This window comes from Gammaproteobacteria bacterium, from assembly GCA_029862005.1.
Taxonomy (GTDB): domain Bacteria; phylum Pseudomonadota; class Gammaproteobacteria.
The window spans coordinates 115,343-165,084 of the sequence record JAOTYD010000006.1; the positions used below are offsets into that span (position 1 = coordinate 115,343).

Annotated in this window: 48 protein-coding genes (1 of these 48 cut by a window edge); 31 read left to right on the plus strand and 17 right to left on the minus strand. The window is 53.1% G+C overall.

The genetic code is table 11. From position 1 onward, the window contains the following. The 9 genes from OES20_06400 to OES20_06440 all read left to right on the plus strand — a co-directional run. Window positions 1-724, plus strand: partial view of a tetratricopeptide repeat protein gene (locus OES20_06400; GenBank protein MDH3634319.1) — the final stretch only. The gene continues 2,102 nt to the left of window position 1, outside the view; only the last 724 of its 2,826 coding nucleotides appear in the window; its start codon lies off the left edge, out of view; the stop codon is at window positions 722-724. After that, window positions 708-1,349, plus strand: coding sequence for a tetratricopeptide repeat protein (locus OES20_06405; GenBank protein MDH3634320.1), 642 nt, complete (start codon window positions 708-710; stop codon window positions 1,347-1,349). The genes OES20_06400 and OES20_06405 overlap by 17 nt, the downstream gene beginning before the upstream one ends. 85 nt (window positions 1,350-1,434) lie before the next feature. Then, window positions 1,435-1,638: a hypothetical protein gene (locus OES20_06410; GenBank protein MDH3634321.1), complete on the plus strand. Its 204-nt coding sequence runs from the start codon at window positions 1,435-1,437 to the stop codon at window positions 1,636-1,638. 36 nt (window positions 1,639-1,674) lie between these two features. Further along, a complete protein-coding gene (locus tag OES20_06415; GenBank protein MDH3634322.1) occupies window positions 1,675-2,322 on the plus strand; it encodes a MotA/TolQ/ExbB proton channel family protein in 648 nt (215 codons plus the stop codon). Window positions 2,323-2,331: 9 nt separating this feature from the next. Beyond that, a complete protein-coding gene (locus OES20_06420) occupies window positions 2,332-2,823 on the plus strand; it encodes a biopolymer transporter ExbD (protein ID MDH3634323.1) in 492 nt (163 codons plus the stop codon). Window positions 2,824-2,841: 18 nt separating this feature from the next. Next, the gene (locus tag OES20_06425; protein ID MDH3634324.1) at window positions 2,842-3,333 is read left to right on the plus strand and encodes a biopolymer transporter ExbD; all 492 of its coding nucleotides are present in this window, start codon (window positions 2,842-2,844) and stop codon (window positions 3,331-3,333) included. Between the two features lie 11 nt (window positions 3,334-3,344). Then, on the plus strand, window positions 3,345-4,325 hold the full coding sequence (locus OES20_06430) for a TonB family protein (GenBank protein ID MDH3634325.1): 981 nt from the start codon (window positions 3,345-3,347) through the stop codon (window positions 4,323-4,325). A gap of 18 nt (window positions 4,326-4,343) precedes the next feature. Next, window positions 4,344-4,850, plus strand: coding sequence for a GNAT family N-acetyltransferase (locus tag OES20_06435; GenBank protein MDH3634326.1), 507 nt, complete (start codon window positions 4,344-4,346; stop codon window positions 4,848-4,850). A 15-nt stretch (window positions 4,851-4,865) separates the two neighbouring features. Beyond that, window positions 4,866-5,333, plus strand: coding sequence for a TlpA family protein disulfide reductase (locus OES20_06440; protein ID MDH3634327.1), 468 nt, complete (start codon window positions 4,866-4,868; stop codon window positions 5,331-5,333). A gap of 79 nt (window positions 5,334-5,412) precedes the next feature. On the opposite strand, the gene OES20_06445 is transcribed toward OES20_06440, so the two are convergent. The 5 genes from OES20_06445 to OES20_06465 all read right to left on the minus strand — a co-directional run bounded on the left by OES20_06445 (window position 5,413) and on the right by OES20_06465 (window position 11,416). Continuing rightward, window positions 5,413-6,171, minus strand: coding sequence for a hypothetical protein (locus OES20_06445; GenBank protein ID MDH3634328.1), 759 nt, complete (start codon window positions 6,169-6,171; stop codon window positions 5,413-5,415). Beyond that, window positions 6,171-8,600: an AAA family ATPase gene (locus OES20_06450; protein MDH3634329.1), complete on the minus strand. Its 2,430-nt coding sequence runs from the start codon at window positions 8,598-8,600 to the stop codon at window positions 6,171-6,173. The genes OES20_06445 and OES20_06450 overlap by 1 nt, the downstream gene beginning before the upstream one ends. A 213-nt stretch (window positions 8,601-8,813) precedes the next feature. Further along, window positions 8,814-10,460, minus strand: a complete 1,647-nt coding sequence (groL, locus tag OES20_06455) for a chaperonin GroEL (GenBank protein MDH3634330.1) — start codon at window positions 10,458-10,460, stop codon at window positions 8,814-8,816. A 28-nt stretch (window positions 10,461-10,488) separates the two neighbouring features. Continuing rightward, window positions 10,489-10,776: a co-chaperone GroES gene (gene groES, locus OES20_06460; protein MDH3634331.1), complete on the minus strand. Its 288-nt coding sequence runs from the start codon at window positions 10,774-10,776 to the stop codon at window positions 10,489-10,491. Window positions 10,777-10,960: 184 nt separating this feature from the next. Next, a complete protein-coding gene (locus OES20_06465) occupies window positions 10,961-11,416 on the minus strand; it encodes an FxsA family protein (GenBank protein MDH3634332.1) in 456 nt (151 codons plus the stop codon). A 121-nt stretch (window positions 11,417-11,537) separates the two neighbouring features. Between OES20_06465 and OES20_06470 the strand changes: the two genes are divergently transcribed. The 14 genes from OES20_06470 to OES20_06535 all read left to right on the plus strand — a co-directional run bounded on the left by OES20_06470 (window position 11,538) and on the right by OES20_06535 (window position 25,448). After that, complete coding sequence (locus OES20_06470) at window positions 11,538-11,855, plus strand: divalent-cation tolerance protein CutA (GenBank protein ID MDH3634333.1); 318 nt, start codon at window positions 11,538-11,540, stop codon at window positions 11,853-11,855. Then, window positions 11,852-14,302, plus strand: a complete 2,451-nt coding sequence (gene dsbD, locus OES20_06475) for a protein-disulfide reductase DsbD (protein ID MDH3634334.1) — start codon at window positions 11,852-11,854, stop codon at window positions 14,300-14,302. The genes OES20_06470 and dsbD overlap by 4 nt, the downstream gene beginning before the upstream one ends. Further along, the gene (locus tag OES20_06480) at window positions 14,292-14,825 is read left to right on the plus strand and encodes a TlpA family protein disulfide reductase (GenBank protein MDH3634335.1); all 534 of its coding nucleotides are present in this window, start codon (window positions 14,292-14,294) and stop codon (window positions 14,823-14,825) included. The genes dsbD and OES20_06480 overlap by 11 nt, the downstream gene beginning before the upstream one ends. A 134-nt stretch (window positions 14,826-14,959) precedes the next feature. Beyond that, window positions 14,960-15,403, plus strand: coding sequence for a type II 3-dehydroquinate dehydratase (gene aroQ, locus OES20_06485; protein MDH3634336.1), 444 nt, complete (start codon window positions 14,960-14,962; stop codon window positions 15,401-15,403). Window positions 15,404-15,422: 19 nt separating this feature from the next. After that, window positions 15,423-15,878, plus strand: coding sequence for an acetyl-CoA carboxylase biotin carboxyl carrier protein (gene accB, locus OES20_06490; GenBank protein ID MDH3634337.1), 456 nt, complete (start codon window positions 15,423-15,425; stop codon window positions 15,876-15,878). A 19-nt stretch (window positions 15,879-15,897) separates the two neighbouring features. Continuing rightward, complete coding sequence (gene accC / locus OES20_06495) at window positions 15,898-17,241, plus strand: acetyl-CoA carboxylase biotin carboxylase subunit (GenBank protein ID MDH3634338.1); 1,344 nt, start codon at window positions 15,898-15,900, stop codon at window positions 17,239-17,241. Between the two features lie 12 nt (window positions 17,242-17,253). After that, window positions 17,254-18,153: a 50S ribosomal protein L11 methyltransferase gene (gene prmA, locus OES20_06500; GenBank protein ID MDH3634339.1), complete on the plus strand. Its 900-nt coding sequence runs from the start codon at window positions 17,254-17,256 to the stop codon at window positions 18,151-18,153. Then, window positions 18,146-18,940, plus strand: a complete 795-nt coding sequence (locus OES20_06505; GenBank protein ID MDH3634340.1) for a zinc-ribbon and DUF3426 domain-containing protein — start codon at window positions 18,146-18,148, stop codon at window positions 18,938-18,940. Before prmA ends, OES20_06505 begins: the two co-directional genes overlap by 8 nt. 142 nt (window positions 18,941-19,082) lie before the next feature. Then, window positions 19,083-20,858 carry a SulP family inorganic anion transporter gene (locus tag OES20_06510; GenBank protein ID MDH3634341.1) on the plus strand — a complete coding sequence of 592 codons (1,776 nt, stop codon included), beginning with the start codon at window positions 19,083-19,085 and terminating at the stop codon, window positions 20,856-20,858. Window positions 20,859-20,863: 5 nt separating this feature from the next. Then, window positions 20,864-21,859 (plus strand): tRNA dihydrouridine synthase DusB, encoded by a 996-nt coding sequence (gene dusB / locus OES20_06515; protein ID MDH3634342.1) that lies wholly within the window; start codon window positions 20,864-20,866, stop codon window positions 21,857-21,859. Window positions 21,860-21,892: 33 nt separating this feature from the next. Continuing rightward, a complete protein-coding gene (locus OES20_06520; protein MDH3634343.1) occupies window positions 21,893-22,141 on the plus strand; it encodes a Fis family transcriptional regulator in 249 nt (82 codons plus the stop codon). Window positions 22,142-22,201: 60 nt separating this feature from the next. Beyond that, entirely contained in the window at window positions 22,202-23,758 is a 1,557-nt protein-coding gene (gene purH / locus OES20_06525) for a bifunctional phosphoribosylaminoimidazolecarboxamide formyltransferase/IMP cyclohydrolase (protein ID MDH3634344.1), read from the plus strand. A gap of 16 nt (window positions 23,759-23,774) precedes the next feature. Next, entirely contained in the window at window positions 23,775-25,046 is a 1,272-nt protein-coding gene (gene purD, locus OES20_06530) for a phosphoribosylamine--glycine ligase (GenBank protein ID MDH3634345.1), read from the plus strand. A 201-nt stretch (window positions 25,047-25,247) separates the two neighbouring features. Continuing rightward, entirely contained in the window at window positions 25,248-25,448 is a 201-nt protein-coding gene (locus OES20_06535) for a hypothetical protein (protein MDH3634346.1), read from the plus strand. A 192-nt stretch (window positions 25,449-25,640) separates the two neighbouring features. Here the strand turns inward: OES20_06535 and OES20_06540 are convergent, their stop codons facing one another. The 4 genes from OES20_06540 to OES20_06555 all read right to left on the minus strand — a co-directional run bounded on the left by OES20_06540 (window position 25,641) and on the right by OES20_06555 (window position 29,587). After that, window positions 25,641-26,987, minus strand: coding sequence for an ATP-binding protein (locus OES20_06540; protein ID MDH3634347.1), 1,347 nt, complete (start codon window positions 26,985-26,987; stop codon window positions 25,641-25,643). A 12-nt stretch (window positions 26,988-26,999) separates the two neighbouring features. After that, window positions 27,000-27,680 (minus strand): response regulator transcription factor, encoded by a 681-nt coding sequence (locus tag OES20_06545; GenBank protein MDH3634348.1) that lies wholly within the window; start codon window positions 27,678-27,680, stop codon window positions 27,000-27,002. A gap of 29 nt (window positions 27,681-27,709) precedes the next feature. Next, the gene (locus OES20_06550; protein ID MDH3634349.1) at window positions 27,710-28,276 is read right to left on the minus strand and encodes a glycine zipper 2TM domain-containing protein; all 567 of its coding nucleotides are present in this window, start codon (window positions 28,274-28,276) and stop codon (window positions 27,710-27,712) included. A 141-nt stretch (window positions 28,277-28,417) separates the two neighbouring features. Next, window positions 28,418-29,587: a cation:proton antiporter gene (locus OES20_06555; protein ID MDH3634350.1), complete on the minus strand. Its 1,170-nt coding sequence runs from the start codon at window positions 29,585-29,587 to the stop codon at window positions 28,418-28,420. Window positions 29,588-29,722: 135 nt separating this feature from the next. Between OES20_06555 and OES20_06560 the strand changes: the two genes are divergently transcribed. The 4 genes from OES20_06560 to OES20_06575 all read left to right on the plus strand — a co-directional run bounded on the left by OES20_06560 (window position 29,723) and on the right by OES20_06575 (window position 33,064). After that, complete coding sequence (locus OES20_06560; protein ID MDH3634351.1) at window positions 29,723-30,655, plus strand: ABC transporter ATP-binding protein; 933 nt, start codon at window positions 29,723-29,725, stop codon at window positions 30,653-30,655. Beyond that, a complete protein-coding gene (locus OES20_06565) occupies window positions 30,655-31,425 on the plus strand; it encodes an ABC transporter permease (protein ID MDH3634352.1) in 771 nt (256 codons plus the stop codon). Before OES20_06560 ends, OES20_06565 begins: the two co-directional genes overlap by 1 nt. After that, window positions 31,425-32,210, plus strand: a complete 786-nt coding sequence (locus OES20_06570; GenBank protein ID MDH3634353.1) for a TatD family hydrolase — start codon at window positions 31,425-31,427, stop codon at window positions 32,208-32,210. Before OES20_06565 ends, OES20_06570 begins: the two co-directional genes overlap by 1 nt. A 137-nt stretch (window positions 32,211-32,347) precedes the next feature. Beyond that, window positions 32,348-33,064 (plus strand): arginyltransferase, encoded by a 717-nt coding sequence (locus tag OES20_06575; protein MDH3634354.1) that lies wholly within the window; start codon window positions 32,348-32,350, stop codon window positions 33,062-33,064. On the opposite strand, the gene ampD is transcribed toward OES20_06575, so the two are convergent. The 5 genes from ampD to OES20_06600 all read right to left on the minus strand — a co-directional run bounded on the left by ampD (window position 33,047) and on the right by OES20_06600 (window position 38,091). After that, entirely contained in the window at window positions 33,047-33,598 is a 552-nt protein-coding gene (ampD, locus tag OES20_06580; protein MDH3634355.1) for a 1,6-anhydro-N-acetylmuramyl-L-alanine amidase AmpD, read from the minus strand. The two genes, OES20_06575 and ampD, sit on opposite strands and share 18 nt — an antisense overlap. A gap of 256 nt (window positions 33,599-33,854) precedes the next feature. After that, window positions 33,855-34,631: an amino acid ABC transporter ATP-binding protein gene (locus tag OES20_06585; protein ID MDH3634356.1), complete on the minus strand. Its 777-nt coding sequence runs from the start codon at window positions 34,629-34,631 to the stop codon at window positions 33,855-33,857. A 22-nt stretch (window positions 34,632-34,653) separates the two neighbouring features. Beyond that, window positions 34,654-35,778: an amino acid ABC transporter permease gene (locus tag OES20_06590; protein MDH3634357.1), complete on the minus strand. Its 1,125-nt coding sequence runs from the start codon at window positions 35,776-35,778 to the stop codon at window positions 34,654-34,656. A 1-nt stretch (window position 35,779) separates the two neighbouring features. Then, a complete protein-coding gene (locus tag OES20_06595) occupies window positions 35,780-36,973 on the minus strand; it encodes an ABC transporter permease subunit (protein MDH3634358.1) in 1,194 nt (397 codons plus the stop codon). Between the two features lie 92 nt (window positions 36,974-37,065). Continuing rightward, the gene (locus OES20_06600; protein ID MDH3634359.1) at window positions 37,066-38,091 is read right to left on the minus strand and encodes an amino acid ABC transporter substrate-binding protein; all 1,026 of its coding nucleotides are present in this window, start codon (window positions 38,089-38,091) and stop codon (window positions 37,066-37,068) included. A 240-nt stretch (window positions 38,092-38,331) separates the two neighbouring features. Here OES20_06600 and OES20_06605 point away from each other — a divergent pair, with 240 nt between their 5' ends. After that, window positions 38,332-38,817 (plus strand): GNAT family N-acetyltransferase, encoded by a 486-nt coding sequence (locus OES20_06605; GenBank protein ID MDH3634360.1) that lies wholly within the window; start codon window positions 38,332-38,334, stop codon window positions 38,815-38,817. 150 nt (window positions 38,818-38,967) lie between these two features. Here OES20_06605 and OES20_06610 read toward each other — a convergent pair whose 3' ends face one another. Then, a complete protein-coding gene (locus OES20_06610; GenBank protein ID MDH3634361.1) occupies window positions 38,968-41,277 on the minus strand; it encodes an EAL domain-containing protein in 2,310 nt (769 codons plus the stop codon). 146 nt (window positions 41,278-41,423) lie between these two features. Between OES20_06610 and ilvD the strand changes: the two genes are divergently transcribed. Genes ilvD through OES20_06625 form a run of 3 tightly spaced genes read left to right on the plus strand, consistent with a single transcriptional unit; the run spans window position 41,424 to window position 45,434 of the window. Then, window positions 41,424-43,136: a dihydroxy-acid dehydratase gene (gene ilvD / locus OES20_06615; GenBank protein MDH3634362.1), complete on the plus strand. Its 1,713-nt coding sequence runs from the start codon at window positions 41,424-41,426 to the stop codon at window positions 43,134-43,136. Between the two features lie 10 nt (window positions 43,137-43,146). Continuing rightward, window positions 43,147-44,295 carry an acetylornithine deacetylase gene (argE, locus tag OES20_06620; GenBank protein MDH3634363.1) on the plus strand — a complete coding sequence of 383 codons (1,149 nt, stop codon included), beginning with the start codon at window positions 43,147-43,149 and terminating at the stop codon, window positions 44,293-44,295. Beyond that, window positions 44,292-45,434: a 4-phosphoerythronate dehydrogenase gene (locus OES20_06625; protein MDH3634364.1), complete on the plus strand. Its 1,143-nt coding sequence runs from the start codon at window positions 44,292-44,294 to the stop codon at window positions 45,432-45,434. The genes argE and OES20_06625 overlap by 4 nt, the downstream gene beginning before the upstream one ends. A 15-nt stretch (window positions 45,435-45,449) precedes the next feature. Here OES20_06625 and OES20_06630 read toward each other — a convergent pair whose 3' ends face one another. Then, on the minus strand, window positions 45,450-48,449 hold the full coding sequence (locus tag OES20_06630; GenBank protein ID MDH3634365.1) for a diguanylate cyclase: 3,000 nt from the start codon (window positions 48,447-48,449) through the stop codon (window positions 45,450-45,452). A 57-nt stretch (window positions 48,450-48,506) separates the two neighbouring features. Further along, the coding region (locus OES20_06635) for a VCBS domain-containing protein (protein MDH3634366.1) at window positions 48,507-49,742 on the minus strand (1,236 nt) is incomplete at its 5' end.

The following is a 49,742-nucleotide window of genomic DNA, read 5'->3' on the forward strand; positions in this document are numbered from 1 at the left end:
GGCTGAGCGCAAGCGGGACCTGATGTGGCGTGCTGCCGAACTGTATCAGCAGGACGGCCAGCCCGAACAGGCGATTGCAATCTACAAGCAGTACGTCAAGGTTTATCCCTACCCGCTGGAACGCTCGATCGAACTGCGTCACAAGATCGCCGAATCATATCGCGCCAAGAACGATACCAAGAACCGTAATTACTGGCTCAACGAAATTATCAGGGCGGATGCAGCTGGAAAATCGGAACGCAGTGCACGTAGCCGGTACCTGGCCGCTACCGCCAGCCTGGAATTGATCCAGCCACTGCATCGAACCTATAGCAAAGCCAGGCTGACAATACCGCTTAAAACCAGCCTGGGCAAAAAGAAAAAACTGATGCAACAAGCGATTGACGCCTACAGCAAGGCAATGAAATACCAGGTGCAGGAAGTAACCACCGAAGCCACGTTCCAGATTGCCGAAATCTACCATGATTTCGCAAGATCCCTGATGGATTCACAAAGACCCAAGGGTCTTGATGAAGAACAACTCGAAGAGTACGAACTGTTGCTGGAAGAACAGGCCTTTCCGTTCGAGGAGAAGGCAATCGATATACATCTGGCGAACTTCAAGCGCATCCCCGCCGGCACTTTCGATGAACCCACGAAAAAGAGTTTACAGGTCCTGGGTGAAATGATGCCGTTTCGTTACGCCCGGGCTGAGAGCACTGATAATTATGTTGAAATTCAATAACATAACCGCACTTTTACTTGCCGCATTACTGCTCGTAGCCTGCCAGAGCGGTCCCGACAAGGCATCGCCTCCAAAACCCGAGGTCGCGGCGACGCCGAGTACAGAAGAGCCAGCAACTGAAGCAGAGGTGGTGGATTTTTATCAGCAATTTTATGAAGACGCGGTGGCTTCGCTTAAAAGCGGCAAAACTGCGCAAGCAGTAGAACTGCTGGTGCAGGTCAGCAACGATGCACCCGACAAGCCCTACGTTTTCACTAACCTCGGGCTCGCTTACTTCAAACTGCAGGAACTGGACCTTGCAGAACAGGCGTTCAAACAGGCAATTACGCGCGACGATAATGATGCCGTTGCGCATAACCATCTCGGAATCCTGCAGCGCCAAAAAGGGCAATTTAAAGAGGCGATGAATCGCTATCAACGTGCCATTAAGATCGATTCCAGCTACGCGTCGGCGCATCTGAACCTCGGCATCCTATTCGATATCTACCTGCAGGATCTGGACCTGGCGTTACGACATTACCAGAATTACCAGTCTCTGATCGGCGAGGAAGATACCCAGGTGGCCAACTGGATTGTCGACATCAAGCGACGCCTGAAATCGGGCACTACCAAGTCCCAGGGATAAACAAATGAGAAAACTTTCGCTAGCATTTTTCCTATTATTTGCTATTTCAAGTACTGCTAATGTGTGTGCTCAAGAAAGACTGCAAATGGAAGGCACCGAGATAACCGGAAACAAGGAATTGCCCAGGGTTTTGTATATCGTTCCATGGAAATCGGTTGAACGTTTCGAGATTTCGTCACCCCCGATTACAAGTATCATGGACCAGCAACTAACCCCCATCGAAAGGGCTGCTTTCAAACGACAGATTCACTATCACGACGCCATTTTTTCAAAGGCAAAACTGGAATAATCCAGCAGTTGACCAGAGACCGCGGAGGCTCTCGCAATGAACGAAATACTAGTTACAGTAATCAGGTTTTTCCAGGACGGTGGACCATTCATGTACCCTATTCTGATTGTTCTGGCTATCGGCCTGGCGATTACGATAGAGCGCTGGTTGCATCTTACCGTTGCAAAAACGAAAAATCGCCTCATGATTGCCAAGCTGATGCCACTGGTGGCAAAAGGTGATGTAAACAACGCCAGCGAACTCGCTCGAAAATCAAGCGCTACGGTTAGCCGAATTCTGCTGCAGGGTATCGAGCATTACAAATCTGCTCGCCGCAGGGATGATTTCGAATCGGCAATGGATGAGAGCATCATGGAGGCAATTCCACGTCTCGAAAAGCGCACCCATTACCTGGCAATGTTTGCCAATATAGCGACCCTGCTCGGGCTGCTGGGAACAATTATCGGCTTGATCAAGGCGTTCACCGCGGTCGCCCAGGTCGATCCATCGATGAAAGCGGAGATACTATCAACCAGTATATCGGTCGCTATGAATACCACCGCGTTCGGACTCATCGTCGCGATCCCGCTATTATTTTTCTACACGGTATTACAAACCAAGACGACCGAAATCGTCGACAGCCTTGAGATGACTGTCGTCAAGTTCGTCAATCATTTATCTCGCGTTAAAAACAGCGCCGGGTAGGTACTACAAATGTCAAGACGGGTACATCGGCGCAAGCATCCGGCTGTCGAGCTGAACATTACTGCCTTCATGAACTTGATGGTAGTGCTGGTGCCTTTCTTATTGATGACGGCGGTGTTCAGCCATATCACCATCCTCGATTTAAACCTGCCCCCACCGGGCGGGCAGGATACCAAGCAACCAAAAAAGCCTCCTTATGAACTGCGCATCACGATTCGCAAAAATATGCTGGTGCTCTCCGATAACCGCCTGGGCTTGATTCAACGTATTCCGTCCAAGGGCAAAGAACATAATTTCGCCATGCTGAAGGAGACCCTGAAACAGGTTAAAGCTCGGATTCCCAAGCATACCAATATCACGATCCTGGCCGAGCAACAAACCCGTTATAACGACCTGATCAGAGCGATGGACAGTTCGCGTTCGTACCGCACAGAAGTCGAGGGTGAGTGGGTCTTTGCCGAACTGTTCCCCGATATATCGATTGGCGATGCGGCCAGGTGATAACAGGATGTTGATGCAATGAAATTATCCAGACGCGCCAAACGCATGAATCAGCACCACGTTCGTGGGCAGAAGCGAAACGCCATGTTAAACATGGTGTCGTTAATGGATATATTTACGATCCTGGTTTTTTTCCTGTTGGTGAATGCGACCAGTACCCAGATTTTGCCCTCACCCAAGAACATCGTGTTACCCGAGGCCGCGGCTGAGAAATTGCCTTCCCGCAACCTGGTCATCGCCGTTGACGAACGTGTCATCCGCCTGCAGGGGAAAGCCATTGTTACGGTCAAGGATGCGCTCAAAGGTGACCGCAACTCGATCAAGCCTCTGTTTAATGCGTTGCGACTTGCCTCGACGACGGTCAAGGATATCACCGACAAGCAGGGTGTTACGATTATGGGTGACCAGGAGATTCCTTACCTGCTGCTGAAAAAGATCATGCTGACCTGTGCCGGTGCGCAATATACCAATATCTCGTTCGCTGTAAACCAGAAGGTATTAGACAGCTAATGGCAAGGGCAGTGGCTATATCCGAACCGAATCTGCCCTGGATCGACCAGCAGGAAGATCGCAGTTTTCGCCGCCTATTGATTATTATGATGCTGCTGTTTTTAGGCGTGGGCGTGGTATTGAATACGATCAAGCTGCCGGAAGTAGTACAGAAAAACCTGGTCGATGTTTCACCGCGCCTCGCGAAGCTGATCCTGGAAAAGCAAAAAGTTAAACCACCACCTCCCAAGAAAGAAAAACCAAAGGAAGTAAAGAAAAAGGAGCCTGAAAAAAAGAAAGAAAAACCGAAAAAAAAGGAACCTGAGAAAAAGAAGCCTGAGAAAAAGAAGCCTGAGAAAAAGAAGCCTGAGAAAAAGAAGGAAGTTAAGAAACCCGACGCACGTGAAGTCGCCAAGAACGCGGGCCTGATCGCGTTAAGTGATGAGCTCGAGGACTTGCGTGAAAGCTTTGCCCTCGACGACGTCGCCAAATTGCCGCAACAAACGACCGGCAAGCAGGCAGTCAAGGTCGCGACTGCCAGCGACCTGCTAACCTCGAGCGCGCAAAGAACCAGCGGCGGCATAAAGACAGATACTCTCAACCGCACCATAAAAACCAATGAATTAACACAACGTCAGACCACGAGGGTTGAAAGCAAGATCGAAGCCGACAGTAAAAAGCTCGCCAAGGCCTCTACCACCCAGACCCGGGGGGGATCGGCCGCCAGGCGCAGCGAGGATGAAATCGAACGTATTTTCCAGCAAAACAAAGGCGGTATCTTTAATATCTATAATCGGGCATTGCGCAAAAATCCGTCACTCGCCGGACAGGTTGTGGTTGAACTGACGATCGCGCCCGGCGGTCAGGTGACCGCGGTTAAAATTCTCTCCAGCGAGTTGGGTGACGAGACACTCGAGCGTAAATTGATACTAAAGATAAAAAAATTCAAATTCAGCAGTTCCAACGTGGCCGAAATCACGGTCACCTATCCAATCGACTTTCTGCCCTCCTGAGCGCAAATGAAAAGGCCGATGTCCATCGAAACCGCACGTTTGAGGATTCGATGGCTAAAACCCGGCGACGCAGAATTTATCTATCACCTGGTCAACGACCCGATGTGGATGCACTACATCGGGGATAAAAATGTCTCGAACCTCGAGGACGCCAAAACCTACATCGAAACCGGTCCTCGTAATATGTACCGGAACCTGGGATTTGGTTTGAACCTGGTATCGCTTAAAGAGAATGACACGTCAATCGGCATCTGCGGATTATTGAAACGAGAAACTCTCGATGATGTCAAAATCGGATTTGCCTTGCTGCCCCGGTTCAGAAGACAGGGATATGCATTCGAAGCTGCCACCGCAGTGCTCGAGCAGGGCCGCAGGGATCATAACACATCACATGTCCTTGCGATCCTGACAGCGGATAATGAAGCTTCCAAAATGCTGCTGACCAGGCTCGGATTTAAGTACCAGAACAGCTTTCAAAGGGAACCAAAATCAGGCATTCTCGATCGATACGTAATCAAATTATGATTTAAGAAACTACCGATGACATTGCGGCGTATTATGGCGGTATTGATAATCGGCCTGTTATCCCTTTCGATACAGGCCGCTGATACCGGCGATTACCAGCTGCGAGACATGGATGGAAATCTTTATCGCGTTTCAGATTATCGAGGCAAGTGGTTGATTATCAACTTCTGGGCAACCTGGTGTGCACCCTGTATCAAGGAAATACCTGAACTGGAACGCTTTTATCAGCAAAACAAGGCATCTGCGCAGGTATGGGGGGTGACATTTGAAGATACCGACAAGATAAAAATCCTCGAGTATATTAATCGTCTAGGTGTCACCTATCCCATCCTCGGGTATGGCCAGGATCCACTCACCGGCTTTGGCACGGTTACGGTGTTGCCAACCACCTTTGTTATCGATACCAATGGACTTTTCTTCCATCGTTTTGAAGGACCGATAACGAGGCAGGATATATCCAGCGTAATTCAGCAATCAAACTGATCAGACGCGTAATCTAACGTCACTTATTTCCGGTCTTCGATCGATAACCTGTTTTTTATGCGATTAGTGGCTGTCCATGCTACGCGACCAGTATCGCCGGGCAGCGCAGCGCATTCAGTATTCGAGCCAACTCTTCGACCTTTTCGTGTTGTGACATGATCGCGCAGTCGAAATTCGGGCCGGCTCGAGACAGCAATTCAAACAGCTTGTCTCTATGAGTCCTGGTTATCGTTATCTCCCCGTGCTTGTCTTCAGTCCCGGTCGCAAATATCGATGACAAATCCATATCAGGATCTTCACCAACGACAGTCAATTCAATCCTTTCATGTTGAAAACGTCGCAATACTACGTCGAGCGCATGTTGCTGCCGCGGTGAATCATCCAGGATCAGCAGGACCCTGCGAGTCTTGGGCACTTGCCCGGATTGCAGTCGGTGCGATACCGGGCGGCTAACAATCGTATAGGACACGTCCAGGTGGGGTTTGAGACCGATATCCCGCATGCGGCCACGAACCGTGTCGAAGTGCCAGGTAATTTGCGACGCCTGTGCTTCCTTTTGCAGGGATTTCTTGAATTGCAGGGCAGCAGCCTGAAGTGAGCGCTGCATCTGGTTGGTACTGGTGGGACGTTCACGTGTCGTCGTCAGGGTGATTTCACGCGTACATGGCAATCCTGCGACCCGGAGTAAATCTTCGTCCTCGATAAACAGGCAGAGCAAACCGGTCTGTACCGACGCTGCCATCTCCACCGCCAGGGTCACAGTGGTGACGGAATAGCTGCTGACATCTGCCGCGAGCATCACGTTTGCCTGCTTTTGATTCGGTTGATCTGCCGTCATCACTTCTTATCCGATTTCGCGGGAGAATTTCCGTTACCATTTCGTTGAGCGAACTGTTTTTGTATGGATTGCAGCTGCTTGATGCGCTGTTGCACCCTGTAATTGAAACTCTTTTGCGGATAGTTACCGCTGGCGTCAGCCTTGCCCGGTTCCAGGCCAGTAAGCAGCCGCATTACGTCTTCTACCTGCTCGGCAACGTAAATATTGAACGCTCCTTTTTTGACCGCTTCACGAACATCCTTGTGCAGCATCAGGTGTGCCTGGTTGGCAGCAGGGATAATAACCCCCTGTTCCTTGTTCAATTCGCGCGCTGTACAGATCTCGAAAAAACCCTCGATTTTTTCGTTGACACCCCCGATCGCCTGGATTTCGCCCAGTTGATTGATCGAACCGGTAACGGCCAGCGATTGTTTGAGCGGTATTTCACCCAGTGCCGACAACAGCGCGCACAATTCTGCCGCCGAAGCACTATCGCCGTCGACCATACCGTATGATTGTTCGAAAGCCAGGCTTGCGGCCAGCGGTAAAGGCTGGTTCGCGGCATAGCGATGGGCCAGGTAGGACGACAGGATCATAACCCCCTTGGAGTGTATTTCACCACCCAGCTTGGCCTCGCGTTCGATATCAACAACACCGCTGCGGCCGAGCCTCGCGGTCGCGGTGATGCGGGAGGCCTGTCCAAAACGATAGCCACCAACCTGCAGTAACGAAAGCGCGTTCACCTGGGCAACCCTGCTGCCCTCGGTATCGATGAGCTTTATGCCACGCAGTACCTGCTCCTGCAACAGTTCGCGGTATCGGTCCTGGCGACGGGTCTGCTTTTCGATTGCCTGCTCGACATCAGCCAGGCCTATGATTTTCCGGTTTGCCTTGCCTGCCCAGTAATTGGCTTCGTTCACCAAATCGCGCATATCGTCCATATGCAAAGACAGCTTTTCGGTATCGCCCACGTTGCGTGACGCCTCTTCGATAATTCGGCCAACGCCTGCCTTGTTCAAAGGCCGGACCTCGCTTTTCTGTTGCACTGCCGCGATCATGCGTGCATAACCAAGCATGCTCTCAGTGTCACGCTTCGTGGTTTGTGCAAAATCTGCCGATACCTTGAACAACTGTTCAAACTCGTGATCATGGGACCTCAGCAGGTAATAAAGCCAGGGCTCACCTACCAGGATTACCTTGACGTCGAGTGGCATCGACTCCGGTTCGAGTGAAACCGTGTTAACCAGGCTCAGCATCTGTTCCAGCGATTGAATCTTGATTTCCCCGGACTTGAGAGCCCCCTTGAGACCCTCCCACGCAAAGCCATGCCTTAACAGATTAAAAGCATCCAGAATCAGGTAACCGCCGTTGGCGCGATGCAGGGCCCCGGGCTTGATCAAGGTGAAGTTTGTGAGCAGAGTTCCCATCTGGGAAACATACTCGACGCGGCCGATAAGGTTCTGGTAGGTGGGATTGTCTTCAAACATGATCGGCGCACCCCGGGTATCGGTATTGTCGAGAATAACGTTGATGCTGAAAGCATGAAACTCGGCCACGCGGCTGGCAATATTATCGGTTCCCTGGGTCTGCTCCGAAGGTAAAAACGCGTTTACGCCCTTGATCGCATTCTCTTTTACCGCTTGCAGATATTGCATGACATCGGGATGATCGCGATAGCTGTTTTCCATCCAGGCAATTAATTGCTCTACCGTATGTTCGGTAATTTCCTGGTTCAAAGCCTTGATCCGCTGCAGGTGCTCGCGCTGCACCAGCGGCATCTGCTGCAAAATAGCCTGCAACTTGGCCTGCAAATCGGTAATCACCTTCTCGATGCGCTGTTTTTCGTCATCGGGGAGTTTCGCGTATCCTTGTTGATCAAGCAGGTGACCATCGACCATCGGTCCCATCGTGTAACCACCCGGCGTGCGCATGATGATGATGCCTTTCTCCTCGGCTTCCTTGTCGAGTTCGTGGAAAACCTGCTCCTGCTGGTCCTGCAGTTCCTGCTCGATTTCCTGTCGCCGCGATTGATATTCCTCGCTCTGAAAAGAGGACGGCAACAGGGTTAGCAGGTCCTCAACCAGCGTCTCCATGTCGGCGCGCAGTTGCTGACCCATGCCGGCCGGAAGCTTTAACAATCGCGGTCGCTGCGGATTTTCAAAGTTGTTCACGTAGCACCAGTCGTTACGAGCCTCCAGGTCCTGCGCCTGGCGCGACAGTATCTGCTGCACGAGCTCGTGTTTGCCGAGCCCGGTATTTCCCAGTACAAACAGGTTGAAACCCTGCTGATCGATATCGACGCCGAATTCGATTGCTTCCAGCGCCCGGTCCTGTCCCAGCGGTTGATCCAGCAGCTCAAGATCCGCTGTCGTTTTAAAATCAAACTGCCGCAGGTCGCAGGCCTGGTAAAGGTTTGCGTACTTCAGTGAAACGGGTTTCCTGGTTGCCATTCAGTAATACTCGCGCAACCGGTGACATCAAATACCGACACAGATCAATTCAAGTGTTTAAAGTTTAGACAACCTGGACAGGCATCCCCACCCGCCCGGCACAAATACCGAGGCAAAAAAAAGCCCCGCATAAGCGGGGCTCTCTCGTTATTGGAACATCTGCGAGACCAGAAGGATTTCTGGCGCCGCTATTGCGAGCGCAGCAGCCAGAAACTACATCATGCCGCCCATGCCGCCCATGCCGCCGCCCATGCCGCTCATATCAGGCATCGCAGGTGATTCCTTCGGTGCTTCGGCAATCATCGCTTCAGTCGTGATCAGCAATCCGGCAACCGAAGCCGCATTCTGCAGCGCAAAACGTGCAACCTTGGTTGGATCGAGGATACCTAATTCGATCATGTCACCATATTCACCGGTCGCCGCGTTGTAACCATAGTTACCTTCGCCTTCCTCGACATTATTAGTAACCACGGAAGCCTCGTCACCGGCATTGGTAACAATCTGGCGGATCGGTTCTTCCAGGGCCCGGCGAGCAATATCGACGCCGATTGTCTGATCGTGGTTATCGCCCTTGAGATTCGTAATCGCGGCACGCGCACGAATCAACGCAACGCCACCGCCGGGTACCACGCCTTCTTCAACCGCGGCGCGGGTAGAGTGCAGCGCGTCTTCAACGCGAGCTTTCTTTTCCTTCATCTCGATTTCCGTCGCGGCACCGACCTTGATCACGGCAACACCGCCGGCCAGCTTGGCAAGACGTTCCTGCATTTTCTCGGTATCGTAATCCGAAGTAGATTCGGCGATCTGAGACTTGATCTGGGTAATACGGCCCTGAATATCTTCGGCTGAACCGGCACCATCAACAATCGTGGTATTTTCCTTGCTAATGGATACCTTCTTGGCCGAACCGAGATCTTCCAGAGTCGCCTTCTCGAGGCTCAGCCCGACTTCTTCCGAAATCACCTGGCCGCCGGTCAGGACCGCGATGTCCTGCAACATGGCCTTGCGACGATCGCCGAAACCAGGAGCCTTAACCGCACAAACCTTGACGATACCGCGCATGGTATTGACCACGAGGGTCGCCAGCGCTTCGCCTTCGATGTCTTCGGCAATAATCAGCAATGACTTGCTGGCCTTGGCAACCGATTCGAGAATCGGCAACAGCTCACGGATGTTGGAAATCTTCTTGTCGAACAGCAGAATCGCCGGCTCTTCGAGCTCGGCCGACATGGTTGACTGCTCGTTGACAAAGTAAGGAGACAGGTAACCGCGGTCAAACTGCATACCTTCGACAACATCGAGTTCGTTAGCCAAAGATGAGCCTTCCTCGACGGTAATAACGCCTTCCTTGCCAACCTTTTCCATCGCTTCCGCGATGATATCGCCGACACTGTTATCCGAGTTTGCGGAAATAGTGCCGACCTGGGCAATCGCCTTGGTATCGGCACAGGGAGTCGAAATGGACTGCAGGTGTTCCACTGCACCTTCAACCGCCTTGTCGATTCCACGTTTCAGATCCATTGGATTCATGCCGGCAGCAACCGCCTTCATGCCTTCGCGAACAATCGCCTGGGCGAGCACAGTCGCCGTGGTGGTACCGTCTCCAGCAACATCAGAAGTATGTGAAGCCACTTCCTTTACCATCTGGGCACCCATATTCTCAAACTTGTCTTCGAGTTCGATTTCCTTGGCCACGGACACACCGTCCTTGGTCACGGTTGGCGCACCAAAGCTCTTGTCGAGCACCACGTTACGGCCCTTCGGACCCAGGGTTACCTTTACGGCGTTCGCCAGAACGTTAACGCCGTGGACCATACGCGTACGCGCATCATCACCAAATTTTACGTCTTTTGCACTCATTTGAGTTAAACCTCTTTAATATTCCGAATTATTCAACAACCGCGATGATGTCATCTTCGCGCATGATCAGCAGTTCTTCGCCTTCAACCTTGATTTCGGTGCCGGAGTACTTGCCGAAGTAAACGGTGTCACCCACCTTTACATCCAGGGCGCGTATATCACCGGAATCAGTGACTTTACCGTGGCCTGTCGCGAGGATTTCACCCATGCTTGGTTTTTCAGTGGCAGAATCGGGGATGACGATACCACCAGCGGTGGTGCGCTCCTCTTCCATACGCCTGACGACTACTCGATCATGCAGGGGACGAATTTTCATTGTTGCTACGCTCCGTAGTTTTCGTTAATGACTTGCCATCCGCCAGGGATGGGCCTATTAAGTTTAGTCGCGAGTTAGCACTCGCCTTTTGAGAGTGCTAATAATATTCAGCGGCTTTTCGTAGTCAAGAGAAATGGGGTAGAAAATCGAGGATTCAAGCGAAATCCTGATAAAAAATTGATTTTTATCTCAATTTTTCGTGGGAATCGTCTTCCCGGTGGAATTTGACGCCGTCAATAACGTCATCATCGCGATGCGGATGAGCGTGCATGTTGACCGAAGTCGAAACTACCATGCGCGATGCCATACGGCTAACCAGCCAGATACGGGTTGGCGGAAAAAGCAGCAGGAAGCCCACGGCATCGGTGAAAAACCCGGGCGTGAGCAGTAATGCGCCGGCCACGACGAGCCCCATGCCCTCGAGTATCTCCCGTGCCGGTAATTCGTTTTCCTGTAATTTACGCTGTGCTCGTGTCAAAGTTGATAACCCCTGTATCCTCAGCAACCAGACGCCGATTACGGCGGTCAATACCACCAAAAATACGGTCCAACCCGCCCCGATCACCTGGCCAACCTGGATTAACAGGTAGATTTCGACGATTGGCACAATCAGAAAAAGCGTGGCGATCAGTGGGAACATAAGCTTGGAAATTGGTTAATATCGATTATTTTACTATTCGGGTGTATTACCAGAGTAATACTGATATTTGTACTATATGTGGTTAGCATAACACTTATTCAATCTCGTCTAAGGAAAACCGATGTCGGAGCATTACCTCGTGATTACATCCTGGCCCGATATTGAGGGAGCCAGACATCAGGCCATGAACTGGCTGCAAAATAAACTTGCGGCGAGTGTAAACATTTTGCCGCAAATGGACTCTATATATCATTGGAAAGGTGAGCTACGACAGGGTAAGGAACATAAGATTTTCATAAAAACGAGCGCTGACCGCATCGATGCACTGCAACGGGAAATTAGAGCCGCTCATCCGTATGCCGTAGCCGAAATCTTACAGTTTGAGATAGACTCTGGCGAACCCGATTATCTGGACTGGATTACAGCTTCGACGAGATGACGATACTGCGACCTATCTTTGGAATTTTTCTAATCCTGTTGCTGGCCTACAGCCAGCTGCTGCAAGCCCAGGAAGAGGAACTGCTGCCGCCCGAGCAAGCCTTCGCGCTACAGGCGTGGGTCGATGGCGATGCATTGGTGGCGGAATATAAAATTGCGCCCGGATATTACATGTACCGCGAACGTTTCGATTTCCAGATCGAAGCGGGCGACGCGCCGGTGCGCTTTGGCACTGCACAAATTCCCAAAGGCAAGATCAAGGTCGATGAATTCTTCGGCGCAATGGAGACCTACCGCGACCGCGTATTAATAAAGCTACCGCTGGTCTACCAGGCCACTCCGGCGAGCCAATTACAGGTCAAGGCGGTAAGCCAGGGCTGCGCCGACATCGGGGTTTGTTACCCGCCACTTAAGCAGGTGCTTAAAGTCAACCTGGCGTCGACTGCACGCATTACCCCGACTGCCTGGGTCGCAACTGACGTTGGCAACGAGACCGTCAGCGATGACGTTGCGGCCTTGCAAGCGCTACTGGGTGAAGTTACCGAAAACCTTGGAAACCAGCAACAATCGCAAAGCATCGATAGCGACACGGGTTCGGATGCGCTTGCCATTTTACAGGACCTCGGAGCGGACATCGGGCTCAGCGATGAGGACGAAATTCTGCACCCCGACCAGGCTTTTATCCTGTCGGCCCGGCTCGATGCCAACAATATCATTCAGTCGAATATCCTATTGGCCGAAAATATATACGTTTATCGGGACAAAATTCGGATCGCGGTGGTCGAAGGACAGGGTCATTCGCTTGGGGCGATCTCGCTACCGCGCGGGAAACAGAAGTACGATGAATTCTTCGGCGATACCGAAGTCATCTACGACCAGATCAATGTATCGATCCCGGTCATTTCCGACGCGGGGGCCAGTGACAAATTTGCTTTGTCTTATACCTACCAGGGCTGTGTCGAAGACCGCATTTGTTATCCGCCGATAACCAAGTACCTGGCGGTGGATGCCAGTCAAGGATTGCTCGAAGTACGACATGAAATGGCTGCAGGCAGCTCCACCAGCGAGCAGCCGCAGAGCGGCGACAATCAGCCGGCGCCGATATCGGAACAGGATCAGTTCGCGCAGCTGTTAAGTAGCGGCAGCTTGTTGTTGATCATCAGCCTTTTTTTCCTGGCCGGCATCGGCCTTACCTTTACCCCTTGCGTGTTTCCGATGATTCCAATTTTATCCAGCATCATCGCCGGCCAGGGATCATCGATAACCACGGGTAAGGCCTTTTTCCTGTCGCTGGTTTACGTGTTGTCGATGGCTGTAACCTACGCCGCTGCGGGCGCGATCGTCGGTTATTATGGTGCCGAGTTCAACATACAAATCTGGTTCCAGGATCCGATAATCTTGAGCCTTTTCGCGGCGATTTTCGTCCTACTTGCGCTGTCGATGTTCGGCTTTTACGAACTGCAAATGCCGAATGCAATCCAGTCACGCCTGACCGCGATCAGCAACAGCCAACAGGGCGGCACCTTGATCGGCGTGGGCCTGATGGGATTTTTCTCAGCGATAATCGTGGGCCCCTGCATTACCGCACCTCTGGTCGGTGCCCTCATTTTCATTTCTCAAACCCAGGACTGGCAGCTCGGCGGGCTTGCGTTATTTGCACTCGGACTCGGTATGGGTGTGCCGCTGCTCGTAGTCGGTACCTCGGCGGGCAAATTGATGCCTCGCGCCGGTGGCTGGATGGACACGGTCAAAGCGGTATTTGGGGTCGTCCTGCTAGGTGTCGCTATCTGGTTGCTCGAACGAATTCTGCCGGTGGGCATGACCATGCTATTGATCGCGGCGTTGTTAATCGCTTCTGCGATTTACATGGGGGCGCTGGATTCGCTCGGCGAAGCCGCATCCGGCTGGCAACGCTTTTCCAAATCGCTGGGATTACTGGTGCTGATCTATGGGATTGCTTATCTGATTGGCGCCGCTGCCGGTAACAACGACTTGATACAGCCGCTGCGCGGCATCGTCGCCTCGACTGGCGGCAGTGGCGCAAATGCCTCGGAGCATGTCGTTTTTCGCCAGATCAAGGGTAAGCAAGGCTTACAGGTTGCGTTGCAAAATGCGGCCCAACTCAAGCGCGGCACCGTGCTCGATTTTTATGCCGACTGGTGTATTTCGTGCAAGGAAATGGAAAAGTACACCTTTTCCGATCCCGAGGTTCGCCAGGCACTCGAATCGCTGTCGCTAGTGCAGGCGGATGTCACCGCCAACGACAGGATCGATGTCGAACTAATGTCTTCGTTGGGTATTTATGGCCCACCCGCAATCCTGTTTTACGATGCCAACGGCGAGGAAATCAAGGGTCGAAGAATAGTCGGGTTCATGTCGGCCCAGAAATTCAGCGCCCACATTAAAAATACCTATAGTCAGCAATACGTTCGATTGAATGAATACTAGCAAGCTGCCCCTGCTTGCGATCGGGTTGGTCTCGATGCTGGCTGGTATGCTGCTGTTCAATCTGCTGCCGCCAGACCCGCCGCGACCTCCGATTGCGAGCGAGACGGCTATCGAACTGGATTCGATACCCCTGACCGACCTGGATGGGAAACAAACCCGGATCGCTGATTGGGAGGCAAATATTCTGATTGTCAATTTCTGGGCTCCCTGGTGCGCGCCCTGCCGACGCGAAGTGCCGACCCTGATAAAGTTTCACAGGGATTTCGCTGAACGGGGTGTTCGGGTAATGGGAATTGCCTACGATAGTGAATCCCAGGTAAGTCGGTTTGCCGATGAGTATCAAATTAATTACCCGCTGTTTCTCGCCGGAAATCGTACCGCGATGTATAACGCCGCATTCGGGAATCACAGCGGTAGCCTACCGTTTACCGCCCTGCTGGACCAAAATCATCGTATCGTGTTTCAGCACAATGGAGAACTCACCGCCAAACAATTGCACGAGCAACTCGAAGCACTGTTATAAACATTCTACGGGCCCGAAAAGACTAAAACTGTCGTTAACTTCGTCAATCTGGCGGTTATCTCTCAAAAACTGGACTCTATCTGGTCGTTATGTGAAAATCGCGCCACGCTAGTCCAAATCTGGAAACGTTCAAAATGGCGAACATCCTGGTCATTCATGGCCCCAACCTGAACCTGCTCGGTACCCGTGAACCCGAGGTTTACGGTACCGATACCCTTGCCTCGATAAACAAGCACCTCGCCCAGATGGCGGAACAAAACGAGGTAAGGCTCAGGACTTACCAGTCCAATACCGAGGGCAATATCATTAGCTGTATACAGCAGGCAGCTTCGAAGGATATTCAGTTCATCATCATTAATCCCGGCGCTTTCACACATACCAGTATCGCGATTCGTGACGCGTTCCTGGCGACTCGAATCCCGTTCATCGAAGTCCACGTGTCCAATGTTTACGCGCGCGAAGATTTCAGAGCGCACTCCTACCTTTCTGATATCGCCTTGGGCGTTATCAGTGGCTTCGGCAGAAACAGCTATCTGCTGGCATTCGAGGCCGCTATCATCCATTGCAATCAATCTTAATAAGTCGAGAACCGCATTAATGGATATTCGCAAAGTAAAAAAATTGATTGAACTCCTCGAGCAATCGGGCATAGCCGAGCTTGAAATCAAGGAAGGTGAGGAGTCGGTCAGAATCAGCCGACAGTCGTCAACCAGTGTCCACAGTGCGGCATCGGTAGCCGCCCCGCCAGTATCGACCGCCCCGCCAGTTCCCGCTGCGGCACCCCCGACCTCGATACCGGAAGTTGCCGATAAAGTAGACGGGCACCAGGTCAAATCGCCAATGGTGGGCACCTTTTATATCGCCGCCTCCCCGACGTCGGGCCCGTTTGTGACACCAGGGCAGCAGGTGAACATCGGCGATACCCTGTGCATTATCGAAGCCATGAAAATGATGAACCAGATCGAAGCCGACAAGGCCGGCACGGTGCGCTCCATCATGGTTGAAAATGGCAGCCCGGTCGAGTTTGACCAGGTTTTGTTTATCATCGATTAAACCGGCGGGAATCCACTCGATGCTGGAAAAAATTGTTATCGCCAACCGCGGTGAAATCGCACTTCGGATCCTGCGCGCCTGTCGCGAAATGGATATCAAGACAGTCGCGGTTCATTCGACCGCCGATCGGGACCTGAAACACGTGCGGCTTGCCGACGAATCGGTGTGCATCGGACCGCCCTCCTCGCTGGAAAGCTATCTCAATATCCCGGCGTTGATCTGCGCTGCTGAATTGACCAACGCCGATGGCATCCATCCTGGCTACGGTTTCCTGTCTGAAAACGCAGAATTCGCGGAGCAGGTCGAGTCGAGTGGTTTCAAATTCATCGGACCAAGCGCGGCAGCGATCCGCATCATGGGTGACAAGGTGGCCGCGATCAAGGCGATGAAGCAGGCCGGCGTGCCGACCGTGCCTGGCTCGGACGGGCCTCTCGGTGACAGCGACAGCAAAAACCTGGAGATGGGCCGCAAGATCGGATACCCGGTCATTATCAAGGCCGCCGGTGGTGGCGGTGGACGCGGAATGCGGGTGGTGCATGCCGAGGGCAGCCTGTTGAACTCGATCCAGTTAACCAAATCGGAGGCGGCAGCCGCTTTCGACAACGACACGGTCTACATGGAAAAATTCCTCGGTGCACCGCGCCATATTGAAATACAGGTACTCGCGGATGCCCACGGTCACGCCATCCATTTGGCCGAACGCGATTGCTCGATGCAAAGGAGACACCAGAAAGTAGTCGAGGAAGCGCCGGCGCCGGGCATCACCGAGGAGCAACGCAATCGAATTGGCACGCGTTGCGCCGAGGCCTGCATCAAGATGGAATATGAAGGTGCCGGTACTTTCGAGTTCCTTTATGAAAATGGCGAGTTTTACTTTATCGAGATGAATACGCGCGTCCAGGTGGAACATCCGGTGACCGAAATGATTACCTGGGTGGATATTATCAAGGAACAGATCTCGATCGCCTCCGGTAATCCACTGCGCTTTAAGCAGGAGGATATTCACGTGCACGGACACGCCATCGAATGCCGCATAAACGCCGAGGACTCGAAAACCTTTCTGCCCTCGCCCGGCAAGATCACGCTCTACCACGCACCCGGTGGGCCCGGCGTCCGCATGGACTCCCATATCTACAACGGCTATACCGTGCCACCCTATTACGATTCGATGATCGGCAAGCTAATCACTTACGGCAGCACGCGCGAATCGGCGATAGCACGCATGAACGGCGCACTTTCTGAAATCGTGATCGAAGGCATCAAAACCAATCTCGAGCTGCAAAAGGACATCATCAGCGATGGAAACTTCGCCGCCGGTGGCACCGATATCCACTACCTCGAAAAGAAACTCGGGCTGGACTAGCACTTTATAACGATGACATGGTGGCAATTCAGCCTAAACTGTCAGGCGTCTGAACTCGAGCAGGTCGAAGCGTTGATGCAGGAGCTGGGCGCGCTCAGTATCTCGCTGCGTGATGCGGGTGACGAACCCATCTATGAACCGCTGCCGGACGATAATCCTGTCTGGCAGGAATCAGTCGTCACCGCGACCTTCGACGCTGGCCTGGACCCCGGGCAGTTAAAGCAGCAATTGACCCAGGGATTACCGCGTCACCTGGCAGTCGAAGTCCGGCAGGAAACGCTTGAAGAACAGGCCTGGGATCAGGCTTACAAGCAGCATTTCCAGCCGTTGCAGTACGCGCCCGATCTCTGGATCGTCCCGAGCTGGTCGGAGCCCCCGGTTCCCGACGCAACGGTCATCCGGCTCGATCCGGGCCTTGCCTTTGGCACCGGAAGCCATCCGACAACCGCACTGTGCCTGGCCTGGTTGGGTGCAAACAAAATTAAAGATCGCCACGTCATCGATTTTGGTTGTGGCTCCGGCATCCTGGCGATTGCAGCGATTAAACTTGGCGCCAAACAGGTTACCGCGGTCGATATTGACGAACAGGCTCTGACCGCCTGTCAATCAAATATGGAAGTGAATGCCATCAGTGCAGAACAGATCAAGGTTTGTCGGCCCGAGAATTTGACGACTGCCGGAACAGACCTGTTGGTCGCTAACATTCTGGCCAGCCCGCTGGTCGAGCTCGCACCCCGCTTTGCATCGTTGATCAGGCCCGATGGCCAAATATTGCTCTCGGGTATACTCAACACACAGCTGGAAGAGATACAATCGTCTTATCAACCCTTTTTCGATCTCGATCCAGCCAGTTACCGCGACGAATGGGTATGTGTCAGCGGTTACCGACTTTTACGGGAGAATAATGACTAGCAGCACCCATTTGGGCATCGTGATGGAAACCACCTGCACCGAGTGCGGGAGTCGTTTTCGCCTCACCGAAAACCAGCTGAAGCACGCTTACGGTAAGGTTCGCTGCGGGGAATGTGAGACCGTGTTCAATGCGCTAGTCAACCTCAGGAATTATGAAGGCGAGATCCCGCCGGGTTACCTGGACCAGTTTCAACGCGAGGATTTCACGTCGGGAAAGGCATCGCCGTTAACCGGCTCTGACGACGAATCGGATTTTGAGCAGCGTCCTGAACTCAGTTTGCATGAAGCCATGTACGGTTCAGATCGAAGGCCTTTTATTACGTTCGGGCCCCTGACCTGGTTTATTGGAATATTACTGTTATGCGCGCTCGGTGTCGTACAGGTGATTTATTATCAACGTTATCAATTGATCGAAAATCCGCGCTACCAGCAACAGGTGATCGCGCTGTGCCAGGTTTTGCCTTGTGCCGAGATTGAATTCTCCAGCACCGAGCAGATCCGTTTACTGGAGCGCAATGTTTTTACCCATCCGGTAACCTCCAATGCACTCATGGTGACCGGTTCTTTTGTCAATCAGGCACCCTTTACACAGAAGTTACCCGATTTGCTGATCAGCCTGTTTGATATCAAGGGCAAGCTGATTGCAAACCGGCTATTTACTCCTCCGGAATACTTGCTAGAGAATAAAAATCGCGCTGTGCTAAAACCCGGTTTACCGATTCAGTTTCGACTTGAAGTTGTCGATCCCGGTACCGATGCACTGACTTACGAGTTCGAATTTTTCTAGGTCGTCACAGTTTTTTTCTAAATAAGTCACATTAATACCAACATCGAAATATACTGGTATATGCAGGCTCGAACTCGGCGTATATTGCGCCGCTTCCGTCCTGACCGCGCACGAACCTGGCTGGATTCAACACTACCGGATTATGAACCTTCAGTATCAGCTAACTAAATTCCTGCCGTTTGTGCGCTGGGGCAGAAACATGACTCGCACCAGCCTGCGTGCAGATGTCACGGCGGGACTCGTTGGTGCAGCTATCGTGTTGCCACAAGGTGTGGCCTTCGCCGCAATCGCCGGTATGCCACCGGAGTATGGCCTCTACACCAGCATGGTGCCGGCAGTTATCGCGGCCCTGTTCGGTTCTTCCTGGCATCTGGTATCGGGACCCACCACCGCGGCCTCGGTCATCATGTTTGCTTCGCTGAGCGGCATGGCGGCGCCTGGCAGTGAAACTTATGTCACGCTCGCGATAACGCTGGCATTCATGGTCGGTGCACTGCAATTTATCATGGGCATTATGCGACTCGGGGCGCTGGTTAATTTCATATCCCACTCGGTTGTCGTTGGATTCACCGCCGGGGCGGCCTGCCTGATCGCCGCCAAACAGGCGGAGCAATTTCTGGGAATTGATATCCCCGCCGGTATGCACCTGCTTAATTCCATCGAGTTTCTGTGGCTAAACTGGAAGGAACTCCATCCACTGGTCACACTTGTCGCGATCATCACTTTACTGAGTGGAATACTGAGCCAGCGCCACCTCGGCGGCATGAGCATGATTGCCGCACTTTTTGCCGGCAGTATTACCGCTGCCCTGTTTAATATTACCTTCGGAGAAGAGACCTCCGGCATTCAAATGGTGGGGGCCCTGCCGCAACAGTTGCCGCCCTTGTCAATGCCGCAGTTTTCGCTCGAGACTTTTCGCCAACTTTCACCACTGGCGCTGGCGATGACACTGTTTGCACTAACCGAAGCGGTATCAATAGCCCGTTCGATTTCCCTGAAGTCCGGCCAGCCGATTGCCGGCAACCAGGAATTTATCGGCCAGGGTCTGTCCAATATTTTCGGCAGCTTCTTTTCCGCCTACGTGGCCACCGGTTCGTTCAACCGCAGCGGCGCCAACTACGATGCCGGGGCGCGGACCCCACTGGCCGCGGCACTAGCTGGCGTTTTACTGGTCGTGCTCGTGTTGCTAATAGCTCCATTAACCGCGTTTTTACCAAAAGCTGCAGTAGCGGGATTGCTGTTTTTAGTCGCCTGGCGTTTAATCAACTTTAAACAGATCCATAAAATTCTGCGCGCGGACAAGAATGAAGCAATCATACTTGGCGTTGTCTTTTTCGGTACCGTCTTTTTCTCGATCGAGTTTGCAATCCTGGCAGGTGTCATCCTGTCGCTAATGATTTTCCTGCGCAAAACGTCTCGTCCCCGATTGTCGCCACGGGTTCCCGATCCGGAGTCAGACAACCGTAAGTTTATTTATGGTCAGTTTCTACCCGAATGTCCTCAACTCAAGATACTGCGACTCGACGACTCGCTTTACTTTGGCTCGGTAGCACATGTCGGCGAACTGCTGCGCCGCTACCAGGAACATTATCCGCAACAGAAACACTTATTGCTTTTAACTAAGGGTATCGCCCAGGTGGATGTCGCTGGTGCCGAACTGATTGTCAACGAGGCACGCGAACGACGTGCTGTCGGTGGTGATTTTTACATGTATCGCCTGCGAGATACCGCGTCGAAGGTATTTGATCGCGGCGGTTATCGAGATGAGATTGGCGATACCAATATATTTGAGGCCAAGGCGGAGGCTATTTCCACGATATTTCAACGGCTCGATAAAGATATCTGCGCAACCTGTGAAAACCGCATTTTCCTCGAATGCAAGAACTTCGAGAAAAAGCCTGACGATGTGACAGAATAGAAGACATGTCACTTATCATAGGTCCTTATAAATTTAAAAACCGACTGGCTCTGGCGCCCATGGCTGGGGTCACCGATCGACCATTTCGGCAATTGTGCCGACAACTCGGTGTGGGCATGACGGTATCTGAAATGATCACCAGCCGTCCAGACTTGCGTGACAGCCGTAAAACCCGGTTGCGCATGAACCACGAAGGTGAACCTGGCCCGATTATTGTTCAGATCGCCGGGGGTATCCCCGAAATGATGGCAGAGGCCGCGATCTATAACGTTTCACAGGGCGCCCAGATCATCGATATCAACATGGGTTGCCCCGCCAAGAAGGTATGCCGGGTTGATGCGGGATCTGCTTTGCTGAAGGATAGCAAACTGGTAGCAGCTATCCTGCGCGCAGTGGTAGCTGCGGTTTCAGTACCAGTAACCCTCAAAATACGTACCGGCTGGTCACGCGATCACCGCAACGCACTCGAAATCGCCGGCATTGCAGAGGCCAGTGGAATCCAGGCGCTGACGATCCACGGGCGTACCCGCGAAGACAAGTATATCGGCACGGCTGAGTACGAAACCATTCGACAGGTCAAAAAGAATCTTCGAATTCCCGTGATCGCAAACGGAGATATCGATTCCGTGAAAAAAGCAAAAATGGTCATGGACTTCACGGCTGCTGATGCTATTATGGTCGGCCGTATTGCGCAGCAACGACCGTGGATTTTTGGCCAGATTGATCATTATCTGAGCACCGGCGACGAGCCCGAAGAACCTTCGGACGAACTAAAACAGTCATGGTTAGTTAACCATTTACACAATTTGCATGCGTTTTACGGAGAGCATCAGGGGGTGCAGATCGCGCGTAAGCATATTAACTGGCAGCTTGGCCATAAAACAAATTACAACGTCGTCAAGCCATTGCTCATGCAGGTACAAAACGCTGCGCAGCAGCTAGAAACGATCGAAGCTTACTTTAACGACTGCCACCTGGAGAGCTATGACCGGGCCTCATGACGAGCGTCCCAAGGCGCAACGTGGTTAGTGAGTGTGACAACTAAGAAAAAAACAAGCTTATTGCAACAGTCAGTAGAAAAGGCTATTCGAAAATATCTGGATGATCTCGACGGTGAACTGCCCTGCAACCTGTTCGACACCGTTATTTCAGAAATCGAACAACCGATGCTGAAGACCGTGCTCCGGCATTGCGATAACAACCAGTCCAGAACCGCATCCTGCCTGGGTATCAACCGCGGTACATTACGCAAGAAACTTAAGCAATATCATATCGAACATTAATACTGGCAGATTTTCGATCGGCTATAATGCCGTCTTTTCAAATACCGACACGGACCCAATATGGCCCAAGCTATTCGCCGCGCGCTCATCAGCGTCTCAGATAAAACCGGCATCGTCGAACTGGCCCAGAATCTCCATGACAGGGGCGTCGAACTGTTATCCACCGGTGGCACTGCCAAACTTATTGACGAGCACGGAATCGCGGTGACCGAGATTTCCGACTACACCGAATTTCCCGAAATGATGTCAGGTCGGGTCAAGACACTGCACCCAAAAGTTCACGGCGGTATTCTCGGACGTCGGGGAATCGACGATGCTGTCATGCAGGAACACGATATCGAACCGATTGACCTCGTCGTGATTAACCTCTACCCGTTTCAGCAAACCGTTGCCAATCCCGATTGCAGCCTCGAAGAGGCGATTGAAAATATTGATATCGGAGGCCCCGCAATGGTGCGTGCTGCGGCCAAGAACCACGCCAGCGTTACCGTCGTGGTAGATCCCACAGATTACGAACTGCTAATGCAGGAAATTGCCGATGGTGGTGGAGTTAGTGACAGGACACGGTTTTCCCTTGCCATCAAGGCTTACGAACATACGGCACAATATGATGGCGCCATTGCTAGTTATTTCGGACACAGGGTGCAGGCGCCCGAGGACCAGGCTTTTCCGCGCACCCTGAACCTGCAATATCAGCATGCGCTGTCGATGCGTTACGGGGAGAATCCGCACCAGGCTGCCGCCTTCTACATCGCAGCTGGCAACCGGGAACCCAGCGTTGCCAGCGCCCTGCAGATCCAGGGAAAATCGCTGTCATTTAACAATATCGCCGACACCGACGCCGCGCTCGAGTGCGTCAAGCAGTTCGAAAATCCAGCCTGCGTTATTGTTAAACACGCTAATCCCTGCGGTGTCGCGTTGGCTGATAACATTCTCGAGGCTTACCAGCGCGCATTCGAAACCGATCCGGAATCCGCGTTTGGCGGCATTATTGCTTTTAACCGCAGTCTCGATGCCAGCACTGCTGCGGCGATAATCGAGCAACAGTTCGTCGAAGTGATTATTGCCCCCGCGGTAGAAGACGAGGCGGCCAGCGTTGTTTCAAGCAAGGAAAACGTCCGTCTGCTCAGCTGTGGACAATGGGATACCGCCCCGACCCGCCTTGACTACAAGCATGTCAACGGAGGCGTCCTGGTGCAGGACGCCGATCAGTCGCTTTATCACGGCCTCGAGGTGGTAACCGAAATCAAACCGGACGACCGGCAAATGCAGGACATGGTATTTGCCTGGCAAGTCGCCAAGTTCGTCAAATCGAACGCCATAATTTATGCCCGTGACAGCAGGACGATTGGCGTTGGTGCCGGACAGATGTCGCGCATCAATAGCGCCCGAATTGCTGCAATCAAGGCCGAACAGGCTGAGCTCGAGGTTACCGGATCGGTAATGGCATCGGATGCGTTCTTCCCGTTTCGAGACGGCATCGATGCAGCCAATGACGTCGGAATTCGTGCGGTGATTCAACCCGGTGGATCGATGCGTGACGACGAGGTCGTCACGGCCGCAAACGAGCACGGCATGACAATGGTATTTACCGGAATGCGGCATTTTCGACACTAGTGGTGGTTGCTAACTGATGAACGTGTTGATTGTCGGTGGTGGTGGCCGGGAACATGCACTGGCCTGGAAAGCAGCACAATCGACGCGGGTGCGCCGGATATACGTTGCGCCCGGAAATGCCGGTACCGCGCTGGAACAGGGTATTGAAAACGTTGCTATTGATGCCGAAGATATCGACAAGCTGCTCGATTTCGCCCTTGCAAACCACATCGAACTCACCATTGTCGGTCCCGAGGCGCCCCTGGTTGCCGGTATTACGGACCGCTTTGAAGCACAGGGCCTGACAATTTTTGGCCCCAGTGCCGGGGCCGCTCAACTCGAGGGATCGAAGACCTTTACCAAGGATTTTCTCGCGCGCCACAACATTCCGAGCGCCGCCTACCGGAGTTTTACCGAGGCTGAGGCTGCCTGCGCCTATGTTGCCAAAAAAGGCTGTCCGATTGTGGTCAAGGCGGATGGCCTTGCGGCCGGTAAAGGCGTGATCGTGGCACAGACCTCAGACGAGGCGGAACATGCGATCAGGGAAATGCTCTCGGGCAACCGGTTTGGTGAAGCCGGTCACCGTGTCGTGATCGAAGAATTCATGCCCGGAGAGGAAGCAAGCTATATCTGCGTAGTCGATGGCGAACAGGTATTGCCGATGGCCAGCTCACAGGATCATAAGGCGCGAGACAATGGCGATCTCGGACCGAATACTGGTGGCATGGGAGCCTACTCCCCGGCCCCGGTCCTCAGCCCTCAAATTGAGGAACAGGTAATGCGGAGAATTATCCTGCCCACGGTGCGCGGTATGAATTCCGAGGGCAACCGCTATCGTGGGTTCCTGTACGCGGGATTAATGATCGGAAGCGACGGCGTGGCGCGAGTCGTCGAATACAATTGTCGCTTCGGGGATCCTGAAACCCAGCCGATCATGATGCGATTACAATCCGACCTGGTCGAGCTTTGTCTTGCCGCCTGTAACGGAGAACTGGGCACAATATCGGCAAGCTGGGATCGGCGCACAAGCCTTGGCGTCGTAATGGCCGCAAACGGTTATCCCGAAAGTTACACTAAAGGCGAGCTAATCAAAAACATTCCACCTGAATCACCGACCGGAAAGGTATTTCATGCGGGAACAACCACAGATGCTGACGGCAATATATTATCCAACGGCGGTCGCGTACTGTGCGCGGTCGGTCTTGGGGAGGATATTAAAAGTGCCCAGCAGCATGCCTATGAACTGGTTCGGGAAATCGACTGGAAATCGGCCTATTTTCGGACTGATATCGGATCCAAGGCACTTTAAATATTCCCGTTTAACGCCGCTTCATGAAGTGAATTGTGAGCTTGATTGCGTAATTTACTGATAACTAACAAAAAAAATCACGTCCCTGTGAAATCGACACAACCACTATATATTGTATGTTTAAAATATTAATACCGCAAGATATTGTGCTTTAAATATTAATGACTATACTACGCAGAACCTGACCAGAGAATCTGCCAAATGAAGTGCCCCAACTGCAAATCTGAAATGTTTGTCACCGATGAAACCGTCAATGCAAGAAGCCAGGTCACCTTTTACCGCTGCAGTCTCTGCGTCAGCGAGCACGTTTCGTCAGAACTTGTTTTCGGAGCCGCAAGCCAGGAATCGAGCAGTTATTTTAATGCCCCCGCAGCAGATACAAAGCGTTACCTGATGGCCTAGTGCCGGTAAAAAGGAATTCGAGCTTACCCAGGGACTGGCCTGCCAGTGGAGAGAATCGATGCAAAAGCAGGGCCATAGCCTAGCTAATAAATACTTCTACGCGTGGTCTCGCATTCGCGAGCGGCTGGTTTACCTCCCCGGCGGTCTGGTCCTGCTTTACGGATTCTGGCTGTCGCTGACCGCTTGATTCTTTCAAATCTTCTGGAACACCAGACAGATTCTCAAGCCACCTAAGTCTGCACTACTAAATTTCAGCTCGATATTGTAGGACTCGACAATATCGCCTACCACCGCGAGTCCGATTCCCTGCCCCTCAGTGGCCTCGTCAAGACGCGTGCCTCGATTCAGTATCTGTTGAATTGCATCCGCGGCCAGACCGTCGCCATCATCCTCAATGGTCAGTGTCATCGACCTGTCATCGCCCGCCCTGACGTCGATAGAGATTCTTTTGTGGCCATACTTGAAGGCGTTATCCAGCAAATTGCCGACAACCTCGAGGCAATCTCCTTCATCCATACGCAGTAGTGCTTGTGCGGGCAGCCTGCGATCGACAACGATTCCTTTCTCCTGGTAAACCTTCTCCAGCGCGGACAGAAGCTTATCGATAATGACAATCAGATCGATCGGCTTGCTGATGCGAATATCGGAGGTGCCCGTCGTTTTTTGCAGCTGGTACGAAACAATTTGATTCATGCGTTCGGTTTGTTCCCGCAGGGTTTCGATTTGTGCCTGCTCGATTGCTTCCTGATCGCTCAAACCGGTCAATACCGCGAGTGGAGTTTTCAGACTATGGGCGAGATCATCCATCGCATTGCGATAACGCTGGCGCTGGTATTGTTCTCGTTTGAGCAGGATATTCAGATTTTCGGTCAGCGGTGCTATCTCGTCGGGATACTCCTGCTCGAATCCTGACTGTTTTTGATCTTCAATCGCTTTTACCTCAAGACCGATTTTCTGCAGCGGTATCAAACTCCAGCGGGTTACCAGGTACATCACCAGCAGCAACAGCAGTGTGGTAATAATCAGCCATGCCCATAGTGTTTGCCGAAATCGATTCAACTGTTCGAAATATCCGACCGCGTTACGCCAGACGACAACCTCATATCGCTGTAACTTGTTTTTGGCATCCGGCCACTGCAGTGAAAATCCAAGGCGAAAATACGGCGTTGCAAGATGCTCGACTGTTTGAAAATCCCATTCCCCGGGATCGATCCCACCGATTGCCGGAAAACTGACAGTGATCGATTCAGAGCGCCAGATCTCGCGTTTATACCGATTGTATAAAAGCGCGTACAGGCCCGAATTTCGAATAACCAGGCTCGGCTCGAACAAACGATCTTCAGAAACGGTAATACTTCGACCGAGGCTATCTTGATCAACCGCGGCCAGCAGGCTGTAGATCAGCAGCTGCAGCCCGTCCTCTTCCGCCTGCAGCGCCCGTTTTACCACGGCGCGCTCCAGCGCTATCGCGGTCAGTACCATGAAAACCACCAGCACTACCATCGACACCAGTGTCAACCTGGACTTGATCGATTTCACGTGTGCCTAATTTTACTCCGCCCGCTGCAGTGTGAAACGGTAACCCCGACCACGCAGTGTTTCGATCGGCTTCAGATTCTCGTCGGGATCGAGCTTTTGTCGTAACCGTCGAATAAAAACCTCGATGACATTGCTGTCATTATCTGATTCATCATCATACAGGTGTTCGGTCAGTACCGTTTTTGAGATCACTTCACCGGCATGCAGCATCAGGTACTCAAGCACTTTATACTCGTAAGCGGTTAAATCCAGCTCGCGATCATCGATGTAGATGCGTTGAGACGCGGTATCGAGGCTAACCGGGGAGCAAACAATACGCGAATCCGACCACCCGGACGCTCGCCTGATCAGTACGCGGATACGCGCCATCATTTCTTCGTGATGAAAAGGCTTTACCAGGTAGTCATCTGCGCCCGCATCCAGTCCCTCCACCTTATCCTGCCACCGGCCCCTGGCGGTCAGAATCAGGATGGGAATTTTATTACCCTGGTCACGGATCTGGTTAATTACTTCGAGTCCTGACATTTCAGGCAATCCCAGGTCGATAATGGCGACATCCGCTGGGTATTCCTGAACCAGGTAAAGACCATCGGCGCCATTATCAGCACTGTCGACAGCAAATCCCTCGGTTTTCAATCGGGCAACGATTTGCTGCTGGATATCTAAATCGTCTTCTATGACTATCGCTCGCATCGGATTTCTCGCCTATCGCTTGATAAATATTAGATCACAGGCGCAAACTGAATGCGCATTTTTATCCGCTTGCCGGGATCATATGGCATCTCGACATGGTATAGCTTGCCACGATAACGGTAGGTGACGTCGTAACCGTCCCTGACTTCCTCGTAGCTTACCTGGTGCTGGGTTTTACAGCGCTCCTCGTAACCGACAACGGTGCTGCTGTGCTGTTGTGCGTGCCCGTTGACCGCATCGTGTCCGATCTGGGCACCGATGATGGTTCCTACCGCGGTTGCGACCTTGTTGCCCCTGCCCTTGCCAAATTGATGCCCGACTATACCACCCAGCAAACCACCGGCGAGCATACCGCCAGCAGATTTCGGGTAATGATTCTCGGTGTGGTATACCGGTTCTTCCCAGCACTCGCGTACCGGCTTGGATACCTGTACTTCACGGTATATCGGACGTACATCGACCACCTTGGCATATTCAAAGAGATCATGTCGCGGGCTATTACCATACTGCTTCTGTCCATGATTTTTATGACCAGCACCGGCCGTACCGGCAACTACCAGTAGCGCAACTGCAAACGTGGTTTTAAGTGTTTTCATGACCGTCTCCTGCCTGTTTAAAGATAAATGGCAATATAGGCGGAACTAACTGAATCGATGCTTAACGGGTGTTACAATCCGCCGGGTTGTTAAATATTTCCTTCCACAGGCTTCCCGGCGCTGCCTGGGATGACGGACTGATCAGTCCCGGCGTAGTTTGTCGCTGAGCGCGATCGGAGTGGGGTAACGCGCCACGACGTAGTATGACGAGAATACGAAACTGGCCAGGGTTGCAATCTGGATCAGGTAGGAAACTTCTGTACGGATGATGGCAAGCTCGGTCGCCATCACCGCAATCAGCAGCGAAAATTCACTCATTTGCCCGAGCCGCATGGCGACTTCAGTCGACCTGTTGGGATCCTCCTGATTCACACGCATCAGCAGCCGATAAAGCGCCGGCTTGACAGCAATTGCAATCAGGCTCAACCCGAGTGCCTGTAGCCATATATCGGGCAAAACCTCGAGGTTGAAACCGGCACCGAGGGCGACAAAGAAAATAATCAGAAAGAAGTCACGCAAAGGCCTGAGATTTTCCGAAATAAACAGTGCAATCGGGCTGCGAGCGATCGTTACCCCCGCAATAAACGCGCCGATTTCGTATGAAAGCCCGATTTGTTCGGCGACCTCGGCGACACCCAGGCACCAGCCCACCGCGAGCAGAAAGATGTATTCCTGGATACGATCAAAACGCCCAATCAATTTAGACAGCAGGTAACGTTCCAGCAGGTAACAGGCCAATACCAGCACAGGGAAAGCAAGCACAGGTTTGCTCATCTCGTACCAGCCGAACTCCGCGCTGGTGCTGCCCTCCAGCAACAGCAGCAGAAAAATCGCTATGATATCCTGCAACAACAGAATACTGATGATGACCTCGCCGGTATGCTGATGGTGCAGTACCGTGGTCGGAATAAGTTTCAAACCGATTATCGTGCTCGAGAACATCAACGCGGCACCGACGATCAGGGCCTCGGTACTGGTATAGCCAAACGCCAGGCTATAGCCATAACCCAGCAGCAGTAAAACTAACGAACTGGCCCCGGTAATAATCGTAGTTTTTCCGGCCAGCCTGATCAATTCCTGCGGATGCAGGTTCAGGCCCAGCAGGAACAACAGGAAGATAATACCGACATTGGCAATGTTCTGAATCAGGTCAACATCGGAAATCAGGTGCACACCCCATGGTCCGATCACGATTCCCAAACCAATGTAGGCGATGATCAGCGACTGGCGAATCGCCAGTGCCAGTGTCGCCAGCAGTGCAGCCCCGCAAAATACCAGGAACAAAATGTAAACGATCGAAGTATCGTCCATAACCGCAGAAGATTAACACGACATCGCCGGTTTGTTTCCACCCTTTTGCGCGTGAACTAGGCGCACCATGACCTGTGCTTGATTTTTGGAAGCAATGGCATAAGCTTGTCGGCTGTTTGGGTTCCAGCACCTCGTATGCTCGCTTTAGAAATCTCCAATCTCCACAAGACTTACGCCAGCGGTTTGCAGGCCCTCAAGGGCATCGACCTGCAGGTTGAAAAAGGCGATTTCTTTGCATTGCTGGGACCTAATGGTGCCGGAAAATCGACCTGCATCGGCATTATTTCGGGCCTCGTCAACAAAACCAGGGGTAGCGTCAAAATATTTGGTCACTCCATCGACGAGGAATTTATCCTCGCCAAGTCACTGCTGGGTTCAGTACCGCAGGAGTTTAATTTCAATACCTTCGAACCGGTCGAGGAAATTGTCATCAACCAGGCGGGTTACTACGGCGTACCGGCACGCATCGCGCGCCAGCAGACCGAATATTACTTAAAGCTGCTTGGACTCTGGCAGCATCGCCGATCGCAGGCTCGACACCTGTCGGGAGGCATGAAGCGTCGCCTGATGATTGCGCGCGCGCTGGTACACAAGCCGCAGCTTTTTATCCTCGACGAACCGACTGCCGGCGTGGACATCGAGTTACGGCGCTCGATGTGGGATTTCCTCGAGCAAATCAACGACCAGGGCACCACGATAATCCTGACCACGCACTACCTTGAGGAAGCGGAGCGCATGTGCCGTAACATTGCCATCATTGACGAGGGCGATATTATCCAGAACACCAGTATGAAACTGCTGCTGAAACAGTTAAACAGCGAAACCTTTGTGCTGTATCTACGTGACGACCTGGAGCAGTTACCGCAGTTGCCAAGCTTTGACAACATTACCCGGCTCGATCATCACAGTATCGAAGTTGAAGTGCCGGAAAATCTCTCGATCTCCGATTTGACGCGCGAGCTCGAAGCACAAAGTATTGTCGTTGAGCGCATGCGCAACAAGGTAAACCGGCTCGAGGAATTGTTCGTCAAGCTGACCTCCAAGACCGACCAGGCCGGCGCCGCCTGATGTTGCGCCAGTTCTGGATTGCCTACCTGACCATTACCCGCAAGGAAATCCTGCGTTTCACCCGTATCTGGGTGCAAACGATTATCCCGCCAGTGGTAATGGTAGCGCTGTATTTCATTATTTTCGGTAACCTGATCGGGCAGCGCATCGGCGAAATGGACGGTATGCTTTACGTTGATTTCATCATGCCGGGGCTGGTAATGATGTCGATTATTACCAACTCGTATACCAATGTCGTCTCATCGTTTTACGGCGCCAAGTACTCGAGACATATCGAAGAAATGCAGATTGCACCGGTGCCCGACCTGATTATTCTGCTTGGATTCATGACCGGTGGTGTGGCGCGCGGGATCAGTGTTGGCATCGCAGTCACGCTGGTATCCCTGCTGTTTACCGATTTCAGCGTTCACAACCCCCTCATCGTTCTGTTGGTTGCGCTGCTGACTTCCTGTTTGTTTGCCCTTGCCGGATTGATTAACGCGATTTTTGCCAACAGCTTTGACGACATCACGATCATCCCAACTTTCGTGCTAACCCCGTTGACTTACCTCGGCGGGATTTTTTACTCGATCAAGCTGCTACCCGAATTCTGGCAACAGGTTTCACTGGGTAACCCGATTCTCTACATGGTTAACAGTTTTCGCTACGGCTTTCGCGGCAGCAGCGATATCGACCTGTTAACCGCAATAATCGTCATCCTGTTTTTCATCGCGGTGCTGTTTACCGTCTGCCTGACCCTGCTATCCCGTGGCACCGGCATTCGCCAGTGATGGAACTGGTCGATATTGGAGTAAACCTGACCAACAAGAGCCTGCTGGGGGACCTGGACGCAGTGATGAAACGCGCCCGGGATGCCGGTGTCACACAGATGGTTGTGACCGGCACGTCGATCGACGCAAGCCGGCAGACGATCGACCTATGTAATCGTTACCCGGATCGCCTGGTATCGACCTGCGGCGTCCATCCCCACCACGCCAGCGAATGGGAAGATATTAGTTCTGACCTGCTAAAGTCCATGGCACAACAGGACTGCGTGCGCGCTATTGGAGAAACCGGTCTCGATTTCAATCGCAACTATTCGCCGCGTCCAGCCCAGGAAATCGCGTTCCAGCGCCAAATGGAGCTTGCTGTCGCCCTGCAGATGCCATTGTTCTGCCACCAGCGAGATGCGCATGAACGCTTCGTCGAAATGCTGCGCGAATTTCGCGACGATCTGAGCCGGATTGTCGTTCATTGCTTTACCGATACGCGCGAGGCCCTGATGGACTATCTCGATCTCGACTGCTATATCGGCATCACCGGCTGGATCTGCGACGAACGCCGCGGACTGGAACTGCAAAAACTGGTACGAATGATCCCCGATGACCGGCTGTTGCTGGAAACAGACGCACCTTATCTGCTACCCCGAAATCTTGATCCGAAACCCTCGAGTCGCACCAACGAACCCGCCTATTTACCGCATATTCTCCGGAATGTGGCCGTTCACCAGGGCAAATCTGCGGAACATCTAGCCCGGCAGACCCTGCACAACAGCCAGGTATTCTTCGGGCTTTAATCCGGGCTGCAGTGGCCGCTGCAAGGCCTTGTTCCTGCTATATCGACAGGTGACAAAATGCCGGTATTTAGCCCAAAAACTAGTTACAACTGCCGTTTTCCGTTCTAAACTTAAGTTTAAACCTAACGGTTTAAACTATGAATGATCAGGTAAAAATCAATTTCTTCGCCTCTACCCCGGAGCCCTGTAGCTACCTGGATAATCGAAAATCCGTTAGTGCCTTCGCCAATCCCCATATGGACATGGACATGAAAACCTATAACGAGTTGATTCAACACGGTTTTCGTCGATCCGGAGGCTATATTTATCGACCCCACTGCCCGAGTTGCCAGGAATGTGTTTCGGTGCGGGTACCGGTAAGGAATCATGCTTACTCGCGCAACGAACAGCGCGTGATCAAGCGTAATGCAGATCTCAAAATCACGATTGTCCCCGGACGTTTCCGCGATGAACATTTTGACCTGTATCGACGCTACATCAACAGCCGACATAACGACGGCAGTATGGCCAATCCCAGTAAATCCGATTATCACCGGTTTTTGATCTGCGATTGGACCGATACGTTATTTTTCGAGTACCGACTCAACCGTATACTCATCGCAGTGGCCGTTTGCGACGTCACCGACAGCGGATTATCCGCCGTTTATACCTTTTTCGACCAGGATCACGCCGACCGCAGCCCCGGTCATTTCGCGATCCTGACCCAGATCCTGGAAACACGCCTGCGCGACCTCGATTACCTGTATCTCGGATACTGGATTCGCGAATGCACTAAAATGAGTTATAAGCGTCGTTACAAACCGCTCGAAGCCTACCTTGGCGATCAATGGGTAGCGCTAGACAAGTCGTCTTAGTTTCTCCCAGTCAAATGCTTCACCGGGATCGGTTTTACGTCCGGGAGATATATCACTGTGCCCCGTAATTGCGTCTTTCTCGATCCCGGGGTATTCAGCTCGCAGGCTTGCGATCAGATTGGCGAGACTCTGGTACTGTTCCTCGGTATAGGGCTGATCGTCACAACCCTCAAGCTCGATGCCGATCGAAAAGTCGTTGCAGACCGTTTCACCCAGCCATTCTGACTCGCCGGCGTGCCAGGCACGATCCAGGAATGACACGAACTGTACAATACTGCCATCTCGTTCGATCAGGCAGTGAGCTGAGACCTTCATTTCACATATCGAATCGAGGTATTCGTGCACACCGACCTTCAGATTATTACAAAAGAATTCCTGGATATGGCCACCACCGTATTCCCCGGGCGGTAAACTGATGCCATGCACGACGATCAATTTTATTTTGGCATCGTCAGGCCTGGCGTCAAAATTGGGAGACTGAATAACTACCGTCGACTGCAGCCAGCCTGCGCTATTAATTAAAAGTTTTTCCATACACGATTTTGCCGGAGCTCGGAATTTTACCCGCCAACGGGGGCAAGATAGTTTACTTGACTTGAACCTGCAAGATTTCCATAAGCCACAACTGGATCAGTGTGCGGACTGTCATACCGCGGCTTAACCGTGGTATCCAGCGATATACGAAATGTTCCGGAAGCTCTGGATCCCGTCGGTCCGACGCATCGGGTTAAACCGCGGGATGACAGCTTTCTATTAGCGGGATGACAGCTTGCTGCGGGGTTGTGGCTTCCTAGTGCGCGAGAATCTGGCTCAGGAACAGCTTGGTGCGCTCGTGCTGCGGATTATCGAAGAACTCGTGTGGGTTGTTTTCTTCGATGATCTGGCCTTCATCCATGAAGATGACGCGGTTGGCAACCGTCTTGGCAAATCCCATTTCGTGGGTGACACACAACATCGTCATCCCTTCCATGGCGAGTTCGACCATGACGTCGAGCACCTCTTTTATCATTTCCGGATCGAGCGCCGAGGTCGGCTCATCAAACAGCATGATTTTTGGGTTCATGCACAGCGAACGCGCGATCGCAACCCGTTGCTGCTGGCCGCCCGACAATTGACCAGGAAACTTGTCAGCCTGTTCGGGTATTTTTACGCGGGTCAAATATTTCATCGCCGTCTCTTCGGCTTCCTTGCGCGGGATTTGCTTGACCCAGATTGGTGCCAGCGCACAATTCTCCATGACCGTCAGGTGCGGAAACAAATTGAAGTGCTGGAAACACATGCCGACTTCGCGACGAATCGCGTCGATATTTTTCAGGTCGTTGGTCAGCTCGACATTTTCGACAATAATGTCTCCCTGCTGGTGTTCCTCGAGCCGGTTGATGCAACGAATCAGGGTGGATTTTCCGGAACCCGAGGGTCCGCAGATGACGATTCTTTCACCCCGGTTAACTTCCAGGTTGACATCCTTGAGCACGTGAAAAGAACCATACCACTTGTGCATGTCACGTATCTTAATGACTACCTCGTCGGATATTTCCAGCTGTGTGGCTTCTGGTTGACTACTCATAATTATGTACCCTGGTTAACTTTTAATGTCCGGTATAGAGCTTCTTTTCTAGATAAAGTGAGTATCGCGCCATTGAGAAGCAGGATACAAAGAAAAAGATCGCGACGAACACGTAAACTTCCGTCGACAGGCCCTGCCACTTGGTATCGGCCAGCGATGCACGTCCCATGCCGAGCGGATCGAACAGGCCGATGATAATGACAAGCGTCGTATCTTTATACAGGCCGATAAAGGTATTCACGATCCCGGGAATCGAAATCTTCAACGCCTGGGGTAAGATAATCAAACGCATCGACTGCCAGTACTTCAATCCCATCGAGTCGGCGGCTTCGATCTGCCCTTTGGGTAATGCCTGTAAACCGCCCCTGATAACTTCGGCAATATAGGCCGCCGAAAACAGGGTCACCATGATCAGTACGCGTAACAGCAGGTCGAAGGTCGTACCCGGCGGCAGGAAATAATTCAGCATGGTCGAGGCGACAAACAGCAGCGTGATCAGAGGTACACCGCGGATGAACTCGATAAACGCGACGCAGACCATGCGCAGCGCCGGCATGTGGGATTGCCGCCCGAGCGCGAGAGCGATGCCCAATGGCAGTGAACCGACGATACCGGTGACACCGATAACCAGCGTCAGCATGAAACCGCCGAACTTGTCGGTTGGCACCGGTTCCAGGCCCATACCGCCCAGCAACAGCCAGCCTATGATGAAGGGTGCAGCTAATGAGAACCATAATCCCGGCTTGCGAAAAGGGACATGGTCAAACAGCACCGGGATCAGCGCGGCCAGCATCAGGATAAACGACAGGTTGATCCGCCAGCGCAATTCTTCGGGATAAAATCCGTAAACAAAAATTTGGAAACGTTTGCCGATAAAAGCCCAGCAGGCGCCCATTTCGTGTCCAGCCGCCTTGGCGATGGCACGACAATCATCGCGCGAGTCCGCGGAGAATACCGCATCGAGGATAATCCAGTTCAGCATCGGCGGAATGATGAGGTACAGGAAATATATCGTCAGCACCGTAATGACGATGTTGGTTGTCGATGAAAACAGGTTGTGGCGAATCCAGCCAATAATGCCGACTTCGGTGACGGGAGGTGGCAGTTCCGGATGTTCGCCCGCCGCGTAGGATTGTTCAGTACTCATCTTAGCGCTCCACCAGTTTCATGCGTTTGTTATACCAGTTCATAAACGCAGAAATGATTAAGGAAAAGGCCAGGTACAGGGCCAGCACGATGGTCATGCATTCCATTTCGCGTCCCGTCTGGTTCAAAGATATCCCGCCGATAGTCGCCACGATATCCATGTACCCGATTGCGATTGCAAGCGACGAGTTCTTGGTGATATTCAAATACTGGCTCGAAAGCGGCGGGATAATGACGCGCAACGCCTGCGGAATGATAACCAGTTGCATGGTGCGGCTGGGCTTGATGCCGAGCGCGAACGCGGCCTCGGTCTGGCCATGACTGATGGCCTGGATTCCGGCTCGCACGATTTCCGCGATAAAGGCCGCGGTATAAAGCGATAGCGCTATCCACAGGGCCACGAACTCGGGTCTCAATACCAGCCCACCCTTGAAGTTAAAACCTTTGAGTTCGGGATATTCCAGGTTTACTGGCAGACCGGCGAGAAAAAACACGATGATCGGGAACAGTATAATGGCGCCAAGGCTTATCAGGAGAACGGGGTAAATTTTACCGGTCGCGTCCTGGACTTTCTTGGCATAACCTTTAAACCAGATAGTGAAGCCGATGCCGATTATGAAGGCAATCAATACCGCCCACATCGCCGGCTCAAACAGGGGTTTAGGTAAATAAAAACCGCGGTTGGTTAAAAACAATGTGCCATCGAAGGCCATCATTGCATTTTTTGGAATTGGTAAAGTATTCACGACGATACCGTGAACCAGTAAAATATGGAGTAACACCGGCACGTTACGCACGTACTCGATGTAAACGTAAACGACCCGGTTGATCAGCCAGTTACTGGACAGGCGTAACACGCCGAGCAGGAATCCGACGATGGTCGAGAGAATAATTCCGGCTACCGCCACCAGCAGGGTGTTGATAATGCCGACGATGGCAGCGCGCCAGTGCGGACTGCGAGAATTGTATTCGATCAGGGTTTGATTGATATCGTAGTTTGACGCATCCCACAGGAAATTAAAGCTATATCCTTTACCGATGGTTTCGAGGTTGGTGATCGCATTGCTGACTATGAAAAAGAAAAAGGCGAGTATCAAGGCCATCGTAATGACCTGTATCGTGACTGAACGCAGCTCTTTGTCGAAAAACAGGCGATAAAAAAGTGAGGTATTGCTGGATGTATTCGCTGTCGTCATTTTCCGTTAGCCCCCGAAAATTCAGTCATGTCGTAACACCATGATCAAAGTGAGGCGGCGGCCTCGAAAGACCGCCGCTTCATTACTGCTATTTAACGCACCGGTGGTGAATACAGGATTCCACCATTGGTCCACTGCGCGTTCAAACCGCGAGCAAGACCGAGAGCAGTATTGACACCAATGTTGCGCTCAAAAATTTCACCGTAGTTACCTACCGCGGAAATAGCGCGTACGGCCCATTGCTTGTCAAGTCCGATCATCGCACCAAAATCACCCTCGGTACCGGCAATACGGTTGATATCCGGATTATTACCAGCCTTACTGGCATGACCCTTGACGTTGGCCTGGGTAATTCCCGCTTCCTCGGCCGCGATCAGAACATTCAACACCCAACGGGCAACATCGGCCCATTGATCATCGCCCTGGCGAACGGCTGGTCCCAGCGGTTCCTTGGAAATAATTTCCGGCAGAATGATGTGTGCATTGGGATTATCGAAAGTACTACGAGTAGCCGCCAGACCCGATGCGTCAGTAGTGTATACGTCGCAACGACCGGCGAGGTAATTTACCTGCCCTTCTTCGTTGGTTTCGATCGCTACCGGCTCGTAGTTCATGTTGTTGGCACGAAAGAAGTCAGCGAGGTTCAACTCGGTGGTAGTACCAGTCTGGATGCAGACTGAAGCACCATCCAGTTCCTTGGCCGAGGTTACACCAAGCGCCTTCGGCACCATGAATCCCTGGCCGTCGTAATAATTGACTCCGAGGAAGGTCAGCTTAAGGTCCGCGTCACGGCTCATGGTAATGGTGGTGTTTCGATACAACAAATCACCTTCGCCCGAGTTCAGCACGGTAAAACGGGTTTTACCAGTAGTCGGCACAAACTTCACCTTGTTACCATCGCCGAGTACAGCAGCGGCGGTAGCACGACAAAAGTCAACGTCAAAACCTGCCCAACGACCTGCGTCATCGGGTGCGGCAAATCCGGCAACACCGGTTGTTACCACGCAGTTCAGTTCACCACGGGCCTGTACATCTTGTAGCGTACCCGCAGTAGCAGCACCCGAAGTTGAGGCAAGCGCCACGGCGGCAGATACAGCCAGCGTTTTAAAAAGTTTCATTGGTCACTCTCTCCAATTGTTATTACTTTGAAATGAAGCATCATCGCGATCTTCCGGGCTTTTCCTACCCTATAGTTTTAACCTCGATGACAGATTAAGGAGTTCTTTTAAACTGCTCCGTAACGGAAAAGTAACATAACCGAGGCTTACAGCCAAGATATTGATTTAGATGCCTGATTTGACGAGGTTTTCAGAATTGCTATTGCGTCCGGTCCCCGGATACCAGTATAAGTCCATCTGATGATCCGAAATCTGAGAAATTCCGATGCTGTATCGGTGCTGGAAATCTACCGCCAGGGGCTTGATACCGGCGAAGCATCGTTCGAGACCGAGGCACCCGACTGGCAGTCCTGGCAGGGGAAATATCTGCCTCATTCACGCCTTGTCTGGGAGCAAGATGGCCAATTGCGGGGGTGGGCGGCCCTGGCGCCGGTGTCGGACCGGGATTGCTACCGCGGCGTCGCCGAGGTCAGCGTATACGTTGCAACTGATCTTGTCGGCCAGGGCATCGGCAACAAGCTGATGGCGGCACTGATCGAGGAATCCGAGCGCAACGGGATCTGGAGCTTGTATTCATCGATCTTTCCGGAAAACCAGGCAACATTAAAACTGCACCTGCGACATGGATTCCGGGAAGTCGGGATTCGCGAGCGCATCGCGCAACGCGACGGTCGCTGGCGCAACACGCTGATCCTGGAGCGTCGCTCTGACAAGGTAGGCGTTTAACCTGGATAAAACGGAGTTATTTCCACGTTAGCGGCTCCCCAGCGCACGCTGGGTTAACCTATCGGAATCTACAGGCGCGCCATTGTTTCAAGATCCCCGCATTCGCGGGGATGACCCGGTCACTAAATGCGCAATCATTTTGTGAAAGGGTCAGTTGACCTGGATTTCGGGGGTGGACTGGTCCTGATCGGCACGGCCGATTTCATCCAGTGGCACCAGGTCGCCTAACAAGTAGCCCTGGGCATAGTCAATACCAATCGATTTTAGTTTCTCGATGGTTGTATCTGCTTCGACGCTTTCGGCGATTGTCCGGATATCCAGTAAATGCGCGATCGAGTTGATCGACTCGACCATCGTACAGTCGACTTCATCGCCACAAATGTCACGAATCAGGTGGCCGTCAATTTTAACGAAATCAAGCTGTAAATCCTTGAGCGCGGCAAAACTGGCCAGCCCGCTGCCAAAATTATCGAGCGCGAAACTGCAACCGATGGCCTGTAAGCCTTTAATCAGGCGACTCGCGCTTGCGAGATTGTGGCTCAGCGCGGTTTCGGAAATCTCGAAGCAAACTTGTTGCGGTTTGACCACCGTTTTTTCAAACATCAGCAGGATATAATCGAGTAGCGCGTCGTCGGCTATGGATGGCGCCGACAAGTTCAAACTCAGCACCAGGCCGGGATTCTGCATGAAAATGTGCGCATAAGTTTCGAACACCCGGCCAATAACCCAGTGATCAATCTGCGCCAACAGGCCAAAGCGGGCGGCAGCCGGCAGGAATGCGCCGGGGGTAATGACGTTGTTGGCCTCGTCAAGCATGCGCAGCAGCAGCTCGGCCCGGGTATGTAAGCGGTTTTGCCCTGAATCGAGCGCAATAATCGGCTGGTATAACAATATGAACCGCTCGCTCGCAAGCGCATCCTGGATATCCTTACGTTGCAATTTTTCACCGGGACCGATGAGCATCCCCGAATCGGCAGTGCTGTAAATATGGTATCGCCCCCGGCCTTTATCCTTGGCGACGTAACAGGCCTGGTCGGCATCGTGCATGAGTTGCTTGCGGCCGGTCGATTCGGCGTTTATCGGGACGATACCGATGCTAACACCAACCTGGTAAGTCTTTTGATCCCAGGTAAACCGGTATTCCCGCACGACGCTAATCAGCATATCGGCTACTTTACTGGCCTCGGTTAGCGGGCAGTTCTCCAGTAATACACTGAATTCGTCACCGCCGAGCCGACCCAGCGTGTCACGGCCGCGCAGCTGACCCGAGAGGAGCGAGGATATCTGCTTCAGCAATTCGTCACCGGCAACATGCCCGGCGGTATCGTTGACAATTTTAAACTGGTCGAGATCAAGAAATAACAGCGCGTGCGTATTCTCGAAATCCTTGGCCGACAGCAGGGATTGTTCCAGCCTTTCTTCAAACTCGGTGCGGTTCACTAGCCCGGTCAATGGGTCGTGGGTCGCCTGGTGCACAATCATTTTTTGAGCACGACGTGAGTCGGTGACATCTTTAAAGACCAGCACGACGCCAATGCTATTGCCCTGCGCATCGACCATCGGCGCCGCGGTACCCTGAATCGAGTAGCGTTCACCGCTACGCGATATCAGGACATTATCGGTTTTCGGAGCAATCACTCTTTTCTCGGACAGGCAATGCTGCGCGGGATCAGGAATCACCTTGCCGCTCTGCTCGTCTTCGAGATGCAGCACCGCTTCCATCGATAATCCCATCGCCTGGTGGTAGCGCCAACCGGTCAGGGCCTCGGCTACCGGATTCATATAGTCGATACAACCCTTGCCATCGGTGGTAATGACACCGTCGCCGATCGAGTGCAGGGTTACCTGCGCACGCTCCTTTTCCATCAATGTTTCGCCAAGCGCAAGCTTTCGTTCCAGCTCGGCCGCAGCTCGTGCGGCGAACAACTTGATCACGTGTATGTCGCTTTTTTTCGGGTGCAGCGTGCTGCGACTAATGCCGACCAGCACACCGATGGGTCGCCCGGAGGAATCCTGCAGCTTCAACGCGAAAACTCCGGAGGTGTTGAAACGCTCTCGCAGGAAAACAGCGTTGGGAAACAGTTCGCTGGCCGAATTTTCAAGGTACCAGAAACTCCCGCTCTCGGCGCAGGGGCTGTTCTGCAGCGAAATGGAGTGATTCATGATGTAACCGCCGTCACACCAGTAAGACAGGCTCTGATAGTTTTGCTGCTCTGCATCGACACTCGCGGCGAGGAATACCGCGTCTACCGACAGGAATTGGGAGAGTTCTCGAACCAGGGCGTAAAAATAGGTTTCACCGGTGGTACCAACCGTGGCCTCGATCAGGCTATACAGCCGATCCTTGCGACCTTCCTGCAGCCGACGGGCCCGCATTCCGGCAAATCCCTTTAACAGGTACCACGCCAGAACCGCGCCGAGCAGCGCGGAGATCGCAGTTACCAAAACAATTTCGACCATGTATTAATCGGCCTGAACAGGAGTTAACAATGAGTATAGGCAAGAATCCGGAATATTGGGTTTCGGGCCCGATTTATTCGCTTGCATCGCCTTCGGCCTTTGCCTAACCTACGGCGATTCTCCACATTACAGATGTCAATCCCGTTATGGCGAGCAAAAAAAAAGCATCACCTAGATCAAATCCCCGTCAATACTCGTCGCTGGTCGTCGACGGTGTCGACCGCGCACCCAGTCGCTCGATGCTGCGTGCGGTTGGCTTTGACGACGCCGACTTCAAGAAACCGCAGGTTGGTATCGCCTCAACCTGGAGCATGGTGACGCCCTGCAACATGCACATCGATCAGCTTGCGCTAAAGTCCGCCGAAGGCGCCAACTCGGCTGGCGGCAAGGCAGTGGTTTTCAATACCATCACCATTTCCGACGGCATTTCGATGGGTAGCGAGGGGATGAAGTATTCACTGGTGTCGCGCGAGGTTATTGCCGATTCCATCGAAGCGGTTACCGGCTGCCAGGGTTTCGATGCGCTGGTAACGATCGGCGGCTGCGACAAAAATATGCCCGGCTGCATGATGGGCATGGCGCGTCTCAATCGCCCCTCGGTATTTGTCTACGGCGGCACCATCTTACCGGGTTGTCACAAGGGCAAAAACACTGACATCGTGTCGGTATTTGAAGCGGTTGGTGCGCAGGCACAGCACAAGATTACCAAAAAAGAGCTCAAGGAAATCGAATGCACCGCGATCCCGGGCCCCGGTTCCTGCGGCGGCATGTATACCGCGAACACGATGGCCTCGGCGATCGAGGCCATGGGTATGAGCCTGCCGAACAGCTCCGCACAGGCGGCGATTTCGAAAGACAAGACGCAGGATTGTATCGAAGCAGGTAAAGCCGCGATGGCACTGCTCAAGGCCAACATCCGGCCCAGCGACATCATGACACGCAAGGCGTTCGAAAACGCGATAACGGTAGTTATAGCCCTTGGAGGCTCAACCAACGCGGTGCTGCACTTGCTCGCAATGGCCTCGTCAATCGGGGTCAGACTCAAGCTGGATGATTTCACGCGCATCGGCAAGCGCGTGCCGGTACTCGCCGACCTGCGCCCCAGTGGCAAGGCGATGATGTCTGAATTGATCGCCATCGGCGGCATCCAGCCGTTGATGAAAATGCTGCTCGACGCTGGCTTACTGCATGGCGACTGCCTGACCGTCACCGGCAAGACGCTGGCGCAGAACCTGGCCGGTGTAAAACCCTATCCCAAAAGCCAGGATATCGTGCACGCGCTCAACGACCCGATTAAGAAAGACAGCCACCTGGTCATCCTGCACGGCAACCTCGCGCCCGAGGGTTCGGTGGCGAAGATTTCGGGTAAGGAAGGACTCCACTTTACCGGCAAGGCGCGAATTTTTTCTTCCGAGGAACAGGCGCTCAAGAAGATTCTCGACGGTACCGTTAAAAAAGGGGACGTTATCGTAGTGCGCTACGAGGGTCCGAAGGGTGGTCCGGGCATGCGCGAAATGCTGTCACCAACCTCGGCCATCATGGGTAAGGGTCTCGGCAAGGACGTTGCTTTTCTGACCGACGGTCGTTTCTCCGGCGGCTCGCACGGCTTCGTGGTAGGACACGTTACTCCCGAAGCCGCGGTCGGCGGGCCCATCGCTTTGCTCAAGAACGGCGATATCATCACCATCGATGCCGAGAAGCGCGAAGTCAATGTCAAGTTGAGTGCGGCCGAGCTCAGGCGCCGGGCAAATGCCTGGAAACCGCCCAGACCGCGCTACAGGCGTGGTGTGCTGGCGAAGTACGCGCGTCTCGTCAGTTCCGCTTCCACAGGCGCCGTAACCGACCTGCCGCAGGATTGAGGCTTACGGCATGTCCCAGGCGTTTCCTGCCGCGCGCGACATGATTGCAGCCTTGATCGCAACCCCGTCCGTGAGTTGCGTGCACGAGGACCTGGATACCAGTAACCGCGGTGTTATCGATCAGGTGGCTGAATGGAGCGAATGTCTCGGATTCGAGACCGAAATCCAGAACGTCAGCGATGGCAAGTACAACCTGGTGGCGCGTGCCGGCAGCGGCAGCGACGGCCTTGTGCTGTCAGGCCACACCGACACGGTGCCCTGTGATCCATTGCTGTGGACCAGCGACCCGTTCCAGGCACGAGAGGCAGACGATCGGATTTACGGGCTCGGTAGTTGCGATATGAAAAGTTTTCTTGCGCTGGCGCTCGAGGCCAGCAGCAGGGTTAACTTCAAGCACCTCAAACGTCCCCTCACCCTGGTGGCAACCGCCGACGAGGAAACCACGATGCACGGCGCAAAGCTGATTGCCGATAACGGTAAAAAACTCGGGCGCTTTTGTGTCATCGGTGAGCCCACGGGCCTGTCCCCGATTCGCCAGCACAAGGGCAACCTGACGATGTCGGTCGAATTCCTGGGTCAGTCCGGGCACGCGAGTGATCCGGGGCTTGGCAACAATGCGCTCGACGGCATGCACCAGTTCATGACCGCGCTGTACGCATACCGCGACAAGATCCAGCAGCAATACAATGATCCTGCGTTTACGATTCCAACCCCGACCATGAATCTCGGGCATATACACGGTGGCGATAACTCGAACCGGATCTGCGGTGCCTGCACGCTGCTGATCGATATACGCTTTTTACCCGCGATGTCGTTCGCAACGCTGCAGGCAGACCTGGAGGGACTTGCCGCCGAGGTTGCCGAGGCACGGGGTTTAGGTGTTAACACCCAGATCTTCGGCGCCGGCCTGCCCGCGATGGACACCCCCGAGGCCAGCGAAATCGCACAATACCTGACCCATATCACCGGCAAAAAAACCGGCAGCGTGGCTTTCGGCACCGAGGCGCCCTACTACAACTCGATGCAAACCGAAACCATCGTTATCGGGCCCGGATCCATCAACCAGGCACACCAGCCCGATGAATTCCTGCCGCTCGCGCACATCGATCCAACCATAATAATGCTCGAGGACCTGATCGACCGTTTTTGCATGTCGTGACGATCCTGGCCGATCAGAATATCCCCTGTGTCGAGGATGCATTTCGCGATCTCGGCGAGGTCGCGCTCATGCCCGGACGAGACATCAGGCGTGAGCATCTTACCGACTGCCAGTGCCTGATTGTCCGAACGGTGACCCGCGTCGATGCCGATTTATTGAACGGCACCCCGGTCGAATTTGTCGGCACCGCAACCATCGGCACCGATCACATTGACCTCGACTATCTTGCAGAAGCCGAAATTGGCTGCAGTAACGCGGCGGGCTGCAATGCCGAGGCTGCCTCCGAATACGTCATCAGCGGGCTGTTTGCGCTGGCACAGCGTAAGGATTTCGACCCGTTCAATTTGAAGGCGGGGATCGTCGGTTTCGGCAACGTCGGCTCGCGACTCCATCAGAAACTTACTGCACTAGGTATCGCATGCCTGGTTTGTGATCCTCCGCTGCAGGAAGCCGGTACTTCGCGCCAGAATTTCGTCGACCTCGATACCATTCTGCAAAAATGTAATTTCGTCACGCTGCATGTACCGTTAACCCGTGGAGGTCGCCATCCGACCTATCACCTGCTCGATGCCGGGCGCCTGCAGCAGCTCTCGAAAGGCTGTCTGCTGATCAACGCCGCCCGCGGCGAAGTGGTCGATAACCGGGCGTTACTCGACTTGTTGAACAAACGTGACGATTTACTCGTTTTTCTCGATACCTGGGAACATGAACCCGACCTTTCACTTGAATTGCTGCAGCGGGTCGACCTCGCGACGCCGCATATCGCGGGTTATAGCATCGAAGGCCGCCTGCGCGGCACGCAGATGGTGCTCGACGCGGCCTGCGAACATTTTGAGCGTAAGTCCAGCTGGAATATGTCGCAGCAGCTTCCTGCGGACAAAGTCCTCGAGCTAGCGCCCACGGACCCGGTTACAGCAGCCTGGCATAACCTGTTCCAGCAGCACTTCGATATCTGGCGTGATCACGAAGCTTTGATATCTGGGAGTGACCTGGATCCGAGATCGTTTGCCGTGCATTTCGACGCGCTGCGCCGGGTCTATCCCGATCGGCTGGAATACGAGCGCTTTATCGTGCAGCTGAGTGATACGAACCTACCGGTTCGGGCAATACAACAGCTGGGTTTTCAAATCGGGACTTGAGTCTGACACCAGCAATTAGGGACGCAACTGCACCACGTTGTCGGGAGATGCCAGAAGCTGCTGCGGATTGCGAATCATCTTCTCCAGCTCGACTGCATCGACCGGCTTGCTCAGCAGGTAGCCCTGAACCTGGTCTACCGCGTACTCGCGCAGGAGCTCTAATTGCTCGTTATCTTCAACCCCTTCAGCAACGATTTTCATATTCATCGATTGCGCCATTGAGACGAGCGTCTGCACAATCTTCTGATCGTTCTCGTCGGTACACAAATCCTTAACGAATACGCGATCGATCTTGAGGGTGTCGATCGGCAGGTTTTTCAGATAGCTCAGCGACGAGTAGCCGGTGCCAAAATCATCGATAGCGATGGTAATGCCCCGCGAGTGCAGCCGTTCCAGCGATTCGATTGCTTTGCGCACGTTTTCCATGAGCAGGGTTTCGGTAATTTCGATCTCAAACAGCAACGGCGGTACCTTGAATTCATCCAGGCAGCCCAGGATCCGTTCCACGATATCCGCCTGAATCAGCTGCACGCTCGACAAGTTGATCGCAATCCTGCAGTTCTGAATTCCCTGATCGATCCAGCGACGCAACTGCTGACAGGCTTCCCGAATAACCCAGTCGCCGATCGGCACGATCAGGCCGCGCTGCTCGGCAAATTCGATAAATTCATAGGGCGAAACCACACCGCGCTCGGGATGGTTCCAGCGAATCAGGGCCTCGACACCGACGATCTTCTGCTGCCCGATGTCCAGCTTGGGCTGGTAATGTAGCATCCATTCCTCGTTTTCGACCGCGCGGCGCAGGTCGACCTCAAGTTCGACATGTTTGACCGAAAGCTGCTGCACCTGCTGATCGTAGAACTGGTAACCGATGTCCGACTTGTGCTTCTTGCTGTATTGCTTCGCGCTCATCGCCTTGTTGAGCAGGCCTTCGACCGTGTCCGAATCGGTCGGGTAGAGACTGACCCCGACGTGACTGGTCAGGTAAATGGTATTTCCCTCGATTTCCACCGGCTGGTTGATAATTTCGAGGATTCGATTGACGGCCCAGGTGGCGCCTTCCTTTTTCTGGAGATCGGTTAACAGCACGGCAAATTCATCACCGGGGAAACGTGAAACGCTCAGTCGCGATACGCCGTCGGTCTTACGCACAATCGAGTTCAAACGATATGCGACCTGCTTGAGCAACTCATCACCACCGGACCGCCCGAGGGTCGCGTTGATCTGGCTGAACATTTCAATATCGATGATCAACACCGCGGCGAGCTGGTCATGCCGGAAACCGCGCTCGATCGCCTGGTGGATTCGATCATAAAATAATATCTGGTTGGGCAACCCGGTCAGGCCGTCGTAGCTTTTACTGAACTCGAGTTCGGACGAGAATTGCGTTGCCATATCTTCGAGTTCGGCGATACGACTCTGAAGTTTCTCGACGTCCGGCCCGGTCTGAGAAACTTGCATTATCGTTCCATCGCCAGGTTCCGTTTTATCCTCCATGGTCGCCATCGAGGCCCAGCTGACCACGCGGTTACGCCCTGATTGCTTGGCGGCATAAAGTGCCTCATCGGCGAGATGATTCAGGTTGCCCGGACTGGTTGGATTATCGTGCATATTGGCGATACCGAGACTGGCGGTGACGCGCGGACCGTTTTCGTAACGCTTGGTCGATTCGTCTTTTACGCGCAAACGGATACGCTCGGCAACCTTTATGGCCACATCCATCGGCATGCCCGGCAGCACCAGGCAAAATTCTTCACCACCGTAACGTGCAACCAGGTCATCCTTGCGCGTGTTCGCTTTCAGAATTTCGGCGAGCATCTTGATTACCTCGTCACCGGTAGCATGCCCGAAGTTATCGTTGACCTGCTTGAAGTGATCGAGATCGACCATGATGCAACAGAGCTCGGAACCATCCTCCAGCGAGGCCTTAAAAATCAATTCGAACTGTTCTGAAAACGCACGCCGATTCAGGCAGCCGGTGAGCGAATCCCGCGTCGCCAGGTAGGTCAGTTCCTTGTTCTGTTCGTTTACCTGCGCCTGGGTTTTCTCGAGACGCTTTACCATGCTCTGCAGTTCGACATTACGCTCCTCGATTTCAGTAATGTCATCGAGCGTGATGAGCACGCCCTGCGCCTTGCCTTCGGGGCTCAGGATGGGTGAGGCATTGATCGCGAACTTGATGGTTTTGCCGTCTTCGGACTTCAGATTAAACTGGGCGCCGATGCTCGCCTTGCCAGTCTTGAGCACGTCGAGCCAGGGTAACTCAGTGCCGGATTTCTGTTTCGAAACGCGTTCCCAGTTCAGCTCCGATGCCTTGTTACCGAGCATTGAAAAAGAATCACGACCTATTTTGTCGCTGAAGGCCTTGTTGGTGAGCAGAATTTGCTCTTCCTCATCGACGATCATGACACCCTCGGAGAGCGTATCAAACGCCGCATTGACTCTTTCTGGAATCACCGCGGAGGGATCGAGTTGGCGCAGCGTTCTGAGCATGAATGCGAGGTAAACGAAGAACCCGATCAGCAGGCAGAAAACGAGCAACTTGAAAATCCCCTTGTCGACAAAACCCAGCAAAGATTCACTTTTTAGCGCTTCGAAACGTAATTCAACGTTGCCCCAGGGCTCGCCACCGCGCAGCAAGGGCACCAGTACATGAGAGGGCGTTGATTTGTCGCCCTTAAATCCTTGCCAGAGCCGGTCATGACTGGGTGACTTATAAACAACTTGTCCTGAATCTCGGCGGATACCGGTCGACAGGATGTCGGGATTGCGCTTGGCGACCAGGGTCAGGAGACGTTCCAGCTTTTTTATATCTTGCTTCGGATCGAGCAACGCAAACTGGATTGCCAGCGATTCGCTAATCTGCTTGCGTGCCTTCAGTTCGAGCTTATCTTCGTCCGGCGTAAACCCGAACATTTCCGCACCGAGCAGGATACAGGAAGTCAGTAGCACCAGCGCAAAACTGATGCGCATGGCCGGAAAAATTAACCCCAGGGATTTGCGTAATTTATTCATCGATAAATCTTGATCCCACCCTGGAGGCAACGGTATGAATTAACCTGTTCATTACCGTTAATCGCCATTCTCGGAGAACATGTTGTCCACTTTCCTGGCATGCTCTCTGATTTGCGTTTTCTCATCATCATCGTCATCGGGCTCGACATCTTCCTTGTCTTCCCTCGCCTTTAGTATCGGCAGCGGATCGAAACGGTTGAGTAATGGCACCGTGGACATGAAACTCGCCAGCAGCGCCCCGCCGCGTAAAACCCAGCTCACGATACCCACGGTGAGACCCGCAGTTGAACCCACAAAGACCTTTACATCGACATCATCAGCGTTCTGCTGTGCCACCTCCAGGTCCATACCGAGATGCATGCTGTCGATTCGTTCGAGCAGTTCGAGCTCGTATTGCTCGTTGAGCGCTTCATCATCGCTCACCTGCAAGGTCAGCGTATCGATGCTCAGATTCTGCGCCTTCAGTGCCTGCACCTGTGGTTGTTCCGGGAGCTTTGCAGGCTGCTTATCGATTACCGGATAATCGACCGGTTCGCTATCTGAGTCGTTCGCTTGCGCAAAGCCTGAATCCTGTTCCGGGTCCGGCGACCTGATACCCTGCGGAACTTGAACAATTTCTTCCAGTATCTGATCATCACCGGTTCCAACCTGCTCTTCTTCAACTTCGTCTGGCGGCTCGTCGGCGGGAGGCTCTTCTTCAGGTGGCGGCTCCTGCGGGGGAGGCGGCGCAGGTGGCGCTTCCGCTGACCCATTAATAATAATCTCCACGTCATGCGTACTGCCATCGGCCGTGGTTACGGTCAGAATTTCGGTCATTGATTCTCCGGCCTGTAACGCCTGAATTTCTGCGTTACTGTTATCAGCGCTATAGCTCCAGTTACCCGACGCGTCGATCGTCAAATTACCGAAGTTGCCCTGGATGGTCTGGGCAACAAAATTAGACTCCCCAATATCGGGATCTTCGATCGTCAAGGCACCTGCGACCGACAGTTTACCGGTAGAGTCGACTCGATCCTCGGTTACCACGCCGGTATCGGTGCCGCCAATGATCGGAGCAGAGTTGACATCGTTCACGGTGATGGTGAAGGTCTCGCTATCGATCAGGTTGCCGGTGCCACTATCCGTGACCGTAATGGTTACCGAGGGCGTGGAGCCGCCCTGACCTTCGGTTGGGGTCCAGGAGAACGCACCAGTGTTGGCATCGATCGTCATGCCCGCGGCCAAGGAGGCCCCATCCAGACTAAAGGTCAACGTATCGACCGGCAGATCGGCATCCGTTGCCGTTGCCGTAAA

Excerpts from the sequence above, each read along its gene's own strand:
- OES20_06440 (MDH3634327.1), top strand. The coding sequence starts at position 4,866 with ATGACATTGCGGCGTATTATGGCGGTATTGATAATCGGCCTGTTATCC.
- purH (MDH3634344.1), top strand. The coding sequence starts at position 22,202 with ATGGCCCAAGCTATTCGCCGCGCGCTCATCAGCGTCTCAGATAAAACC.
- OES20_06450 (MDH3634329.1), bottom strand. The coding sequence starts at position 8,600 with ATGGCAACCAGGAAACCCGTTTCACTGAAGTACGCAAACCTTTACCAG.
- purD (MDH3634345.1), top strand. The coding sequence starts at position 23,775 with ATGAACGTGTTGATTGTCGGTGGTGGTGGCCGGGAACATGCACTGGCC.
- OES20_06575 (MDH3634354.1), top strand. The coding sequence starts at position 32,348 with ATGAATGATCAGGTAAAAATCAATTTCTTCGCCTCTACCCCGGAGCCC.
- OES20_06550 (MDH3634349.1), bottom strand. The coding sequence starts at position 28,276 with ATGAAAACACTTAAAACCACGTTTGCAGTTGCGCTACTGGTAGTTGCC.
- OES20_06600 (MDH3634359.1), bottom strand. The coding sequence starts at position 38,091 with ATGAAACTTTTTAAAACGCTGGCTGTATCTGCCGCCGTGGCGCTTGCC.
- OES20_06410 (MDH3634321.1), top strand. The coding sequence starts at position 1,435 with ATGGAAGGCACCGAGATAACCGGAAACAAGGAATTGCCCAGGGTTTTG.
- OES20_06415 (MDH3634322.1), top strand. The coding sequence starts at position 1,675 with ATGAACGAAATACTAGTTACAGTAATCAGGTTTTTCCAGGACGGTGGA.
- OES20_06420 (MDH3634323.1), top strand. The coding sequence starts at position 2,332 with ATGTCAAGACGGGTACATCGGCGCAAGCATCCGGCTGTCGAGCTGAAC.
- OES20_06510 (MDH3634341.1), top strand. The coding sequence starts at position 19,083 with ATGAACCTTCAGTATCAGCTAACTAAATTCCTGCCGTTTGTGCGCTGG.
- OES20_06445 (MDH3634328.1), bottom strand. The coding sequence starts at position 6,171 with ATGACGGCAGATCAACCGAATCAAAAGCAGGCAAACGTGATGCTCGCG.
- OES20_06505 (MDH3634340.1), top strand. The coding sequence starts at position 18,146 with ATGACTAGCAGCACCCATTTGGGCATCGTGATGGAAACCACCTGCACC.
- groL (MDH3634330.1), bottom strand. The coding sequence starts at position 10,460 with ATGAGTGCAAAAGACGTAAAATTTGGTGATGATGCGCGTACGCGTATG.
- OES20_06555 (MDH3634350.1), bottom strand. The coding sequence starts at position 29,587 with ATGGACGATACTTCGATCGTTTACATTTTGTTCCTGGTATTTTGCGGG.
- OES20_06585 (MDH3634356.1), bottom strand. The coding sequence starts at position 34,631 with ATGAGTAGTCAACCAGAAGCCACACAGCTGGAAATATCCGACGAGGTA.
- ilvD (MDH3634362.1), top strand. The coding sequence starts at position 41,424 with ATGGCGAGCAAAAAAAAAGCATCACCTAGATCAAATCCCCGTCAATAC.
- dusB (MDH3634342.1), top strand. The coding sequence starts at position 20,864 with ATGTCACTTATCATAGGTCCTTATAAATTTAAAAACCGACTGGCTCTG.
- groES (MDH3634331.1), bottom strand. The coding sequence starts at position 10,776 with ATGAAAATTCGTCCCCTGCATGATCGAGTAGTCGTCAGGCGTATGGAA.
- OES20_06595 (MDH3634358.1), bottom strand. The coding sequence starts at position 36,973 with ATGACGACAGCGAATACATCCAGCAATACCTCACTTTTTTATCGCCTG.
- OES20_06560 (MDH3634351.1), top strand. The coding sequence starts at position 29,723 with ATGCTCGCTTTAGAAATCTCCAATCTCCACAAGACTTACGCCAGCGGT.
- OES20_06545 (MDH3634348.1), bottom strand. The coding sequence starts at position 27,680 with ATGCGAGCGATAGTCATAGAAGACGATTTAGATATCCAGCAGCAAATC.
- OES20_06435 (MDH3634326.1), top strand. The coding sequence starts at position 4,344 with ATGTCCATCGAAACCGCACGTTTGAGGATTCGATGGCTAAAACCCGGC.
- accC (MDH3634338.1), top strand. The coding sequence starts at position 15,898 with ATGCTGGAAAAAATTGTTATCGCCAACCGCGGTGAAATCGCACTTCGG.
- OES20_06565 (MDH3634352.1), top strand. The coding sequence starts at position 30,655 with ATGTTGCGCCAGTTCTGGATTGCCTACCTGACCATTACCCGCAAGGAA.
- accB (MDH3634337.1), top strand. The coding sequence starts at position 15,423 with ATGGATATTCGCAAAGTAAAAAAATTGATTGAACTCCTCGAGCAATCG.
- ampD (MDH3634355.1), bottom strand. The coding sequence starts at position 33,598 with ATGGAAAAACTTTTAATTAATAGCGCAGGCTGGCTGCAGTCGACGGTA.
- OES20_06425 (MDH3634324.1), top strand. The coding sequence starts at position 2,842 with ATGAAATTATCCAGACGCGCCAAACGCATGAATCAGCACCACGTTCGT.
- OES20_06630 (MDH3634365.1), bottom strand. The coding sequence starts at position 48,449 with ATGAATAAATTACGCAAATCCCTGGGGTTAATTTTTCCGGCCATGCGC.
- OES20_06465 (MDH3634332.1), bottom strand. The coding sequence starts at position 11,416 with ATGTTCCCACTGATCGCCACGCTTTTTCTGATTGTGCCAATCGTCGAA.
- prmA (MDH3634339.1), top strand. The coding sequence starts at position 17,254 with ATGACATGGTGGCAATTCAGCCTAAACTGTCAGGCGTCTGAACTCGAG.
- dsbD (MDH3634334.1), top strand. The coding sequence starts at position 11,852 with ATGACGATACTGCGACCTATCTTTGGAATTTTTCTAATCCTGTTGCTG.
- OES20_06590 (MDH3634357.1), bottom strand. The coding sequence starts at position 35,778 with ATGAGTACTGAACAATCCTACGCGGCGGGCGAACATCCGGAACTGCCA.
- OES20_06405 (MDH3634320.1), top strand. The coding sequence starts at position 708 with ATGTTGAAATTCAATAACATAACCGCACTTTTACTTGCCGCATTACTG.
- OES20_06570 (MDH3634353.1), top strand. The coding sequence starts at position 31,425 with ATGGAACTGGTCGATATTGGAGTAAACCTGACCAACAAGAGCCTGCTG.
- OES20_06605 (MDH3634360.1), top strand. The coding sequence starts at position 38,332 with ATGATCCGAAATCTGAGAAATTCCGATGCTGTATCGGTGCTGGAAATC.
- OES20_06610 (MDH3634361.1), bottom strand. The coding sequence starts at position 41,277 with ATGGTCGAAATTGTTTTGGTAACTGCGATCTCCGCGCTGCTCGGCGCG.
- argE (MDH3634363.1), top strand. The coding sequence starts at position 43,147 with ATGTCCCAGGCGTTTCCTGCCGCGCGCGACATGATTGCAGCCTTGATC.
- OES20_06480 (MDH3634335.1), top strand. The coding sequence starts at position 14,292 with ATGAATACTAGCAAGCTGCCCCTGCTTGCGATCGGGTTGGTCTCGATG.
- OES20_06470 (MDH3634333.1), top strand. The coding sequence starts at position 11,538 with ATGTCGGAGCATTACCTCGTGATTACATCCTGGCCCGATATTGAGGGA.
- aroQ (MDH3634336.1), top strand. The coding sequence starts at position 14,960 with ATGGCGAACATCCTGGTCATTCATGGCCCCAACCTGAACCTGCTCGGT.
- OES20_06535 (MDH3634346.1), top strand. The coding sequence starts at position 25,248 with ATGAAGTGCCCCAACTGCAAATCTGAAATGTTTGTCACCGATGAAACC.